Raw genomic sequence first — 57671 nt, forward strand, 5'->3', positions numbered from 1 at the left:
ATTTCCTAAAAGCTCTGTAAAAAGCGCTTAGGAAATGGTGGCTACGACGGGATTCGAACCTGTGACCCCATCATTATGAGTGATGTGCTCTAACCAACTGAGCTACGTAGCCATTTTCCAAATTTTTGCTCTCGTTTCTAAGTCGCCTTATCGTCGAGAACGGAGCGCATTATGCGGATATGACCGAAAACCGTCAACAGTTTTTTTTAATAAATTGCAATTTTAGAATTGTTCGGGCTTTTTTTAAGCAAAGAGACGTATTTCTGATCTAAAAGTGCCGTGATTTAAGCACAGACTGAGGTTTATAAAGGTAAGAAATCGGGATTATAGGTATCGCTAACTAAAAAAAGCCAACAAGATTGTTGGCTTTTTGAACACTTTTGCGTTGGATTATTGAAGTAAACGCTTAAACATTGAAGCGGAAGTGAACTACGTCACCATCTTTTACAATGTATTCTTTACCTTCTAAGCGCCATTTACCTGCTTCTTTTGCACCACTTTCACCGTTGTACTGGATGTAATCGTCGTATCCAACCACTTCCGCACGAATGAAGCCTTTTTCGAAGTCAGTATGAATCTTACCAGCTGCCTGAGGCGCGGTTGCACCAACAGGAATGGTCCATGCACGTACTTCTTTAACACCAGCAGTGAAGTAAGTTTGTAGAGTCAGAAGCTCGTAACCTGAACGGATCACTCGGTTCAGACCTGGTTCTTCGATACCCATGTCGGCAAGGAACTCTTCGCGATCTTCATCGTCCAGCTCTGAAAGTTCAGATTCGATAGCCGCACACACAGGCACAACCACGTTGTTTTCTTTTTCTGCAAATTCGCGAACCGCATCAAGATATGGGTTATTTTCAAAGCCGTCTTCGTTTACGTTTGCGATGTACATGGTTGGTTTTAGCGTCAGGAAGTTCAGGTAACCGATCGCAGCCAGCTCTTCTTTTGCTAATTCAACAGTACGAGCCATACCACCTTCAGTCAGAACTGGCAGCAGTTTTTCAAGAACCGTCAGTTCGAACTTCGCGTCTTTGTCGCCACCTTTCGCTTTCTTCGCGTTACGTTGAATAGCACGCTCACAAGAATCCAGGTCAGCCATTGCCAGTTCAAGGTTGATCACTTCGATGTCTTCGATTGGGGATACTTTACCTGCAACGTGAACGATGTTTTCATTCTCAAAACAACGAACTACGTGACCAATCGCATCAGTTTCACGGATGTTTGCCAGGAATTTGTTACCCAGACCTTCACCTTTGGATGCACCTGCAACCAAGCCTGCGATGTCGACAAATTCCATCGTGGTTGGAAGAATTTTCTGAGGGTTAACGATTTTTGCCAGCGCGTCTAGGCGCAGATCAGGAACAGGTACTACGCCTGTGTTTGGCTCGATTGTACAGAACGGGAAGTTTGCTGCTTCGATGCCTGCTTTAGTCAGTGCGTTAAACAGAGTCGATTTACCAACGTTTGGCAAACCAACGATGCCACATTTAAAACCCATGATAGTAACCTTATTCAGCTTTGAACGTGTGTAAGCGATTTTGTGCTTTAGTGAGTCCGTCTTTGAGCAAGATATCTAAGCTGCGAACCGATTCGTCCACCGCTGCATCTATGCATTCTTGCTCTTTGGATGGGGCTTTGCCTAATACATAGCCCGCCACTTTATCTTTGTGCCCCGGATGGCCAATGCCAATCCGAAGGCGATAGAAATCTTTGTTATTGCCTTGTTTACTGATGATGTCTCTCAGACCGTTATGCCCGCCATGACCGCCACCTTTTTTGAATTTAGCCACACCGGGAGGCATGTCGAGTTCATCGTGTGCCACCATGATCTCTTCGGGCTTAATTTGGTAAAACTTGGCAAGTGCCGCAACAGCTTTACCAGACAAGTTCATAAAGGTTGTGGGGATCAGTAAACGGAGATCTTGTCCATCAACCATGATTCGACCAGTGAGTCCGAAAAATTTTGCTTCATTTTTTAGGGTTACGTTGTGTACCCGCGCTAATTCTTCTACTGCCCAAGCCCCTGCATTATGTCGGGTTCTTGCGTATTCTGGACCCGGATTCGCTAATCCAACCAGAAGTTTTATGGTCTGACTCAAGGTAATGGTCTCTCTGCATAATCAAAAAGCGCGCTATGATAGCACACTTCAAACTTGTTAGGCGACAGGATGTCGATTCCCTGTATGTGCAAAGGTTTGAGGGCGATCGATAGATAAAAAAATGCCCCGCATTTGAGCGGGGCATTTTAAAAAGACTGTTCTTAGTTGAACATTGCAGAGATAGACTCTTCATTGCTAATACGACGAATCGCTTCAGCCAGCATGCTAGACAGAGTAAGCTGAGTTACTTTGCCTGTTGCAGCCATTTCTTGAGGCAATTCGATGGAGTCAGTGATGATCACTTGGTCCAGCACTGAATTCGCAATGTTTTCCGCAGCGTTGCCAGAGAATACAGCGTGAGTCGCGTAAGCAAATACTCGCTTAGCACCACGTTGTTTCAAAGCTTCAGCTGCTTTACACAATGTACCGCCAGTGTCGATCATGTCGTCAACGATGACGCAGTCACGACCTTCCACATCACCAATTAGGTTCATTACTTCAGAAACGTTAGCGCGAGGACGACGCTTATCAACGATAGCGATGTCTGTATCGTCCAGAGCTTTTGCCGTTGCACGAGCACGTACAACACCGCCAAGGTCAGGAGAAACGACAACCGGATCTTCCAGACCACGAGCACGCATGTCTTCTAGCAGTACTGGCGTACCGAAGATGTTGTCTACAGGAACATCGAAGAAGCCCTGAATCTGTTCTGCGTGAAGGTCGATAGTAAGAACGCGGTCAACACCAACGTTAGAAAGGAAGTCAGCAACAACTTTAGCAGTGATTGGCACACGAGCAGAACGCACACGACGGTCTTGGCGAGCGTAACCGAAGTAAGGGATAACTGCTGTAATACGGCCCGCTGAAGCACGGCGCATCGCATCAATCATTACCACCAACTCCATTAGGTTGTCGTTGGTTGGTGCACAAGTCGATTGGATGATGAATACATCACTACCACGAACGTTTTCGTTAATTTGGACAGCGACTTCGCCATCTGAAAAACGTGAAACAGTTGCGTCACCTAGTGAGATGTATAGACGATCAGCAATACGTTGGGCTAGTTCAGGTGTAGCGTTACCAGCAAATAGCTTCATATCAGGCACGGTAGAAACCTCAGGTTTGCGTCCAGTTTTAGATAGATTGTGAGTCGGCCGATTGGTACCCGGCCAATCTTTCTTTTAGAGGCGAAAGATTTACGCCTGCAGCCACAAATGCATGTACATCATCTGGTAGCTGAGAGAGCACTGAATTTGCTTCTTTTTTGCTCGAAAATTCGCCAAAAATGCATGATCCGGTGCCCGTCAATCTTGACGGCGCGTATTGTAGCAGCCATGAAAGTTGCTTATCAACCTCAGGATAGAGTATTCGAACGATTTTTTCGCAATCGTTTTCGTATGGTGTGTCAAGAAGCGTTGCCAGATCTCGTTTTGGTGTGTTTCTTGTCAATTGTGGGTGAGTGAAAATGTCGGCTGTGGCAATCGACACATTCGGTCTGATAACCAGATACACTTTTTCTTCTGGCTCAGCGGAATACAACTCTTCTCCGACGCCTTCAGCAAATGCCGCATGACCGCGAACAAATACCGGGACATCAGCCCCCAACGCTAAACCGATATCGGCAAGTTCATCATCGCTTAAATTGGTTTGCCACAGATAGTTCAGAGCCACCAGAGTGGTTGCAGCGTTAGAAGACCCGCCACCAATACCACCACCCATTGGCAATACTTTATCCAGTTCTATATGTGCACCAAGCTGGCATCCTGCTTTCTTTTGCAATGCAGTCGCTGCTTTCCAGATGAGATTGTCTTCAAGAGAAACCCCTTCAATCTCTGGAGTCAGCGTGATTTCGCCTGTCTGATTTGCCTGGATAACCAGTTCGTCACCATGATCGATAAACTGAAATAGCGTCTGTAGCTCATGGTATCCATTCGGGCGCTGACCAGTGATATAGAGGAAAAGGTTCAGTTTGGCGGGAGAAGGCCAAGTAGTTTTGCGAGAAATCATTGAGAAACAATCCATTTCGAAACGGCGATTTTTATTTTTGTCTGGTCTTGTTTAAGGGTCAGGCTAGAGGGCAGGACATATCCGCTCTCTTCGGTATAACGGTTGAAAGTCATGTCCCACGGTTGTCCGTTGATCTGCTTAGAGAGGATGCTAAGCGTATTGGACTCGTTCAGTTCATAGTAATCTGCGCCAAAAGGTGAACCTTTAACCCATTCACTTAACTGGTCAACAGGAATACTCAGCCCTGTAAGCCTGTGCACAAGAATATTGCTACTGACATGACGAAATGTTTCACCTTCATGGTTCACAACGGTAGCACCTGTTTCGTCAACGGTGAGGAGCAGAGCGGTTTGCCCTAGTAAGGTTGTCAGGCGGAGTTCTTCGGAGTCTGGACTTTTTTTCCAATAGAAATTCAGGCTTTGACGTCTATCTTTTCCGATGTAAGCCATTTTCCCTGTGAGTGCATAGTTTTGCAGGGTTTCCAGTTTTTCCTGATGGTTAACCCAGTCGACCGGCTTGTCTGATACCTCGGGTAATGTGGTACAGGCGCTTAAAAACAAGGTAAAAAGTAAGGTCAGGAAGGCACGTGCCTTAAAAAAAGATAAAAGGCGCATAGCAGTAGGTGAATGGAATGAATTAGTCAAACTTTGCTCCACGTAACACTGATTCGGCGCTCACTATACCATTTTATTAACAGAGTGTTTAAATCCCCCCTTTAAATAGGTGCTTCCATAAAGTAAAATTCCAACTCTTACAGTATTTTCGGACAGAGATCTCTCACTACATGTCTTTGCTTGCCATTGGTATCAATCACAATACGGCCTCAGTCGAATTGCGAGAAAAGATCGCTTTTTCTCCCGACAAACTGACTCAGGCACTATCTGAGATTGCTAACCGAGCGAGCATCAACGGCGGCGTGATCCTATCAACCTGTAACCGCACTGAAATTTACTGCGATGTTAAAAACGCGGGGAAAGGTCAGATAATCGACTGGTTAACTGACTTCCATGGTGTTGGATCTGCCGATCTGATGCCTAGCCTTTATATCCACGAAGAACAGTCTGCCATCAAGCACTTGATGAGGGTGGCTTGTGGTTTGGATTCCCTTGTTTTAGGTGAACCGCAGATTCTGGGGCAGGTAAAGCAGGCGTTTTCGGATGCCAGAGATGGTAAAGCCGTCGATGCAACGATGGAGAAGCTGTTCCAAAAAGCTTTTTCTGTTGCTAAGCGAGTGCGTACCGAAACGGAAATCGGTGGAAATGCCGTTTCCGTTGCTTATGCCGCATGTACGTTAGCCAAGCATATCTTCGAATCGATTGAAGATACGACTGCCTTGCTTGTAGGTGCGGGCGAGACCATTGAACTGGTTGCAAAACACCTGGACGGGCATGGCTGTCGCAACATGATAGTGGCCAACCGGACGCGAGAACGTGCTCAGACGTTAGCGGATGATTTCGGTGCATCAGTGATCAGTCTGCCGGAAATACCGGATCATTTGCCGAAAGCCGATATTGTTATCAGCTCCACAGCAAGCCCCCTGCCGATCATAGGGAAAGGAATGGTAGAAACGGCTTTAAAAGCCCGCAGGCATCAGCCTATGCTGATTGTAGATATCGCGGTGCCCAGAGATGTAGAAGCTCAAGTTTCTGAATTGGACGATGCCTATTTATATACAGTGGATGATCTTCAATCTATTGTTGATAAGAACATAGAGCAGCGCAAAGTCGAAGCCATTCAGGCGGAAGCGATAGTCGCAGAAGAGAGCGCGTCATTCATGACATGGCTGCGTTCATTGCAAGCAGTAGACAGTATTCGTGATTACCGTGATTCAGCCAACTCCATCCGAGAGGAGCTGTTAACAAGAAGCCTGCAATCGCTCGCATCTGGTGGTGACCCAGAAAAAATTCTTGTTGAATTGAGCAACAAACTGACAAACAAGTTAATTCACGCTCCCACTCGTGCTCTGCAAAGTGCCGCTGAACAAGGTGAGCCAGCGAAACTAACAGTGATAAGAGAGAGTCTCGGTCTCGATGACTCCTAACATTATTTAAAGAATATTATGAAATCTTCAATTTTGACCAAGCTTCAAACGCTGGTAGAGCGTTACGAAGAAGTCCAGCATTTGCTTGGCGATCCTGAAATCATTGGTGATCAGGACAAATTCCGTGCCCTTTCTAAAGAGTATTCTCAACTGGAAGAAGTGACTAAGTGCTTCCAGTCGTACCAGCAAGCGCAAGACGATCTTGAAGCCGCAGAAGAGATGGCGAAAGAAGACGATGCAGAAATGCGCGAAATGGCGCAGGAAGAAATCAAAGAAGCGAAAGCATCAATTGAGCGTCTGGCGGATGAACTTCAGATTCTGCTTCTTCCAAAAGATCCAAACGATGACCGTAACTGCTTCCTTGAAATCCGCGCCGGTGCGGGTGGTGATGAAGCGGGTATCTTTGCTGGCGACTTATTCCGCATGTACAGCAAATACGCGGAAAAGCGCGGCTGGCGTGTAGAAGTCGTGAACTCTAACGAGTCAGAACACGGCGGTTACAAAGAGATGATTGCCAAAGTGGTTGGTGATGGCGCATACGGTGTATTGAAATTTGAATCTGGTGGTCACCGTGTTCAACGTGTACCAGAAACCGAGTCTCAAGGTCGTGTTCATACGTCTGCGTGTACAGTTGCCATCATGGCAGAAATCCCAGAAGCGGAGATTCCTGAAATCAAAGCGGCTGATCTGAAAATCGATACCTTCCGCGCATCTGGTGCGGGTGGTCAGCACGTTAACACCACCGATTCAGCAATCCGTATTACGCACTTGCCAACGGGTACAGTGGTAGAGTGTCAGGATGAGCGTTCTCAGCACAAGAACAAAGCAAAAGCGATGTCGGTACTGGCTGCACGTATCATTCAGGCGGAAGAAGCCAAACGTGCTGAAGAAGAATCCACAACGCGTCGTAACCTTCTAGGTTCTGGTGACCGTAGTGACCGAATTCGTACTTACAACTACCCTCAGGGTCGTGTATCTGATCACCGAATCAACCTGACTATCTACCGTTTAAACGAAGTGATGGAAGGGGATATGCAGTCTCTGGTTGATCCTGTAATTCAGGAACATCAGGCGGATCAGTTAGCAGCATTGGCTGAGCAAAACTAAATCTTTTTTATGCCATTAAGTATTGAAGACACATTAAAGGCGGCAACGGAAAAGCTGATAGAAAGCGGCAGCGAATCGCCGTCTTTGGACGCGGCTGTTCTGCTTTGCCATGCTTTGGATAAGCCTCGAAGCTACCTTTTAACCTGGCCAGAAAAGTTACTCACCCCTGAACAGGACAAAGACTTTGTATCGCTATTGGAAAGACGTCAGAACGGAGAACCCGTAGCATACATTGTCGGTGAGCGAGAATTTTGGTCATTGCCGCTTAAAGTGTCTCCTTCAACGCTGATCCCTCGTCCAGACACCGAGAGGCTGGTAGAGCTGGCGTTAGAAAAGATACCGTCCACATCAGGTTCTGTATTGGATCTTGGTACCGGAACGGGGGCCATTGCTTTGGCGATAGCGAGCGAGCTGCCCAGCCATAACATTGTCGGTGTCGACATTCGTGAAGAAGCAAAAACATTGGCAACGGAAAATGCTCAGCAGTTAAATCTCGGAAATGCCTCATTTCTTCAGGGAAGTTGGTTTTCGCCTGTCTCCGAAGGAACGAAATTTGCTTGTATAGTGAGTAACCCTCCCTATATTGACGCTTGCGATCCACACCTTAAGCAAGGCGATGTTCGGTTTGAACCGCTGAGTGCGTTGGTTGCAGACGAGAAGGGAATGGCGGATCTCAGCTATATCGCAACACATGCCCAAAGCTATCTTGAGCAAGATGGCTGGCTCCTTATGGAGCATGGTTATGAGCAAGGGAAAGCTGTGCGGGATGTGCTGGAATCACTGGGGTATTCAGACGTTGCCACTGAAAAAGATTATGCAGGTAATGATCGGGTCACACTTGGTCGTTATCAATCTTAATGCGGAATGATCCGCTCACCAAACATATAGAAAACCATTATGTACGTAGCGCTAAAACATTTTCATATGCTTACCATCGCGATCAGTGCTTTGCTATTCGTGATTCGGTATGCGCTGATGGTGGCGAAGTCGCCAGTGCTGGAAAACAAGTTTCTGAAGATTTCACCGCATGTTAACGACACCTTGCTGTTGCTTTCTGGCATCGGATTGGTTGCTATCACAGGGTTTGTGCCATTCACCCCTGCGGGATTGTGGCTCACAGAAAAAATAACTTGTGTGTTGGCGTACATCGCCCTTGGTTTTTTTGCATTAAAATTAGGTAAGAACCAACTGCTGAGAGCGTTTGCTTTTTTTGGCGCGCTAGGCTGGTTGGCTATGGCAGGGAAACTTGCTGTGACAAAAGTGCCGTTATTTTTAGGTTAAATCATGTTTAATCTGTTCGACGAAGACTTAGACAATATGACGTTGGTTGAAGGGGCATTGGCGCTAAACGTTGCCGTAGACCCGGAAACTAATGTGCAATGGGCGAATCTGGAATTGGATCGCCTGTTGAAAGAAGCCGAACTGGAGCTTAGCCATGAAGTCAATGAGCAAGCGAAGTTCGATGCGTTTTTGCGTCTTTTTTATTGCCAGTGGCAGTTTGAAGGCGATAGCGAAGCGTATTTTGCGAGTGAAAATGCGTTCATCGATAAAGTGTTAGAACGCCGAAAGGGCATTCCAGTCAGCTTGGGAGCATTGCTTTTGTTTTTTGGGCAGAAGCTTGGGTTTCCGATTGATGGGGTAACCTTTCCGACCCAATTCTTAGTGAAAGTGAGCTGGCATGGCGAAACGGCAAAATACATCAATCCGTTCAATGGTGAGTATGTCAGTGAACAAACGCTTAGCGCGTGGTTGATTGGTCATGATGGACCGCTTGCCAAAATTACACCTGAACACCTTGCGACAGCTGATCACCCAACCGTTATTGGTCGCTGGCTAGCCCTGATCAAGTCGGCTATGTTGCGTGAAGAGCGTTACACGTTAGCGCTTAATTGTACCGACCTGGCTTTGACTTTCGTACCAGATGACCCTTATGAAATTCGAGATCGCGGGTTTATCTACCAGCAGCTAGATTGTCATCAGGTCGCTGTGACTGACTACCAGTTTTTCATCGATCAGTGTCCAGATGACCCTGGTGCTGAACTGCTCAAGGCTCAGGTTAACAGCATGAGCGAAACCCGAATTACGATTCACTAGACGAGACATTCAAATGGAACATAAAACCGTCAGAATTGGCGATCTTGAGGTCGCTAACGATAAACCGTTTACACTTTTTGCGGGCATGAATGTCCTTGAATCTCGCGATCTAGCGATGCAAATCTGTGAACATTACGTGGAAGTGACTCAGAAACTGGGCATTCCTTACGTATTTAAAGCGTCTTTTGATAAAGCCAACCGTTCTTCCATCAATTCGTACCGTGGTCCGGGTATGGAAGAAGGCATGAAGATTTTCCAGGAACTGAAAGACACTTTTGGCGTGAAAATCATCACAGACATTCATACTGAAGAGCAGGCGCAACCTGTATCAGAAGTGGTGGACGTGATTCAGCTTCCGGCTTTCTTAGCTCGTCAGACAGACCTGGTTCACGCTATGGCGAAAACGGGTGCCGTGATCAACGTGAAGAAACCTCAATTCATGAGTCCGGGGCAGGTAGGCAACATCGTCGACAAGTTTGAAGAAAGCGGTAACGATCAGATCATTTTATGTGAGCGTGGTTCTTGCCATGGTTACGACAACCTAGTCGTGGACATGCTGGGCTTTGGTGTTATGAAAAAGGCGTCGAAAGGCAGCCCAATCATCTTCGACGTGACTCATGCATTGCAAATGCGAGATCCTTCTGGTGCGGCTTCTGGTGGTCGTCGTGAGCAAACCGTTGAGTTGGCAAAAGCGGGCTTAGCGACAGGCATTGCAGGTTTGTTTATTGAGGCGCATCCGAACCCAGAAAAAGCATTGTGTGATGGTCCATCAGCATTGCCACTAGACAAGCTGGAACCTTTCTTGGCGCAAATGAAAGCGTTGGATGACCTGATCAAAGGTTTCAAGCACATTCAAATCGATTAACACTGTCTCTAATTCAGAGCTGTGGTTAATTATTGAAAACGGGCTTTTTAGCCCGTTTTTTTATGCCTGTTTTCTATTCACAATGTTTATTCATTCTGGCAATGCAGCCGCCATTAGGGTGATTTTGAATTGAAAACGCCCAACCGTAGCTTTCGCAAAGCCGTCTTACGATAAGAAGCCCGAGCCCATGTTCTGTCGTCGTATTTCCCATTAATCCGGTTCCGGTATCCTGAACTGAGATTTCACTGTGATTAATCGCTACGTTGATTTCACCAGATTCGGTATGCCGGACCGCATTATCCACAAGATTTTTAAGAATCATTGACAACACAGAAGGGGGCAGATTAGTCGATGTGCCTTTTGGCGCGTGGATTTGGATATCAAGATTCGGATTGGCGTTTTGGTAGTCTTCCAAAGCAAAACTCGCTTCTGAAACACCATATTCCTTGCCTGTATCCCCGGCATTTTCTTGCTTAACAATACTCAGCAACACTTCAACAGTGGCTTGCATCTCTTTTGCAGATTTTATAATGCGACCACGCTGTTTCTCTCGAAAATCATGATCCTCTTTCATCCCTTGCAGGTTAGCGGCTCCAAGGATGATGGCGATAGGGGTTTTCAGCTCATGGCTGGCGTATTTGGCAAACATCAGCTCCTGCTTGGCTACTCGCTCCTTCATTTCTGAAAACTGATTCAGCTTCTCGGTAAGTTGTTCCAATTCCAGAATTGAGTCGTTTGACAGGGTAAATCGCTGTTTTCCTTCGACACTGAGTTGGTTACTCAATTCGGATATTGGGCGCATAATCACCCTAAACATCTTCTTCAATGAGAGTTGGAGAACCAACACCAGAATGCCAGTAAACACCATAGAAATGATAAAGATGAAATCCCAGGACTCATCGCCAAAGTCTTTGGCGTTGACCGCAATGGTCATAAACAGCGGAACCTCTTTTCCGTCGGGACCAAGGAATCGGGTATGAAAAATAAAATAGCCCTCATTAAAAATGTTTCGATTGGAGGATATTTCATCTACCGGGAAGGGCATGAGGGAGCGGATCTCTTTGGGAAGAGCTGTCTCACTGAAATAGGCGTTGATAAACGGGCTGACTTTCTCAAATTTTTTGGGTTGGTCCTGATATCTCTCTATCGCCAGTTCTTTAAACGACTCTAAGTGAACGGCGGTGTGTCTGTCTTCACTTAAAATCAGATACGCCGCTAAAGAGAGGTAAATCAGCGCGGTCAAACCAAAAGCAATGAAGCTGTATGAGCGTATAAGCTTGCGTTTTATGTCACTGATGGAAAGAGCTTGCATCACTTTTCCAATCTTAGCCCAACTTTGGGAACGGTTGTCAGAAGCGGGCGTTCAAAGGGTTTGTCGACCACATTCCTCAGAAGATAAAGATGGCTTCTGAGCACGTCATTGTCTGGAATATCCTCTTTCCATATTTCATGAATCAGACTTTCGCGAGTGACAATCTCCGGGGCTGCTTTCACCAGTTTAACCAAAATTTGGTACATGACTGGGGTAAGAGAAAGCAGAGTGCCAGAACGGTAAACCTGATGAGTAGACTGATCGATAGTGATTTCACCGAACGAAAGCTGATTACTGGCAACTTCACCGCGATAGCGTTTTATTAATGCCGCCAAGCGTACTTCGAGTTCATCAAAATCAAAAGGTTTGGTGATGAAATCGTCGACCCCATTTTGATAACCATTGAGCAGATCTTCTTTGCTGTTGAGTGCCGTTAACATTAAAACGGGAAGGTCATTGCCTGCGTTACGCAATTCCTTAATGACCTGAATACCGTCTTTTTTAGGCATCATGACATCGAGGATTACTGCGTCGAAACGGCATTCAGTGGCGAGCTGAATTCCTTGTTCGCCGTCGGATGCAAAATCGACATCTGCCCCTTTAACTTCAAGAAAATCTGCCAGAATGCCTTGGAGTTCAATGTTGTCTTCAACGATCAATATCTTCTTATCTTTCAGCATCTTCTGTCGCTCTTTTTTTCATCTATGCACAGTGTAGCAACTTCGTGTCGAATTTATGTCGAAATCTGACTTTCACAAAACTTCGACATAGCTGCCTGCAGACTTTCCTCATCAATTAGGAGAGGCAAGTTATGAAAATTGGCAAATCCCTATTCGTTGCCACTGCGTTGAGTGGTGTATCGATTCAAATCAGTGCATTGGAATTGTTGGGGCAGGTTCAGCTTATTGACCCCGTCCATTTAGTGTCGCAGGTCAGCGGTGTGCTGGAAAAGGTGGACGGTCAGGTAGGTGAAAGCGTCCAGTCTGGGAATAAATTGACGACGATACAGGCATTCGATTATGAGTTAGCTGTAAAGAAACAAGCAGCTAACTTGGCGTTAGCCAAAGCGGATATGACCATCAAGCAATCCGTTTATCAGCGTTATCAGACTTTAAAGAAAAAGAAGAGTCTGTCCCAGAATGAGCTGGATGTGGCAAAGGCGAATATGGATTCTGCGAGCGCAACGGTGGAGCTCGCCCGCATTCAACTTACTGAAGCCAAAAACAGTTTAGAAGACACGGTGGTCGTTTCGACGATAGACGGCATCATCACTCAGCGACATGTCGAGAGTGGAGTCTGGGTTGAGCGCGGAACACCGTTATTTCAATTGGCGAACATCGATACCGTTCGCATTCGTTTCTTTGCCAGTCAGTATGATCTGGATGAGCTGCGTATTGGCATGCCAGTCGAGCTTTGGTTGGAAGGGAGCAGAGATGAAAAAGTGACAGCTCGCATTGAGCGCATCGGCATTCAACCTGATGACCAATCCAAGTCTTATCCGGTTTTTGTCAGCATTGACAACATCGATCATGTCTACAGACCCGGTATGACGGTGTACGCATCCACTCAAAGCCCAAGTGCAAAGGGGGAGTAGATGAAAGGTTTCATTCATTATTTTGCTTCTCGCCCTATGGTGGCAAGAGTGATCACCATGATGGTTCTGCTGGTGGGAGTTGGCTCTGCCAGTATTGTAAAACTGCAGGAACTACCGGATGTAGCATTTGCTGAGGTAACCATCACCACTCAGTACCCCGGCGCGTCTGCTCAGGATGTCGAGCTCAATATTACCAATCGGATAGAAAAAGAACTCAGAAGTGTTCAGGGGTTGAGAAAGTTTACTTCCTCTTCGGTTGAAGGCATGTCGGAGATAACGCTGGAACTGGATGAAAGCAGCAGCCTGACAAAAGTGGTGAGCGATATTCAGCAAGCGGTTGACCGAACTAGCGGGCTGCCAAAGGACATTTCAGCGCCCCCATTGGTGGAACAAGTCAGCACCTCTTCCTTTGAAGTTCTTCGCTTTGGTGTTGTGACAGACAAAAGCTATTCAGAACTCCAGCCCTACGTTCGGGACTTGGAAAAGCAACTTCGTACCTTACCGGGTATTGGCTCTGTCAACATGAATGGGTTCCGCGAACGGGAATTCTGGATTGAAGTCGATCCGGTTAAAGCCAACCGATACCGCTTATCGCTGGATCAAATCATCAGTGCGGTGAAGAGTCGAAACCTGTCGCAGTCTGGTGGTGTTGTCGAATCCTGGAACAGCGATCAGCGAATTGTGACGCTCACTCAAATCCAGTCGGTTAAGGAGCTTGAAAACACCATAATAGCGTCACTTCCCAGCGGAGAGATTATCAGAGTAAAAGACGTTGGATCGGTCAAAGACGATTTTGAGCGCAGTACTCAGGTCAGTGTTATCAACGGTGAACAGGGGGTGCTGTTTACGCTATCGAAAAGTGCTCATGCCGACATTAAAGCTACTATTACGGGCGTATTGGCATTTCTGGATAGACAGTCACAACAGACCAACGGAGAGTTTCGCTTTCCTGTTGCCCTGAATTTGGCGGACGACATGTCATCCAAATTTTCCATTGTGTCTGTCAATGGTGGCGTCGGATTGCTTCTGGTGCTGTTGGTGCTCAGCCTGATTTTAAAGCGTCAGGTGGCGTTTTGGGTATCGGTGTCTATTCCGTTTAGCGTGCTTGGGGTAGTTATTTTGCTGCCCGCTTATGGGATGAACCTAGACAGTATAACGCTCGCCGCCATGCTATTAGTGATTGGTATTATCGTAGACGACTCCGTGATTGTGGCTGAAAGCGTGTATCGCGAATACCAACGAGGGAAGAGCGGCTTGGAAGCGGCAATTGCTGGCACGCAGAAGGTCATTAAACCCATTATTGCCAGCCTGACCACCACTGCGCTGGTGTTCATTCCCATGTTCTTTATTCCCGGTACGTTAGGCAAAGCCGTGGTGGTGATTCCTATAACAGTGATAACCGCTCTGCTTTTCTCACTGGCAGAATGTACTTTTACTTTGCCTGCTCATTTGGCTTCTTCACTCGAAAAAGAGGGGCTGAAAAAAAGCAAACCAGACAAATTTAACACCTTAACGGATCAATACCAAAAGCTACTTAGCGGCAGTCTAAACCACAAGAAGAAAGTACTGGGTTTGTCTGTTGTTGTACTTGGCATAGGAAGTTTTCTGGTGACTTTCATGAAGCTGGATTTCTTTCCTGCTCAGGCGGCTAAGTACATTGAAGTGTATACCGAAGTTGTGCCAGGAACGCCAAATGACCAGCTTCGTCAGCAGCATGAATCGCTCGAAAAAGCGATTCAAAACCTTCCGGAGTCGGAACTCAGTAGCTATCAAATGACCTACGGTTCGCCGGTTAGCCGCGGTCAGATTAACCTGACGGACTTTGACCAGAGAAGCCGAACAGCAGATCAAATCAGCGATGCACTTTTGGATGAGTTGAACTCGGACAAAAAGCTGGAGTTTGTGAAATTCAGTGTGGATGCTGGAGGACCGCCACCGGGAGAACCTGTCGAGATACGAGTGATAGGAAATGAGCAGGTTGAACGTGAGCACGCGGTTTCACTGGTTCAGTCCTGGATGCAGGAGCACCAAGGGCTGGATACGGTGACGAATAGCGAAAGTTTGAAAGACACACAGCTAAAAATTATTCCTCAGCATGAGTGGCTAGCCCGTTATAACCTGACTGTTCAGGATCTGGCGAGCACGTTACGTATTGCTTTCGATGGAGAACAGGTCACGTCAACTTGGCTGGCGGATGAAGAGGTGAATCTCAGAGTCATTCTGACGAAGGAGTATCGAAATCTGCAAAAACTCAGCACCACTAAGATTTACACCGCAAATTGTGAGCAAGTGCCATTGAGTCGCCTTGCAACTGTTGAGCAGTATGATTCTCCAAGAGAAATACTGCATTACAATGGCGACAGGCAAATCATGGTTACCGCGCAGATTATCGATGAGAACCTGACACCAGACGAAATTTCGTCGAATATTGCCCGAGATTTAGCCGACAAAGTTGGTGACTCTGTGATTCTGGATATTGGTGGCGAAGCTGAATCTACCAATGAGACATTCGGCGGTATCTTGATTGCCTTCCCTGCGGCTTTACTTGGGATCTATTTTGTTCTGGTGATCATGTTTAATTCTATGTTGCAGCCACTACTGGTGATGTCAGTCATTCCATTTGCGCTGGTGGCATCGTTAATGGCGCTGTTGGTTCATCTTCAGGATATCTCTCTGTTCGCACTTATCGGAGCGCTGGGGATGATGGGGGTAGTGGTCAACAACACCTTGGTGCTCATCAATCAAATCAACGTGTTAAGAGAGCAGGGCTACGCAAGCTATGACGCAGTGATTGAAGCTGCAAGCAGCCGGCTAAGACCAATACTTCTCACATCCATTACAACGGTAGTAGGCTTGATTCCTCTGGTGTACGGTCTGGGGGGAACTGACGTGTACATGGGACCCATGTCCCTGACTCTTGGATATGGATTGTTGTTCTCCTTACCCGTTGTACTGTTCGTGGTGCCTTGTCTCTACCTGCTTTGCTTTGGTCGTTCTCAGTCGAGCGACTCCAGACAATGAAGTTTCGACTGAAAAGAAAAACGGGCTGATTAGCCCGTTTTATCGAAAGGTTTAAAGCCGTTAAAGCTTAAAGCGTGACACTTCTTGGTAGAGCTCGCCAGAAATGCTGTTCAGCTCAGAAGCCTGAGCGCTTGCATCCTGTGCCTGATTTGCCAACGCTTGCGAAACGTCTTTCACCTCATTGGTGTTGCGAGTAATTTCTGCGGTTACGAGCGACTGTTCTTCTGCCGCTGCCGCAATCTGGCTTGCCATGTCGTTAATCAAGTTGGCAGATTGGGTAATGCGCTGCAAACTTTCTGAAGCGATACGGGCATCATTCACTGCTTTTTCTGCATTCCCCTGACTGGTTTGCATGGATGACACCGCACGTTGCGTGGTGCTTTGCAAGGTTTCGATATTGCGGTTAATTTCGCCAGTCGCATCGTGTGTTCTCTGACTTAATACGCGAACTTCATCGGCAACTACTGCAAAGCCTCGACCTTGCTCGCCTGCACGTGCCGCTTCAATCGCCGCGTTCAGTGCCAGCAGGTTAGTTTGCTCTGCGATTTCCTGAATGGTCGACAGGATGCTGCTTATTTCCTGCGCGTGCTGCTCAAGTTCCTCAATTACGTTTGTTGCATCACTGATGTCGGAAGCCAGAGACAGAATCGATTCTTGGCTATTCAGGACCTCACGTTCACCCTGATTAGAAATCTCAACCGTCGCCGCACCCTCGCGCGCGGTATTTTCTGCATTGTTTGCGATTTCTTGAGTCGCGCTCGACATCTCTGTAACGGCTGTCGCCACCATATTGATCTCCTGTTGCTGGTGATCAATACGCTGCGCGTTGTCATCTGCATGACGAGAGGTCATATCCGCCTGACTGGATAACTGTGTCGAGTAGTTATGAATGTTAGACACCAACTGGTGCATTTTTTCAGTGAACTTGTTGAAGTTCGATGCCAGTTGTCCCACTTCGTCATTCGACTGAATGGCAATGCGCTGAGTCAGGTCGCCATCACCTTCCGAGATCTCTTCCAGAGCTTTGCTGACTTGGGTAAGCCCTTTCAACTGGAAAGAAACCATCCACCAGATAATAAACAGCACAGCCAGTGCAACGGCAACACCAGTCAAGATAAGCTGTTGCAGCAGCGCGTCGTGGTTGGCTTCTTCAGTTGCGCGATCCATCTCTAGTGCGAAAATCCAGTCACTGTTAGGAACCGATGCAAAGTAAAGCAGCTTTTCAGCACCATTGCGGACAGAGATTTCAATACGCTGATTGTTTGAAGCTGCCGCGATATCGCTGTTCGACAATGTCGGAACATAGCGACTGAAAGGGGTCATCAGAAGTGACTTGGTAGGGTGTGACAAGATGGTGCCTTCTTCATTCAGCATCATTGCAAATGCATTGTCACCAACCTGATAGCTATTGATGTTCTTTTGAATGGACTCAAGCTTCAGATCTGCCCCCAGAACACCAATCATCTGCCCGTTGGCGTACACCGGAGTAGAGATGGTCAGCATCGTGTGACCTTGCTGAGCACCCACATAAGGCTTGGATACGATGGTTTTTCTTTGGCTGGACGCCTGTTTAAACCAGTCTCGGCTTCGACCATCGAAGTCTGGGTAAGGAGTAGAAGAACCTGCTAGGTATACATCGCCATTCATCTGTGCAAAGAACACTTCGTCAAATTTGCCTGCTATTTTCGCTTGAGGCATCGCAACGATTGCTTGTTCCAGAGAAGTGACGGTTGCGGTGGCATCCACCACATCCATGTGAGACACCAGCCAGTATTCCAGAGACTCTACAGCGGTATTCGATAAGCTTATTGCGCGGTTGTAAACACCGTGACGCGTTTGCTCAAAAAGGATAGATGAAGCCCGCCAAGTCAGTATTGAAGTGATTATCGAAATACAAACGAGTACGGAAAGTGTGATCTTGACTTTAAGAGATAAGTTTCTAGCTGAAGTAATCATAACTGCCTAGTTTTGAACATAAGATTTACTTTATGGTATGTTGTGCGAAAAGTATCCTAGTTACTCGACGAATACAAGATAAAAGGACGAAAATTACACGCTATTTAATTATCTCACAGGTAAACGTTTGCTTGTGATCAGAAAAGTAATGCTGTGTAAGCGTGGCGTTTTGTTACACATATAGAACCTGATTTGGGTGATCTATCCATCATAAATATGAAATACAGATGTTTGTTTTCTTTGGTTACTTTAAACTCCTTCAAGTTTTTATGATTTAAGCGACAAGTTCGCTTGATTTCGCATCAATTTCGATGCCGCTGGACTCCTACTAATTTAAAAAGGTTATAACAATGAAGGAACGCCTAAGTTTGAAGGCTGCAATTGGCGCAGCATTACTTGCGACTTTTTCTGTTTGTGCAACTGCATCAACATGGGAAGAGGACACAACTTACAAGCTTACGGTTTTGCACACCAATGACCACCACGGTCGTTTCTGGCAGAACAAATACGGTGAGTATGGTATGGCTGCTCGTAAGACGTTGATCGATGAGCTTCGCTCTGAGATTCGTGCAGAAGGAGGAAGCGTACTGCTGCTTTCTGGTGGTGACATCAACACTGGTGTTCCTGAATCTGACCTACAAGACGCAGAACCTGATTTTAAAGGCATGAAAATGCTGGGTTACGATGCAATGGCTCTGGGTAACCACGAATTCGATAACCCATTAGAAGTGCTTGAAAAGCAAATTAAATGGGGCGGATTCCCGATGCTTTCTGCCAACATCTACGACAAAGAAACAGGCAAGCGTAAGTATCAGGCATACCATATGTTTGAAAAGCAGGGCATCAAAATTGCGGTTATCGGTCTTACAACAGAAGACACTGCGAAAATCGGTAACCCTGAATACATCAGTGGTTTGGATTTCCGCGATCCTAAAGTGGAAGCGAAAAAGCTGATTGCCGAACTGGAAAAGTCTGAAAAACCTGATCTTATTTTTGCAGTTACGCACATGGGGCACTACGAAAATGGCAACCGTGGTATCAATGCGCCGGGCGACGTTGCTTTGGCACGCTACCTCGATGAAGGCTCCCTGGATATGATCGTAGGCGGTCACTCTCAGGAGCCTGTTTGCATGGAAGGTCCAAACGTTGCGAAGAAGAAGTTCAAACCTTCTGACGAGTGTAAGCCAGACCAGCAAAACGGCACCTGGATCGTGCAAGCTCACGAGTGGGGTAAATACGTTGGTCGTGCAGACTTTGAATTCCGTAACGGCGAGCTAGAAATGGTCAGCTACGATCTGATTCCAGTTAACCTGAAAAAGAAAGTGAAGGTTGATGGTAAGAAGAAACGCGTGCTGATCGAGAAAGAAATCCCACAAGATCCAGAAGTATTGGCATTCCTGCAACCTTACCAAGAAAAAGGTCAGGCAGAGCTGAATGTTAAGATCGCCCAAACCAACGGCAAACTGGAAGGTGACCGTAACGTCGTACGTTTCCAGCAAACGAATCTTGGTCGCCTGATTGCAACGGCGCACATGCAGCGTGCTAAAGCTGACTTCGCTGTGATGAACTCCGGTGGTGTTCGTGACTCGATTGAAGAAGGTGCGGTTACATACAAAGATGTACTGACGGTTCAACCATTCGCAAACATTCTGACTTACACCGACATGAGTGGTGCAGAGGTTCTGGATTATCTAAACGTTGTGGCGACTAAGCCAGTTGATTCAGGTGCGTACGCTCAGTTTGCTGGTATTTCTATGACTGTAGAAAATGGCAAAGTAAGCAACGTTAAGATCGGTGGTCAGCCGCTCGATAAAGCGAAAACTTACCGCTTCACAGTACCGAGCTACAACGCGGCTGGTGGTGATGGTTACCCTAAATTGTCGGGTCACCCAGGTCACGTGAACACCGGTTTTGTTGATGCAGAAGTTCTGAAAGACTACTTGGAAAACAACAGCCCAATCGACGTGAACGCATACCAGCCGAAAGGTGAAATGGTATACAAGTAATTGACCTGCTGAGGTAATTACGATTTGATAAAGGCGGAGCAGTTGCTCCGCTTTTTTGTCTTTACTGGAAATCCATCGTTATGACACCAGCCATCAACCTTGCCAAAAAGAAGAAAACCCCTCACAAGGTGCACCAATACAAACACGATCCCAATAACCAGAATTTCGGGCTTGAAGCGGTTGAAGCACTGGGACAGGATCCGAACTGTGTATTTAAAACTTTACTGTTTTGTCTGGATGGGCAAGACAAAAATCTCGCGGTTGCGGTCATTCCTGTGAATGAAAAACTGAACCTGAAACTGGCAGCCAAAGCAGCAAAAGGGAAAAAAGCGGAAATGGCTGATCCCAACATCGCTCAGAAAACCACGGGATACATCGTAGGGGGTATCAGCCCGCTCGGACAAAAGAAAGCCCTGCCAACCTTCATTCACTCTTCTGCTCTCACACTAGAAACCATGTGCGTCAGTGCGGGTAAGCGAGGTTTAGAAATCGAGCTCGCCCCAAACGATCTTGCCACATTGTGCCGAGCTCAATTTGTCGACCTGTGTTTATCAACTGAATAACGTATTTACTTCTTCACCTGAAACAAAAAAGCTCCGTCAAATGACGAAGCATTCAAAAGTGGTTGGTGAAGAGGGATTCGATGCGACTGGGCTGCCAGCCCCCGACCGAAATGCGTCGCGAATACACACTTCTCTAAAACGAAAAAAGCCTCGTCCGAAGACAAGGCTTTAAAATGTGGTCGTTGAAGAGGGATTCGATGCGACTGGGCTTCCAGCCCCCGACTCAAATGCGTCGCGAATACAGACTTCTCCAAAACGAAAAAAGCCTCGTCCGAAGACAAGGCTTTAAAATATGGTCGGTGAGAGGGATCCGATGCGACTGGGCTTCCAGCTCCCGATCCGAATGCGTCGCGAATATAGATTCCTCTATAACGAAAAAAGCTCCGTCAAATGACGAAGCTTTCGAAAGTGGTCGGTGAAGAGGGATTCGATGCGACTGGGCTTTCAGCCCTCGACTCAAATGCGTCGCAAATCCAGTTTTCTTTAAAACGAAAAAAGCCTCGTCCGAAGACAAGGCTTTAAAATATGGTCGGTGAAGAGGGATTCGAACCCCCGACCCTCTGGTCCCAAACCAGATGCGCTACCAAGCTGCGCTATTCACCGATTGTTCTTGGCGTTTTCACTCTCAAGGGTCGGACCCTCTGGTCCCGCTATTCCTAAGAGCCGGAGATGCGCTACCAAGCCACGCTATTCACCGAAAATCTCAAGGCTTTGCCTCAAGACGGATGCGTATAATACGGTTTCTGACGGCAGACGCAAGTGATTTTCCTAATAAATCCCAACTTATTGATTGTTTGGTTAGATGATGCGCAAATATTGGTAATCTGTGACTAAAAACACATCGCTATAAACAAAATTATTACGTCGGAATTACAGTTGATCTAGATCAGTGCTTAAAGAGTAATCGAGTATTAACGTTAACCTTGTCTTTCAACACTGACGGAGGAAACATGGACTTTTGGCTAGATCTCCTATTTGGTAATGCTGTAGGGCTGTCTTCAATGATAGTAATATTCGGCGCAATTGGTCTGATGCTGTTTTTCGGCACCTTCTTCGTCTACAAAGTATTGAATGACAAATCTCCTCACTAGATCGCTTAGCAATTAACTAAATTGCACCGAAGAAAGTTCCATGCTTTCTTCGGTTTTTCTTTTCTCTAAACACTGCATAAAAACGAATCTTGAGGTTATAATCCGGCTATGTAGTTCATGATGCATTCGAGATGACCCCATGTCTCAAGATGACGATTTAGATCTCTTCCAGCAAATGATGAGTGATGTCACACCAATCAAACATGACACCGCAATCCATGAGAAGAAACACCAGGTAACAGACGCCCAACTTGCTAAACGCGAAGCGGCGATGTCTCTGTCGGAAGATGACCCAGAATATCTTTCAATAGACCATGCTCCTATGCTTAAACCCGATGACCTGGTTGAATACCAGAAACCGGGTGTTCAGGATGGCGTTTACCGCAAATTGAGATTAGGCAAGTACCCGATTCAGGCAAGACTAGACTTACACAAAAAGTCGCTAAAAGAAGCGCGTGATGAAGTGGTTAAGTTTTTAAGGCAGTGCCAGAGAATGGATATCCGCACTGTCGTGATTGTTCATGGGAAAGGAGAGCGCTCTAATCCTCCTGCATTGATGAAAAGTTACGTGGTGAACTGGCTTTCTCAAATCAAAGAGGTGATGTGCTTTCATAGTGCTCAGCGTTTTCATGGTGGCACGGGTGCCCTCTATGTGATGCTGAAGAAAAGTGCAGAAAAGAAGCTGGAAAATCGCGAACGCCATCAAAAGCGCATGAGCTAAAACCATTGAGTATTTCTTCACACCGACTGTCATCCGTTGTGAAACGTTAACAAAGAGAAAAAACAGACTATGTCGCAGACACCTGAAGCTAAAAGGCTGAATAAATTTATTAGTGAAACCGGGTATTGTTCCCGACGTGAAGCGGACAAACTGATCGAACAGGGAAGAGTGACCATCAACGGCAGTTTGCCTGAGATGGGGGTAAAAGTTCTGCCTACCGATGACGTATTGATCGACGGTAATCCCCTGCGCCAGAAAGAGAAATCGATCTATATCGCTTTGAATAAACCAACGGGGATCACCTGTACAACGGAGCGCCACATTGAAGGCAATATTGTGGATTTTGTTGGGCACCGGAAGCGTATTTTCCCTATTGGTCGCCTGGATAAACCGTCTGACGGGCTTATATTTCTGACAAACGATGGCGACATCGTAAATAAAATTCTGCGTGCGGGTAACTCTCATGAAAAAGAGTACGTGGTACGAGTCGACAAACCCATCACCCAAGAGTTTTTGGACAAGATGGCAAGCGGTGTTGAAATTCTCGATACGGTGACTTTGCCATGTAAAATTACCAAAGAAACCAAGTTTTCTTTCCGTATTGTTTTGACTCAAGGTCTGAACCGACAAATCCGCCGTATGTGTGAAGCTTTGGGTTATGAGGTATTTAAACTCAGACGCGTTCGCATCATGAATATTTCGCTCGACGGCATTCCTAACGGAAAGTGGCGTTACCTGACGGACGATGAGGTAGCGGATATTCATCGTTTGTGTGAAGGTTCGGTAGGCACAGAAGAGGCTTCCCGAACAGACGGTAAAGGTCAAAAGATCGATAAAGCAACGGACGCTAAGCTATTCGACCACCGTCAGAAAGAAAAATTCGAACCTAAGAAGTTTAAGACGTTTAAAGGAAAAGGCACTGACTTCAAACGTCGACCATCAAAAGGGAATGGTGAAGGTTCCGCTCAAAACAAGCACGAACGTACAGGTAAACCTAAAAACCGAACAGAGAACAATTCGGGTGGAAAGAGCAGACCCTTTAAAGTACGAAAGCCAACAGGAAAAACTCTGGGTTAGATGAAGTCTGAATTAGTATAGATGAAGGAAGGCGCAAGCCTTCCTTTTTAACATCTTACGGGAGTGGAAGTAGAAAGCTGTGATACTTTCCAGCCGCTTTGACTCAGTAAATCCAGTACATTCTCTTTGCCTAAAAGGTGAAGAGTACCTACCACAACGGTGTACTGCCCTTCTTTTGATAGCAACTTGCCACTGTTAATTTGTGTTACCCAGTCGCGGTTACGATCGTAAAGCAAAATATCCAGAATACTCTCGTCATATTCGCCATCCTGAAGAAGCTGCATCAGTCTGTTTTTGTCACCCGTTTTCCAGGCATCAATCTGGCAATGAAATTCGTCATTAGACGTGTCCCAATGCAGTAGAGTTTCCTTCAATAAATGTTCGCCGTTATTTGGCAGTGTATTAAGAAAGCCCAATTGCTGGCTTGCGGTTTCAAGTGGCAGTATTGGCTTTTCTTGCTTTATTGCTTCGTTGGTTAACACATAATCTACCCCGTCAGCCGGGTTGTAACCAAGACGCTGAAAATTTGCCATTTGTAGTGAAAGTGCAGACAACCAAGGAGGAGAACTCAGGATTTGAGCGTCTGGAAGCCCTAAACTTGAAGCTATCTCGGCTACCTTTTCTGATTGTTTGGCATCCAGAACATCGGATGTTTTTAATTTTGAAACTGGGAAGCTGGAGCCACTCGGTGGCTTATTGAGGTCGATTTCAACTATCAAACCTTCGCTCTGTTTCAAAAACTCTGAAACAGATTTAGGCAGTGGGTACATACTCTTATCACCCACGTGAATTGAGCCAATAACAAGCAGTTCATACCCATCTTTTTGAACCTTCCAGAATAGAGGCTCCTGAGCTTTGAGAGTCAGCGGGAAGAATAGAAATAATGCGATGGCGAGTCGTTTAGCCAATGAAAGAGACATGGAGCTCTCCTGATCGTCTGTAATTGTTATTCTGCGTTTCTTATTAACATCTTTCCAGAAAGCGAAACGCTCTGTTGAAACATCATATTCCAACAGAGCGAGAGTTTACAGACTACGAAATCACTAAATTAGCAATCGCTTAGAATTTGTAGCCGATACCTGCGTAAAACGTTGTGGATTCAGCAATAACCTTCTTCGCACCAGCTTTAACCGTAAACTGTTCCATGATGTCGTAACCAATTTCAGCACCGTAAGTGAGTCCGAAACCGTCAGAGAATGGCTTTTGAGATACTTTGATGGTTTGACCCATGATCTTAGCTGAAGCTTCTACTTTTCCATCAACCATTACGTATGCACCACCTACTGGTGTTGCCAGGTATAGGTTTCCTAGGTACAGCTTAGGCTTTAGGTTGAAGTTCACAGAAGACACATTGATGTCAGACTTTGCGCTGATGCTACCCATGTTTGCTGAATATTCCACGCCGCTTTGCTTAAGGTATTCAACCTCTGCACCCAGTGCGAAATACTCACTTGTACGAGCTTCATATCCGCCTTGAACAGCAAAGCCCATACCTTTGTTCTTTGCTTTGAAATTGGTAATTGCATCGTAGTTACTTTTCGCGATATCAGCACCTACATAGAAATTACCTTCTGCCATAGCTGATGCGGAACTTACTGATATTAATACAGTTAGTGCAATTTTTTTCATCTTAATCCTCGTTGAAAGATGGGTTTCTAAATCGCGAGAGAGCTTAAGTTAAGTGCGTAAATGGAGCTATTTAACTCGTTAAACGAACAGTGTTTTTTATTCAGCAAAAAGAATGTATTGCCTTTAACAGGAAGCTTAAAATTTCGTCCGTAATTTCTGACGGCGAATAAATATATGTTGAGTAAATTTGCAGGATTGGTTGGGAAATGGATGTTCTGCGTGCTGGTGGTGTTTGGGGTATCTGCCTGTGGCGGTGGATCGGCAGATAATTCAGTCACTCCAGTATCAAAACGTATTGTTAAACTGGAGGTTCAGATAGGAAATGGGACGAATTCGAGCCATCAGACTTCTTTATTACTGAATGAATCTTCTGACATTAGCGTGGTTGCTCACTTTAATGATCAATCCAGGCAAATGGTCACATCAGAAGTGACCTGGGTAGTGTCCGACCCATTGGTGATGGATATTGTGTTTGGCACAAAGATGGCGCTAAAAGCCAAGTCTCTTGGGAGAGCAACTGTCAATGCTTGGTATAAAGGGCTGAAAAGTGATTCGATAACAGTCGAAGTCAAAGCGCCTCAGATTACCCATATCCAGCTATCAAAAGTATCTTCTCGCTCGGGGATAGGAGCAGAAATATCTTTCCCGCTGGGGACTCAAGAAAGATTTTCAGTGGTCAGCGTTTACGAGGATGGGAAGGTCGAAGACATCACCTCCAAGGTTAAGTGGCATTCCACCGTTCTGGATGTCGTCGAGTTCTATCCCAATGGTTCAGTTAAATCCAAGAAAATAGGGAAAACACAAATATCGGCGGCGTATTCTGGTTTCGACAGTAATTCTATTGAGATCGAAGTGACTGCGGCTACTCTGTCGAGATTAGAGTTGATTCCATTCAACCAAGGCGTACCGCTAGGAACATCCCGTTCGCTAAGTGTTGAGGGAGTCTTTAGCGATTTAACGAAGAAAGATTTGACCAATAGTGTTCGCTGGCATTCTGATAACACGGCAATTGCCAGTGTTTCTCAAGGAATTGTTAAGGCAAATAAGCAAGGAAAAGCAAAGATTACGGCTTCGATGCAGGGTAAGGAAGTATCCACAGAGGTTACGGTGACCTCGGCTGTTCTGCAGTCTATTTCTGTCACGCCAAACCAAAGTCAGATACCTGCGGGACTAAAGCTCAATTTTAAAGCGTTAGGTCATTACTCCGATGGTCAGAGTATCGATGTCACTAATAAGGTGGTCTGGCAAACCGACAATCCGTCTATAGCATCATTTAAAGGCACATCGCTTTCTGCAATTAAACCCGGCTCTGTCAAGGTGACCGCAGCAATGAGCCTTATCAGTAGTGAGTCAGTTAACGTTGAAGTGAAACCGGCATCACTTCAGAAACTGCTGATAAGTGCCAAGAACAACTCAGTTCCCAAGGGGAACCGGTTACAGTTAAAAGCAGAAGCTTTGTACAGCGACAACTCTAAGGTTGATGTTACAGATCAAACAAGTTGGAGCTTAGGCAGTACCGATTTCGCGACCATATCTCATTTGGGGTTGCTTACCGCTCTCAAAGAAGGGCGTGTAAGCATCAACGCATTGTTCCAATCGCTTTCGGTCAAATATGCCGTGGACGTCACTTCTGCAGTATTAGAGCGTATTGAGATTAAACAGAAAAACACCGAATTATATCGTTCGATTAGTCAGACCGTTCATCTTAATGCTATCGGGTATTACAGCGATGGTAGCTCTGCTGATGTAACCCAATCGACAAACTGGAGTACGCCGTCATCCAATATTATGGTTACGGTGAGTGGTACTGTGTGGCCAGTATCCGCTGGTAATGCACAAGTAACGGCGAGCATTGGACATATTAATAGTTTACCAGCTGACATAAAGGTGAACGATGCGGATGTTCGTCAAATTCAAGTGACACCAAGTGACCTTTCTGTAGTTCAGGGTGATTGGAGAAGGCTAGTTGCAGAGGTGACTTTAGAAGATGGAAAAAAAGTAGACGTATCAACATCTGCAAACTTTTTTTGCTAACAATGTTTGGAAAATCGCTGATTCTGATGTTGCCTCTCTGGTGTATGTGATTTTTTCTGCTAAAAACGTCGGCTCTACGACCATTCATGGGGAATTTAAATCGAAGGTCAGCAGAAATATCATTTCAAGTAACCCTATCAATGTAAATGTAAAGCCGATGCTGATTTGTGGGGGGAAGGTGAACGACACTCACGTCGGCAATGCAGCGACAGCCTGCCTGAAGGTGGTGGAATTTAATGGTAAGCAATTTACAGGAACACCCAGTAAGGCTCTGATGGATTATATGGGTGGATACAGTCTAGGTGCTGATGCGGCAGAGCCGTTTGGGAGACATTATCACTCCGTATATTCTGAAAGTGGTCGATGGGGACCTAAGGGCGATTTCGTCAAATTTAGGAATAACCCATCTCTGACTGGCGTAGGTGAAGCTTGGAGTTTTTGCAGTAAACTGGGTCATATGAATTTTAATGGTCGTCGTTACTGGAGGCTGGCTACGTTAAGCGAGTTATCGGAGTTGAGAAAGGATGGCGATATGCATAAACGCTTTGGCTGGCCAACATCCTCCTATTACTGGACGGGATCAAAATATACTGGGGATGAACCCGGTGAACGTCATCACGCGTTGGAGCTTATGTTGAATGCTCTTCATGATTTCCCCTTGAATACTGATGGCAACTACATCAGCTGCGTCTCTTCCTCTCAGTAAACTCGTATACAAAAGAGCGGTATTAACCGCTCTTTTATGTTCAATTGGTTACATTACCTCTCGAAAAAACAAGTCGATATAACGTGATCAAGATCGCTATGTCTACCTAAAAATTCCTGATTATGTTGAAGTATTGGTCTTCGTTATGTGATCAGTCTCTTGATTGGTCGATGGAATGGTCGGATAAGTGTGAGCTCATGCAGAATGCTTGGTAAAAATAGGTTTGATATATTTTTACTTTTACCTAATAACATATTGAATGTATGGGTTTTTTAGGTTTTTACAACCTTTGATTTTGAAGATGATCACTGTTTAAATGGTTTTGTTTTGCAGCCCGAAAAATATCTGCAATTATTTGAGTCAAGCCAGGGAGGCAGACAAAAGAATTCAACTGGATTGCGTATTCTTCGACCAAAACGGATTCAGTGCAGATTAACAAGATAGGTAATTAAAATGAAAAAAGTATTTGCTCTTACAGCTCTAGCAGCGGTTATGTCTACCAGTGCTTTCGCAGGTTCTTCTTATGTAACAGGTAACGCTCAGTTCCACAGCGACGATATCCACGGCTCTAAAGCGACGTCTACTCTGGAAGCGGGTCACACATTCGATTCTGGTACCACACTTCTTGTTGAGTACGATGGCATTCCTGTTGGCAAACTAACGGGCGATGCGGCACCAACGCCTTACATTACTCTGGGTGCAGAACAGATGTTCAACATCAACGAAAACCTATGGGTTGCCGCTGGTTACCACCACCTTGTTAACAACGGTGAGACTGTTCAATACCGTCCTCTAGTGAAAATCGGTTACAACTTCGATAACGGCCTGTCTTTGAGCAACCGTACTCGTTACCACTCAGTAAAAGATGGCGACAACCAAACTCGCTTCGACAACCGCATTGGTTACACGTTGAATGAAGATGTTGCTCTGTCTTACAACAACGTTTACGTAGTGAACTCTGCAGAAGGTGCAGACAACTCAATGGATCACGAGCTTCGTGCTACCTGGACTCGTAAAGGTGTTCAGCCATACTTTGAGTACCGCAATCAGGCAGACAACAAGAACAACGCATTCGTATTTGGTGCTTCTTACGGTTTCTAAGTCCGCCGTCAGAGTTCTAAGTCCAATCAAAAGAGCCAGCATCATGCTGGCTCTTTTTCTATGTGCGTTTTAAGTAGCGTTGTTACTTCTCGTTGTGTGTTGCGTAAACAAAGGTATGACCTTTTTTATTAAACGCGTACACATCGTATTGGTCTTTCTTGTCGCCATATTCCATGCCTGGAGAGCCTAGTGGCATTCCCGGTACAGCCAGACCTACCGCCTGCTTGGGTGGGTTATCTAGGAAGGCTTTGATATCTGACGCAGGGATATGCCCCTCAAAGACATACCCTTCAATTTCTGCCGTGTGGCAGGAGGCAAGTTCTGGTGAAACTCCAAGTTTCTGCTTGATAGGATTGAGGTTTTTGTGGTCTTTGACTTCCACGTCAAACCCCGCTTCTTCCATATGCTTCACCCACTCACTGCAACAGCCGCAGTAGGGAGACTTATGAGTCACAACCTGCGCCGCCATGGCAGTCGCAGACCCTAACATTCCCAGTGTAAAAACAACGTGTGAGATTTTCATCATTCACCTCTATTTTATTTTGAATAATCGCAAGCGATTGGCATTGCTGACTACCGTGATGGAAGAAAGCGCCATGGCAGCACCAGCTACAACTGGGCTGAGCAGGAATCCAAAAGCGGGGTACAAAACGCCAGCGGCTACTGGTATTCCTAATGTGTTGTAAATAAATGCCCCGAACAGGTTTTGTTTCATGTTCTTCACAGTGGCTTTTGAAAGCTCAATGGCTTTGGCAACCGTAACCGGAGACGTGTTGAGAAGGGTCATCTGGGCGCTTTCTATCGCAAGATCCGAGCCACCACCCATCGCCATACTTACATTGGCAAGGGCAAGAGCCGGTGCATCATTAATGCCATCGCCAACCATAGCAACGGTGTACCCCTGTTGTTGCAATTGCTCAATGTGCGACGCTTTTTGATCCGGAAGCACATCCGCAATCACTTCATCGATGCCTAATTCATTAGCAACGGATTGGGCGACTTTCTGGTTGTCGCCCGAGAGCATCGCAACCTTGATGCCCATATCATGAAGCAGCGTAATCGCTTCTTTTGCTTCGGGTTTCACGCTGTCGGAAATGTAGAAAACGGCTGCCGGGGTGTTGTCTACTGTAACGTAGACCTCGGTGAATTCCCCTTGAGGTTTCGATTCTGAGTTGAAGACTTTCTCTCCACTAACAAATTTGGCGTTACCAATATGGATCTGCTGACCATTTATTGTTGCGGCTAACCCTTTCCCTCGGTGGTTTTCAAACTGTTCTACGACCAAAGAAGTGTTTTTTGCTGTGCCGGAGAAGGCACACAGAGCTTTAGCTAGGGGATGCTCAGAGCTGCTTTCAGCGGTGTACACCAAAGAAAGCAAACTGGATTCAGACCATTCACCAAAGTACTGAACGTGAGAGACGCTGGGTTTACCTTCGGTTAACGTGCCCGTTTTGTCGAACACGACCATGTCGACTTTGCTCGCTTGCTGGATAACGTCTGCATCTTTGATAAGTACACCTAACTCTGCTGCTTTACCGACACCAACCGTCACCGAGAGGGGCGTCGCCAGCCCCAGCGCACATGGGCAAGCGATGATCAGAACCGTCGTTGCCACAATCAACATATAGCTGGCTTGTGGAGCAGGACCAACGGCGTACCAGATCAGTGCTGAGACAATGGCAATAGCAACGACCACAGGTACGAAGACCGCAGAAATGGAGTCTGCCAATTTAGCTATTTGTGGTTTGCTGCTTTGGGCTTGTCTCACCATAGTGATTATTCGAGCAAGCATGGTGTTCGCACCAACGGTTGTTGCCTGAATAATCAAAGCTCCGTCCTGATTAATGGTGCCAGCTGAAACCTGTTCCCCTACTGAACGCGCTTTGGGGATGGGTTCACCTGTGAGCATGGACTCATCGACGTAGCTCTCACCCTGAATGACTTCGCCATCGACCGGAATTTTTGCCCCCGGATGAATGCGTAGTTTCATTCCTATCGTGACCTGGCTGAGTGAGACTTCTGATTCCTGACCATGTTCATCGATAACAATGGCGGTTTCCGGCTGAAGGTCCATTAACGCTTCTAAGGATTGAGTGGTTTTGGCTTTGGCTTTGGCTTCGATGAAATGACCAAGTGAGATCAAGCCAATGATCATGGCGCTGGCTTCAAAGTACACGTGGCGGGATTGAGCTGGAAGCCATTCTGGGAATAATACTACTATCATGGAGTAAAGCCATGCTGCCCCCGTTCCGAGTGCCACTAAGGTATCCATGGTGGCTCGCTTGTGAGTCAGTGATTTCCAGGCATTCACGAAAAAGTGTTTGCCAGGCACGGCAAGCAACCACAAACAGATGACACCGATGACACCCCAAATCCATTGATCTTGGGTGTGGCGGATCATCATGTTGCCACCCAATACACCCCAAAGCATTAAAGGTGCTCCGATAGAAAGCGCAAGGAAAGATGCCTTCTTATGGTGACTCATTGCTGCTTGAGACTGGGCGGCTTGTTGCGCTCTGCGTTCCTGTTCGCTGGTCACAACCTCGGCACCATAACCTGCGCTGTCTACGGAATGGATAAGTTCCGCTTTAACCTTGTCGGATGCATCATCAACAAACACCAGTGCCGATTGTTCTGCCAAGTTTATCTGAACTTTCTTTGCCGAGTCTACTTTGAGTAGCGACTTTTCGACTGAGGAAACGCAACTGGCACAGGTCATTCCGGTGAGGGTGAGCTGAATAGTTTCTGTTTCACTGACCTGAACGGGCGAGACTGGTTGAAGGGCTGGCTCGATTACTTCTTCTGCTACCTCAGATGGTTCTTCATTTGGTAGAGAAGCCTGATATCCCGCCGATTCAACAATAGATATCAGCTCCTCAGGTTCAAGAAGCGAATAGACAGTCGCATCTGTTTTGGTCACTTCAAAACTGAAAATTTGCGAATGTTGTGCAAATTCATCCTGCAATTTTTTTGCGCATTTTCCACAACTTAAGCCGGATAAGCTAAGCTCCTGTTTATGGCCAGCTTGATAGCCTAAACTTTGAATAGCATTAAATAGGATTTTGAGAGGTGCGTTAGTCTCCAGATTGACCTGGTGTTTATCAATGGCGGTCACGGAAGTGTCTGGCAGTTCGGTTAATGCCTTTTCAACTTTTCTGGCGCATCCCATGCAATTTAAACCATGGAGAGGAAGCGTATAACTGGTCATAAGCCGTCTCATAAGAATCTCGATTAGGGATGAGAATAAACCTTCCCTCAAGGGGAAGGTCAACAAGCGTTACAACTTTTTTGGATGTTTAGGATTTAGGAGGCAGGATGAAAGGATTTTACTTAGTTGGCTGTATTGTGGGAACGGTGGTGCCGTACGCGGCGCTTTTGTCCTGGTTTGGTGAATTTGGATTCTCCATTCCTTTGATATTTGAACACATCAATAGTACTAAAATCGGGTTGTTTGCCTGGTTAGATGTTCTGATTTCTGCGGTTGTTTTAATTGGCTTTATTCTCTACGACAGTAAGAAAATAGGCTTTACACAGGCATGGAAACCGATACTGGGTACATGCTTGGTCGGTGTTTCTCTTGGCTTGCCGCTTTACCTGTTGCTTCGTGAAATGCATCAGGAAACTCAGATAGCATTGCAAAGCACTTCTTAAGGCTTCATCACGCTCTGTTTTTGCCCATTGTACAATTGCAATTGGGTGGTAAAATGTCGCCAATTTCTCGTCCTTATCTGCGCGGTACCCCAATGGGTGCCGCTTTTAAACACCCAAAGGAAATCCCATGACGGTTAAAACTCGTTTTGCTCCTAGCCCAACAGGCTATCTTCATGTTGGTGGTGCACGTACCGCACTTTACTCTTGGTTATACGCGCAAAATCAGGGCGGTGAATTCGTTCTGCGTATCGAAGACACTGATTTGGAGCGTAACTCTCAGGAAGCCGTGGATGCGATTCTGGAAGGGATGAAATGGCTAGGTCTTGAGTGGAATGAAGGTCCTTACTTCCAATCTAAGCGTTTCGACCGCTACAACGAGTTTGTAGAAAAGCTTCTTAAAGAAGACAAAGCCTACAAATGTTATGCGTCAAAAGAACTTCTTGACGAGATCCGTGAAGAGCAAGAAGCGAACAAAGAAATGCCTCGCTACGACGCAAATCATCCAAAAATTGTTGCGGCAAACGAAGCGGCAAAAGACGGTGACCCTTGTGTTGTGCGCTTCCGCAACCCAAAAGAGGGCAGCGTAGTATTTGATGACCAAATCCGTGGTCGCATTGAGATTGCTAACGATCAGATGGACGATTTGATCATTCGTCGTACTGACGGTTCACCAACTTACAACTTTGTAGTTGTTGTGGACGACTGGGATATGGGAATCACTCACGTAGTACGCGGTGAAGACCACATTAACAATACACCTCGTCAAATCAACATTTATGAAGCACTGGGTGCACCTGTTCCGACATTTGCACACTGCGCAATGATTCTGGGTGACGATGGTGCCAAGCTGTCTAAACGCCACGGCGCAGTATCTGTAATGCAGTACCGTGATGAAGGTTACTTGCCAAATGCTCTTAACAACTACTTGGTTCGCTTGGGTTGGTCTCATGGCGATCAGGAAATCTTCTCTGAAGAAGAGATGATCAAGCTGTTTAGCCTGGATGCAATTTCTAAGTCGGCTTCAGCTTTCAACACAGAAAAGCTGCACTGGCTGAACAACCACTACATCAAAACGTCTGATCCAGCCTACGTAGCAGAGCATCTGCAATGGCACTTGGACAACCAGAATCTGAACACAGAAAACGGTCCTGCCGTAACTGAAGTGATAACTTTGGTAGGCGAGCGTTGCAACACACTGGTAGAACTGGCAGAGCAAATTCGCTACTTCTACGAAGACTTTTCTGAGTTTGAAGCGGGTGCGGCGAAGAAACACCTACGCGGTGTAGCGAAAGGTCCACTAGAGCTGGCACTGGCAAAAGTTGAAGCGCTAGAAGACTGGACAACAGCGAACATCAAAGAAGGTGTTATCGCGGCTGTTTGTGAAGAGCTTGAAATTGGCATGGGCAAGATCGGTATGCCACTGCGTGTTGCGGTAACGGGAGGCGGTCAGTCTCCATCTGTTGACGCAGTTATGGAGTTGATTGGCAAAGAGCGCGTTATTGCTCGCATCAAGATGGCACTAGAGTTCATCGCTGAGCGCGAAGCCAACGCATAATCGGTGAAAACAGAAAGTAAAAGGCTGCGTATGCAGCCTTTTTTGATCGTATTGAGTCATATTTATTTGAGATCAATGCTGTTAAGCCGACCCATATAAGTCAGAATCTCAATATTGTGTTTATGCGCTTCTAACAAGGCCTTTTTAGTTTGAGTGTATGCCGCCAGCTTTCCATGTTTGTTAATGGAACAGACCTTGGTCTTGTATTTGTATTCCCCGTTTTCATCAAACTCGCGCCACTTTGCCAAGTAACACGCATCCCTATGTTCAGGGTCAGTTTTAGTCGGGTTTGGCTTATACACAATCACAGGTTCTACACTGTGAGGCAGTCGGGTCATCAGATAAGGATCTTTAAGCAAGCGACGCCAAAACTTTCCCCACATCTCCCTACCCAGTTCATTGCGCAGTTTGATGGCTTTCTGAAGTCCTTTCTTCTCTCCAATACGCACGAAGCCGACTGAGCGGTGAAGTACAGTGTCGTCAGGTGTATGAATATGAATCTTAAATGCGGTCTTGCTTTTAGAAATAAACCTGTGCCCGGTACTTGTTGTTAGGCTGCTTTTTTTCATAAAGAACGAAATTGATATGTTTGTTACTTATAAAAAAGCATAGAAGAATTTATATAAAGTTTGAAGAGCGCCGCAACTCTCACGGCACGCCAGTCACATTTTTACAATAGATCTTTTTCATGCTTCTTAGGTTCGAAGCACTCAAGCAAATAAATTTGTTAAGAACAGCACCTTATGACGTAAATTGAGCTTTAATTCCCTCATTTTTCTTATTGTCTTTATCTTAGGTTTTACTGGCTATCTGCGGCATCCAGCGCATTCAACAGATAGGCTCTAACAATGCGATTTTGATTCAAAATTACAATATGTCTCACCAGGGCAGACCTTTGTATTGAGCTTTTTCTTCTTTAGTAGCGTTTTTAATGATCTAGACCTCTATTTCCTTATATTTCACTATGGTTAAATAATCTACTATTGATAATGAGTATATTTATCAATGAATCATCACTAAAAAGAAAAGTTAAAGGAGCCCAAAATGAAGAAGTTACTGATAGCGGTGTTTGGATTGTTTTCATTCTCTGCGCTTGCAAACCCTTGTCAAATAACGGTTGAAGCGACTGATGCGATGCAATTCAATACTAAAGCCATCACAGTACCTGCAAGTTGTGAAAACTTTACTGTCGAACTAAAACACGTTGGATCATTACCTGCAAATGCAATGGGTCACAACTGGGTACTGGCAGAGACGGCAAACTTTCAACCTGTTGCCTTGGATGCCGCGAAGGCAGGCCTTGCCAACAACTACGTGCCACCTGGTGACAAACGTGTTATTGCATTTACTAAGATCATTGGTGGTGGAGACACTACATCAGTGACTTTCCCAACGGCAGATCTGAAAGGCAAAGATCTTACGTACTTCTGTTCTTTCCCTGGACACTGGGCAATTATGAAAGGTTCATTGAAGGTGGAGTAATATGCATTGGTTGGCAGCGATACGCTCGCTGCCACGTACTGATTAACATACGTTTTAATGTATATATGAGCATATATAAGTATCAGTGGTGAGAAAAATCATATAAAACTATATTTGTAATCCATGTGTTTTATATAAGTGAGATGTTTATTCAAAAAGCCTTTAGATGATATTGATACGCTTGAGCACCAAAAATAATAGTAAAAACAAGGAAATTTAGAGTGTCTCAGCAGGTGGTTGGTTTATTGGAAAACATCTTGTCTACTGTTTACGGTCAATACAGTGATAAGTCTGCTTCGGACAAAGCATATAAAGCATTTGTTCCAATACTAAAAGAAACGTTAGAAAGTGGAGTTCCTTTTAGTGATCCTCGAGTTCAAAACGCTATAGAGCATCTCAAAAGTCTTCCCCCATATGGTGCTAGGCGCCTGCATTTCTCAAAAAGGTACTTAAAAGATAAAGAGTCTGTACTGAGTCTTCCAAATAACCCGTCATCATTAGCTTATGGGTATTGGTGGTGATGTATGAAGCATAAAGTATTTGCAGTTCTATATGTTCTCGTAGGCTTAGTTCTTGTGCACAACATGATTCCGGAATTAGAGCTTTTTGTTGACCTTAATCCCCTGATATTTGTATTAAGCATGTCTATACTGGGCTTCTTGTCTGGCAAATTTAATGAGCAATCTGATGGTGTTAGAATTGCTTCATCTACTGCTTTATCTTCAGGTTTTATTGCAACATTAATTGGGTTAGTTCTTACATTAGGGCAACCTGAACTCGACTTCCAAATTTTTGCAATTGGGCTGAGTGTATCTGTGCTTCCTCTTTTTTATGGACTGTTACTATTCCTGTTATTAATTCCATTTAGGAAGCAGTCGAAATAAACGACATACAGTGTTTAGGTAGAATATCAAAAAACCGCCAATGGCGGTTTTTTGTTGAATCTTTACTTAACGTATTCAAATTGCCACATTAGGTGCACAGACGTATCTTTTGTAAATGGGAATACAATCGTGCCGAATATATGGCTTAGGCACTGTTTAGAAAATTAAGAGTACATCGAGCTGACATTGAGGACAATGTGTGACCATAAACAAAAAAGCCTTAGCTTAAAAAATAAGCTAAGGCTTTGTTTTATATGGCGCTCCCGACAGGATTCGAACCTGTGACCTGCCCCTTAGGAGGGGGCCGCGCTATCCAGCTGTGCCACGGGAGCGGTGTATTTTCATCATACCTAAAATTCTTACGATGTTAAGCGTTTGGTTTTAATCGAAAATTTGTTTGTGCATTACATCGCCTATCTGCACACTTCTAGCCAGATTAGGCTGGTTGATAACAAGTTCGGCACCTTTGTCGTATACACGAGTGACAGTTAAAGTTATATCACTTTTGGATACACGGTTACGTGCTATGCCGTGTTGGTCAACAAAAGCTCCGGTATGCCATAGCTGCAAAGTGTCGCCTTTCTTTACGCCATGTCGACGACCTAGGTCGATAGTCACCACACCATCTTTTATTGCAACAATCTCTGGAAGGGTGATCTTACAAGACAATTCAGATTCCAAGTCCAGCATCACGTTGCGACTTACCCGCATCATCATTGTTCCGTAAGTAGAAGACCAGAATCGTGCGCCTTTGGTGTCGACTTTACTGGTCTTAGGGAATGGCCAGAGTGCGACCTCGCGATAATTCTTGGTGTACATCTCGTTGCCGGTTTTACCGTCAAATACGCTGACTTCCATAGCAAACTGGCGGTTGATGGTCTCTCTTCCTAAGAGTGAAGATTCAATCGTCGCAGTCAGGTCGGTAATAGATGCGGTCATTAAGTACTGCGCACCCGTATCCTGAGCCAGCATTTTGACGACTTCAGGCTGATCTTTGCGGATCTCGTATTGTGTGGTGCCAACAGAGTAGAAGCTCAGAGACTCTTCATTTAGCTGGCGGCTAATAATGGTGCCGTAATCTCGACCGAGATAATACATACTGCCCATAACAGCCTGGGTTGGTTCAACGATGTCGATCAAGCCAACCGCAAACGTCTTCTTATATTGATCAACATGGCAACCCTTTGCCGAAGGGTAAATGTCTACCCGTACTTTTAAACGTACTTTGCCGCCTGATTCCTCTTCACTAACCACTCTTACGTAGCGAACTTCATGGTTAGTAAACTGATATTCTTCACGAGGATCTTCTAAAAAAGGCTGAATAAAACTCAAAGTGCCGATGTCGGCGCCAGAAAAACTCATGGCTTTATAGAGGGCATCTTCAATGGCGTGAATTCTTGCTATCTCTTTTGTTGACACTATGGTCGCATCGCCGTTGACTTCATACCACGCCGCGCGAATACCAGCAGAAAATATCAAACTGAATATCAACAAGATGGTTCGGAAATCGTATTTTTTCATCGGTGTTTTACCATTTGGGTATGTTTTTTGCTAAATATTTGGTTAGCAGGTTTCGGTGAGTTTTTTCCTAGCGAGCAACTAAGGAAAAGCAAGTATTGTTCCAACAACTGGTAAACACGTTGGAGTAATGAAGCCAAGTATATCCGGAGATGAAGAGAATGAAAAAATGGTTTGTCGTCGCAATGACATCGCTGTTAGCGTCATGCGCATTTTCACCCATTTATGACGGTAAAGACACGTACCCAGGCAGCCGCTTTATGCTGATGGATACACCGCGTCATACAATGGACTTCTTTGTAGAAAGTTTGACTGAAGAGTTGATCCTTTCTAACACGAGTGTTTCAGCGCGCTCACCCATTGCAATCACATCTTTTGTTGATTTGCAGAATATGGATACCACTAACTGGCTGGGTAACTCAGTATCTGAAGGGTTTATCCATCAGTTCCAGCGCCGTGGATTTAAGGTGGTTGACTTTAAAACTACCGGCTCGATTCGTGTAACGCAGGAAGGCGACTTTGCTTTCAGCCGTGACTGGAAAGAGCTGGCACGCGAGCAAGACGTGAAATACGTTCTGACGGGAACGATGCTGCGTCAGGAAGGCGGTGTATTGGTCAATGCCCGAGTGGTAGGGATGCAAACACGTATTGTAGTCGCAACGGCACAAGGCTTCTTGCCGGCAGACCGAATTGGTCGAGACCTTGAAACTCTGCGAAGCATTCGAACTCAGGACGGTGTGATCATTCGCTCTGATCCAGAGATGAAAACGCAGAACACAATTATCCTACGTCCATAGAATAGCCCGAAGCAGAGATTAAGGTGAGAGAGATGAAAAAGTTACTTTTATTGATTACCGCGCTGGTGGCAGTAGGTTGCCAGCCAATTAATAACCGCGGCGAGAATGTCTTAGTTGCGGTCGGATACGCCAGCATCAGTGAACAAAGAGGGCGTACCGCTGAAGAAAAACAAGTTCGTGCACTTCGCGCATCAAAAGTGGATGCTTACCGTGAGTTGGCGGAGCAAGTTTATGGTTTACGAGTCAGTGCCCGTTCGGATCTAGAAGATCAACGCTTAGGTACTGAATACGCGTCAGGTGCAGTTGATGGTGTGATCCGTGGTGCTGAAGTGGTGAGAACCTATGCCGTCGGCGATAACTATGTGACCGAGCTTAAGCTAGATATCGATAAGATGGATAAGCTGCGCGAGTATGGTGATGTTCAGCAAGTGCCTGTTAAGAAGAAATCGACCCTGTTCTAATTGAACCGAACCTATCCGGTATTCTCTTCAACGGTTTCTTTATAAAGTTAAAGTGCTCAATAAATCGAAAGCGGCAACCAAGTGGTTGCCGCTTTTTTGATTCTTAAAAACGAATTCGATCTAGATTGAGTTTCTTTAAGCTTTGATATTTGTGCCTAAGGTCGAAACGGTTTGAGTTTGCCCGCCCGCGTTATAGGTCATGCCAATTTTGCTTCGACTTTGTTGCATCAGGTTGTGCAGTTTATTAAAACTTAACTGAGCGCGCTGCAGTGCTTCACCGTTGATCTCGTTCATTTGCTGGCACTCTGCCACCAAAGATTGGATCTGACTGACTTTATTTTCAAAATCATTATTGGTTTTGAGTTGATCGATGTCGGAATGCTCTCCGATCCTTTGATCTGTCTGCTGAAGTTGGTTGATAAGATCGAGTTTGTTCTTCGCCAGAGATTCAATGTCTTTAGAGACACGGTTGGCGATTGCGACTTTTTCCTGCTCTAACAAGTCCGAAAGGGATTGAGCATTCTGGATTTGGTATTCAAGTAGACTGATTAATGTTGCCATAGATTTCGGAGTGAAAAAAAGCTGGACTGCAGCTATTACAGTCCAGCTAGTTCATCTTCAAACTTCACCATGTTTTCTGCCAGCTTCTCAGGATCTACAGTGTAGGATCCGTTTGCTATTGCCTCTTTAATAGCAGCAACTTTCGCGCTATCAAAGCTCGGCTCGGCAGCCATAGACTGGTGAAGTTGACCGATCGCTTTGCCTTCTTGGCTTAGCGAGACGGCATCTTTGCCGCCTTTAGGTTCGGCGACAGAATCAGAACGCGACGTAGCGCTTGAATCTGTACGGGTTTGAGTGCGGCTGGTTGCCACATTCTGCCCGGACCTTAATTGATCAATGCTTGCCATAGTTTGAGCCTTATTCGCAAATGAAAGAGAACCTGTACAAATGGTATCGACACCCGTTTGGAAAACTTTAACTAATTTTTTCTCAAAAGATCGACTTTTTTCATTTTCCGCTTTGTACAGATCAAAACGTAACGGTTACTTCTGCAATTCCAGTTACTATAGCACTAATTATACGATTTGATTTGGTATTTTTCACCCTCACTTCCTCGCCTTGTGCTCCGTCGGAAAGGGATTTGCCTTTGGTTGTGATCACCAGTCCGTCTTTAACCGCTTTAATTACAACGGTTTCATTTCTGCACACCACACAAATGTCGCCTCTTTCTATTACTTCTCCCTGGCGTATATTTTTCTTGAGTTTTGCACCGGCGACTTGATCCAGTTGATTGAAACCGAATCGACGATAAGCACGTTGTTCGACAAAACTTATGCTAATATCTGATTTATTAACAAGTTCACCTCTGGCTAGTGGACGAAGGGCAGTGACCAATGGTCGCATCAACGAAATGCGCACCGGAACGTAGACTCGCCAGTTGTCTTCTGCACATTCAACTAATACAGTTATGTTGGTGGTTGAGCGTGAGTTAGAGGGGGAAGAGGTCACCAAAGGTGATGGACAGGTCGTCGCTTTAATACGGGAGTCCAGGTTAGCTGCGTGCAGCTCCAACTTGTCCGATGAGGCGGTCTTTAATGTCGCTTTTACGTGTGCTTCGGCGGCGTTTTGGATATCCTTGATCTGTTGCTCAGTAGCAGCGGAACAATATAGGCTAAAGAAAGTTAAACAAAAGCCGATACTTTTCCCAAACTTTTTGCAGAAAGCTCTACACTTAGATATAGATTGCATACTGAGAATTACCTTATAATACGCTATTTTGTATGTAATGATCTTGGTTGTCAGATTTTCATTATACTTTACTAGAAAATGCTTGAGATGGAGATGCGCTTATGACGGGTATTCTTGATTCGGTGAATCAACGCACACAACTCGTCGGTCAAAACCGATTAGAGCTTTTAACGTTTCGTCTAATGGGACGTCAACGTTACGGCATAAATGTATTCAAAGTAAAAGAAGTTCTCCAGTGTCCCAAGCTGACGTCGATGCCTAACTTACACCCTTTGGTGAAAGGTGTCGCGCATATTCGCGGACAAACCGTGTCTGTTATTGATCTAAGCTTGGCTACCGGGGGGCGTCCAACTACAGATCTCGACAAGTGCTTCGTGGTGATCTCTGAATTCAACCGAACCATTCAGGCGTTCCTGGTCAGTTCTGTTGAAAGGATCATTAACATGCACTGGGAATCGATCCTTCCACCGCCAGATGGTGCGGGTAAAGCTAACTATCTGACCGCTGTTACTAATATAGACAACGAGTTGGTTGAAATTCTCGACGTAGAAAAGATTTTGGCTGAAATTTCTCCTATTGATGAAACCATGAGTGAGGACATCAAAGAGGAAATCGCTAACATACAAGAAGAGAAAGAAATCGTTCGTCGTATTCTTATTGCGGATGACTCAACGGTTGCACGTAAGCAGGTTCAACGTGCGATTGAAGGGCTTGGCTTTGAAGCTATTGCCGTGAAAGACGGTAAAGAAGCTTATGAGAAATTGGTTGAGATGGCGTCAGAAGGCAGCATCTACGAACAAATTTCACTGGTTATCTCTGATATCGAAATGCCAGAAATGGACGGCTATACGCTTACCGCGGAAATCCGTCGTCATAATGATCTTAAAGATCTTCACGTGATTCTTCATACCTCCTTGAGTGGTGTGTTCAACCAGGCAATGGTTGAGCGTGTTGGAGCAAACGAATTCATTGCGAAGTTTAACCCAGATGAGTTAGGCTCAGCGGTTAAAGCAGCGGTATCTGGTTAAAGAGAACTGAATGACAGCTATAACTATAAGCGATCAAGAGTATCGCGATTTCAGCCGTTTTCTAGAATCCCAGTGTGGGATCGTTCTGGGAGACAGTAAGCAGTATTTGGTCAGAAGTCGATTGAGTCCTCTGGTTAGCAAATTCAATGTTTCATCGCTATCTGACTTGTTAAAAGATGTCATTACAGGGCGAAACCGTGAGCTTCGAGTTGCTGCGGTAGATGCGATGACAACCAACGAAACACTATGGTTTCGCGACAATTACCCGTTTTCGGTATTGTCTGAAAAGCTGTTGCCGGAAGTGGCGGCAAACAAGCGCCCAATTAAGATTTGGTCTGCCGCAAGTTCTTCTGGACAGGAGCCTTACTCCATTGCGATGACCATTTTGGAAACACAATCCAAAAAACCAGGCATGTTGCCTAATGTCTCTATTACAGCAACAGACATTTCTTCTAGCATGCTAGACATGTGTAAAGCTGGTGTGTACGACAACCTGGCACTGGGTCGTGGCTTGTCTCCTGAGCGTCGAAAAATGTTCTTTGAAGACGCGGGCGACAGCAAAATGAAGGTGAAGGACAATGTTAAGCGCATGGTTAACTTCCGCCCTCAGAACCTAATGGATAGCTACTCGCTTCTGGGTAAGTTCGACATCATTTTCTGCCGTAACGTTTTGATTTACTTCTCACCAGATATGAAATCAAAAGTGCTTAACCAGATGGCAGGGTGTCTAAACCCAGGTGGTTACCTACTATTGGGGGCTTCGGAATCGCTGACCGGTCTTACTGATCGATTCGATATGGTTCGTTGTAACCCTGGTATTATTTACAAGCTCAAGTAATCGCATTTTATGCTTTATCTAGCCCGGCAATTTTTGCCGGGCTTTTTATTGCCACATCTCTTCTTCAACTCGCCATAGCTGACTAAATCTGGCGATAGGTATACACTCACTAATGACATTCCAAATATTTTGAACCCTGAGATCGCAAGATCAGACGGGATCTTCCAAAGAAATACGTAGTGTATATCCACTGTTTGCACATCCTTTGGCTTAATATTTGCTTGTATTACAGCTGTGATTTTATTTTCTTTAGGCTTCCAGAAAAAACTTGGCATGCAGATTGCAAATTGATTCACAGGTAAGTCAGTTCTTTTGGTAGAGGCAAGATATGACTATTTCGTTTGATAAAGCTTTGGGTATCCACCAACACACGGTCGGGCTACGTGAGCGCAATGCTGAAGTGATTTCCACTAACATTGCACAAGCGAATACCCCGGGTTTTAAAGCGAAGGGCATGGATTTCGACAAGGCGCTTAAAGCGGCAAAGTCGGGGGCAAGCTTTGGTCTTTCTCGTACGGACGATCGGCATATTAATGCCACTACCAATATTGCTGGGGACACTTTATACCGATTACCAACACAGCCGGACACGGGTGACGGTAATACTGTTGATGTCGATTTGGAGCGTAACCTGTTTATGCAAAACCAAATCCGCCATCAAGCTTCGCTGGATTTCTTAGGCAGTAAGTTTAAGAACCTAACTAAAGCCTTAAAAGGGGAGTAAGTAGATGAGCTTATTTAATGTATTCAATGTGACTGGGTCTGCCATGAGCGCTGAGTCGGTTCGTCTAAATACCACCTCTAGCAACCTGGCAAACGCGAACAGTGTAAGTAGCTCTGCGGAAGAAACTTACAAAGCTCGCCACGCTGTGTTTGGGGCGGAGTTAAGCAAGGCTAAGTATAATCGCGACCACAATGTTCCAGTGAAAGTAATGGGTATCATCGAGAGTGATAAACCACTCGATGCGGAGTACAACCCAGAACATCCAATGGCGAATGATGAAGGTTATATCTTCAAATCAAACGTTAATGTGATGGAAGAAATGGCGAACATGATTTCTGCTTCTCGTGCATACCAAACGAATGTGCAAGTAGCAGATGCAAGCAAACAAATGCTGCTGCGTACGCTGCAGATGGGTCAATAGGGATAAGGAGGTAACGTAATGGCCGGAATCAACAATGTTGGTCAGAGCGGCTTGTCCTATGTTGATCAGCTTAAAACCCTGCAAGAGCAGAACAAGCCTGAGAAAACAACGGGGCAAAATGATCTTAAACAAGAAGATTTTCTCTCGTTGCTGACCAAGCAGTTAGCTCAACAGGATCCTTTTAAGCCGGTCAGCAATGACCAGATGATTGCGCAAATGGCTTCATTTGCGACCGTCGACGGCATCGGGAAAATGAACAATCAATTTGAAAGTCTTAACTCTTCAATGACGTCTAACCAAGCGCTTCAAGCTTCGTCTTTGGTTGGTCGTGATGTTCTGGTACCAGGTGCCGCAGGCATGAAACCTGACAACGCTGGCATGTCTGCCATGGTCAAGGTCCCTCAAGCGCTGGATAACTTGTTTGTCCGCATTGAGAACGCACAAGGTCAACTTGTTCGCACCCTTGACGTAGGCGCAAAACCTGCTGGTGATGCCAAGGTGGAGTGGGACGGATTAGATGAAAACGGTAACCCATTGCCGGGTGGCAAATACGCCGTGAAAGCGGGTGGTTTGCTGGATGGAGAAACGCGTGAGTTTGAAGTATCTACTTACGCTAACGTGAACAGCGTGCTCCTGGGCAAAGGTGATGGGAATGTACTGCTCAATCTGGCTGGCTTTGAATCGCCAGTTCGACTAGCTGAAGTACTAGAAGTTGGAAAAGCGTAAAAGCGCTAGCTAGATAGGAGAATTTGGAATGTCTTATATTGCTCTTAGCGGGTTATCCGCTGCTCAACTGGACTTGAATACAACCAGTAACAACATTGCGAACGCCAACTCATTTGGCTTTAAAGAGTCGCGTGCCGAGTTCGGCGATGTTTACTCGAACTCAATCTTTACCAACGCGAAAACCGCGACTGGTAATGGTGCACAGGCTCACAAAGTGGCGCAACAGTTCCATGAAGGTTCAAGTATTTATACCAATAACCCGATGGATTTGCGTATCTCAGGTACGGGTTTCTTTGCAGTAGCAAAAGAACGTCTGGAGCCACTATCAAACGAGTTAACTCGTAATGGTGCGTTTCACCTAAACAAAGATAACTACATGGTAACTTCGAATGAAGAATACCTACTTGGTTATCAGGTGAACCCTGATACAGGGGAAGTCGCGTCCTATGAGCCTTCGCCTATAAACATTCCAGCAGAATTCGGCAGACCAAAACCAACAGAAAATGTTGAACTGGGTGTGAACGTGCCAGCAAACGGTGAATTAAAAGATCCGGCTTTGTTTGATACCACGGACCCGACCACTTATAACCGTTCAACATCTTCGACCATTTATGACTCAATGGGTCAGTCTTACAAGATGACAACGTACTACTTGAAAGATTCGAGTCAACCGAATACTTGGCACTCTTACTACACAGTGACTGACAAAGCTGGTGAAAAGCCAGTGAATGTAACTGGAGGAGACGTGACAGCACCTAACGGGCATGTCGGGCATACCATTCGCTTTAATAACGATGGTACGTTGTCGAGTATTAACAACGGTCAGAAAATCGTAACTGAACCTCTTGGTACTGGTGCGGTTCCTATTGAACTAAATGGTGCAGACGTCAACCAACAGATTGAGATCAACCAGTTAGGAGCCACTCAGTTTGCCGCCCCGTTTGAATTGACTAAATTCAACGAAGACGGTGCTACAACGGGCTTCCTTACTAAGTTAGATTTTGATGAGTACGGCAGTATCATGGGCACTTATTCAAACGGTGAAGCGGTAACGTTAGGGCGTGTTGCGCTTGTACGTGTACCGAATGAGCAAGGTCTGGATAAGAAAGGCGGTACTCAGTGGAACTCAACTCAGCTTTCTGGTGACAAGATCTGGGGTGAATCTAACAAAGGTTCATTCGGTTCGGTATCGAGCGGTACGCTAGAGCAATCGAACATTGATATGACTCAGGAGCTGGTGGACTTGATTTCTGCACAGCGTAACTTCCAGGCGAACTCCCGTTCTCTAGAAGTACACAACGGTCTGCAACAGAACATCCTGCAAATCCGATAGTATCTTCAATCATCTGTCATTGCCGCTTTGTGCGGCAATGCTTGTTCCTCTAGCAAGATCTTGTCTGATCTTATCGCTCAAACTCTCTCCAAGAAATTCATTAATTTCCTTATATATCAATTGCTTATATTTTTGGCATGCTAATTGCTTTTTAGCTTTCATAGACTTTTATGGGAGCACACCATGGATCGTTCACTGTTTCTCGCGATGAGCGGGGCAAAACAAAACATGCAGGCAATGCAGCTAAGAGCCAACAACCTGGCCAACGTTAGCACAACAGGTTTCCGTGCTGATCTTGCGCAGGCTCGCTCTATGCAGGCATATGGCGATGGTTTGCCATCTCGCGTATTCAGCATGACTGAGCGTCCGGGGCAAAGCTTTGCTCAGGGCAGCGTGATTACTACAGGCCGTGATCTGGATGTGACCATAGAAGGCAATGGTTGGATTGCGGTTATGGACAAAACAGGTAAGGAAGGGTTAACCCGAAACGGTAACCTGCATATCGATCAAACCGGTCTGCTTACCAACAGCTCTGGTCACCTAGTGTTAGGTGAAACCGGTGCACCAATAACCTTGCCAATTCCTATCAGCAAAGTCGAAATCGGTCGTGATGGCACTATTTCGGTTATCCCGCAGGGTGCTCCTGCCGATGCCATCGAAGTGGTTGACCGAATTAAGTTAACGGCAACCGATAACCGTTCTTTGTACAAAGATACCAATGGTCTTTTCCGCGGAAAGAATGACAACAACGAATACGAAGCTGACGCCAACATCAAGATTATGACGGGCGCGGTGGAAGGCAGTAACGTGAATGCCGTCGGTGAAATGACCAGTTTGATTGACCTTCAGCGCCAGTTTGAAATGCAGGTCAAATTGATGAGTACCGCAGAAGATATGGACAAAGCGTCCGAATCTCTTCTTCGTTCTAGCTAGCATTTAAGTGAGGATTGAGTTATGCATCCAGCATTATGGGTAAGTAAAACGGGTTTAGATGCTCAGCAAACGAATATCTCAACCATCTCGAACAACTTGGCGAACGCCTCAACGGTTGGTTATAAGAAGAGTCGAGCGGTATTTGAAGATCTTTTCTATCAAAACATTAACCAGCCTGGTGGTCAGTCTTCGCAAAACACAGAACTGCCTTCTGGTCTGATGCTTGGCGCAGGTTCCAAAGTGGTCGCGACGCAAAAAGTCCACACTAATGGTAATGCGCAAACCACCAGTAACGCACTCGATTTGATGATTGAAGGCGATGGCTTCTTCCAGGTACTGCTGCCTGACGGCAACATTGGCTACAGCCGCAACGGTCAGTTTACGCTGGATGGCGAAGGTGCAATTGTCACGTCTGGCTCTGGCTACCGATTAGAGCCTGAAATTGTCATTCCTGATAACGCGATCTCTATTTCGGTTGGTAACGATGGTGAAGTGTCTGTCCGAGTTCGTGGTCAGCAAAATAATCAGGTTCTGGGGCAAATTACCACTGTTGACTTCATCAACCCAGGTGGTCTGGAACCAATCGGTCAGAACATGTACCTACCAACGGGGGCCAGTGGCGACCCACAGGAAGGGGTTCCCGGTCTGGAAGGCTTAGGCTCCATTCGTCAGTCTATGTTGGAAACGTCCAACGTTAACGTGACAGAAGAGCTGGTGAACATGATTGAAGCGCAGCGCGTCTACGAGATGAACTCAAAAGTGATCTCATCAGTAGATAAGATGATGAGCTTCGTGAATCAGCAGTTGTAATGAGGGCTTGACCATGATGCGTATACTATTTGTATTTATGACTTTAGTGATGGCGGGTTGTTCTTCGCTACAGCCGCCTGAAACGACGGATCCTAATGCCGGTACTACAGTGGTTGACGCCATTGAAGGCGACAAGTCTAACGAAGGCGGCAATGGAATCGTAGACACACTTCGTGGTCGAACCGATCCAGTCGCAGGTGACCCGGCCTGGGCGCCGATTCACCCTAAAGAAAAACCAGCGCACTACGCCACGGCAACGGGGTCACTATTTAATACGCACTTTGCACAGAATCTTTATGATGACAGCAAGCCACACGGAATTGGTGACATCGTGACCGTCATGCTGTCGGAAAACACCAAAGCGGCAAAAAGTGCCGACGCAGATTTAAGCAAGTCTAACGACGCATCCATGGATCCTTTGAGTGTTGGCGGACAAGAACTGACGATTCAAGATTACAACTTTTCTTATGAGTTAAGTAACGAGAACAAATTCAAAGGGAATGCATCGGCAAACCAGTCAAACAGCATCAGTGGTTCAATTACCGTTGAAGTGATTGAGGTGCTAGCCAATGGGAATCTGATTATCCGTGGTGAAAAATGGCTGACGTTGAATACAGGGGATGAATATATCCGCCTAAGCGGCACAATTCGTCCGGATGACATTTCTTTTGACAACACTATCGAGTCTACAAGAATTTCTAATGCACGAATTCAGTATTCTGGCACCGGAAATCAACAAGATATGCAAGAGCCTGGATTCTTGGCACGATTCTTTAATGTAGCTCTGTAAGTGAGAGAATTGTCGGAGTTTTGACATGTTGAAGAGATGGGCAGTAATGGTCGCCGGTTTGATGATGTTGACAGTGAGTTCAGCGCAAGCGGCACGAATTAAGGATGTAGCGAAAGTTGCAGGGGTTCGTAGTAACCAATTGGTTGGCTACGGTCTGGTAACGGGTTTACCAGGCACGGGGGAGTCCACGCCATTTACTGACCAAAGCTTCAATGCCATGCTTCAAAACTTCGGCATCCAATTACCACCGGGCACCAAACCAAAGACCAAAAACGTCGCCGCCGTAATTGTGACGGCAGAGCTACCCGCTTTCTCTAAGCAAGGTCAGCAGGTCGATATTACCGTGTCTTCCATTGGTAGTGCGAAAAGCCTTCGCGGCGGTACATTACTGCAAACTTTCCTGAAAGGTCTGGATGGTGAAGTCTACGCAGTGGCACAAGGTAACCTAGTGGTGAGTGGATTCAGTGCAACGGGGGCTGACGGTTCTAAAATTGTCGGTAACAACCCTACAGTAGGTATCATTTCAAGTGGCGCGACAGTGGAACGTGAAATCCCGAATCCTTTTGGTCGTGGTGATTACATCACCTTTAACCTTCTGGAGTCAGATTTCACAACTGCACAACGCATGGCGGACGCAGTCAACAACTTCTTAGGTCCTCAAATGGCTCAGGCAATTGATGCGACCTCTGTGAAAGTACGTGCTCCACGAGAAGTCAGCCAGCGAGTAGCTTTCCTATCTGCATTAGAGAACATTGAGTTCAACCCCGCTGACGGCTCTGCCAAAATCATTGTTAATTCGCGCACAGGCACCATCGTGGTGGGTAAACATGTTCGTCTAAAACCTGCTGCGGTGACTCATGGTGGCATGACGGTGGCGATCAAAGAAAACCTGAACGTCAGCCAGCCAAATGCGTTAGGTGGTGGAAATACCGCGGTTGTTCCAGACACAGACATTGAGGTATCGGAACAGTCAGGAAAAATGTTCAAGTTTGAGCCGGGATTAACATTGGATGATCTCGTGCGCGCAGTGAACGAAGTAGGTGCAGCTCCTTCAGATTTAATGGCGATTTTACAAGCGCTTAAACAAGCGGGCGCCATTGAAGGTCAGCTGATTATCATCTAGGGAGTTTATGATGGTTAAGAATCCTAATGACATTGGTTTTATTCATGACATTTCCTCTTTGGACAAGCTTCGTCAGGGAGCAGTAGAAGCGGGAACGGAAGAAGAAAAGCAAGCGGCACTCAGAACTGCAGCAAAGCAGTTTGAATCGATTTTCACCACCATGCTGTTTAAATCGATGCGTGACGCGAATACTGCTTTTGAGTCTGATCTGATGAAAAGCCAGAATCAGGACTTTTACCGCCAAATGCTGGATGAACAGATGGCAAGTGAGCTGAGTGATTCTGGGTCATTGGGGTTGGCAGATATGATCGTTGCCCAGTTGTCGGCTGGTGCAGGTGAAAGCCAGTCTGAGATCGCGATGAGAAACGCAGCGTTAGATACTTCACTAAGATTGCCTGCCGACCAGAGTCGAGTGCATGAAGCTTCTGCCAGCCGTGGCGCTGGTGAATCTAAATTCGATAATCCTCAGCAGTTCGTTGATAAGCTAAAACCTTATGCTGAAAGAGCGGCAAGGGCACTTGGTGTTGATGCTTCTGTGATTATTGCACAAGCAGCGCTTGAAACAGGTTGGGGACAAAAAGTGGTTAAGAACTCTCTGGGTTCCAGTAATAACCTGTTTAATATCAAAGCGGATAAACGATGGGATGGCGGTAAGGTCGCTACCCAGACTCTGGAAGTTTATGATGGTGTGCCAGTCAAAGAGAAAGCGTCTTTCCGTTCTTACTCCAATTATCAGGACAGCTTTAACGACTATGTACGTTTCTTGAATGAAAACCCAAGATACGAGACAGCGCTTCAACATCAAGGTGACTCTAAAGCCTTTATCCATGGTATCCATAAAGCAGGATACGCAACGGATCCTGATTACGCAGACAAAGTGCTGAAAGTGAAAGCGCAAGTCGACGAACTCATTTCCAACTAATATAAAAGACCGCATGACGTTATGCGGTCTTTTTCTTCTCCCTTCTCTAAAATTCCCCTGATTTAAAACTGTGGCATAGATATTGCAATTTTTATATCAGTAATGGTGTAAACCAATCGTAAGTAACTCTTTTTTGGGGGCAACATGGCATCCGATCTACTCAACGTAGGTAGACAAAGTGTCTTAACAGCTCAGCGGCAACTGACTACCACCGGTCATAACATTTCTAATGCTAATACCGAGGGTTACAACCGCCAGTCTGTTCTGCAGGCAACCAATGACCCCCGGCAATATGGGGGGCAAACATTTGGCATGGGTGTCCATGTGGAAAATGTTCGCCGCTCATGGGACCAATTTGCCGTTAATGAGTTAAACCTGACGACGACTAACTTTTCGAACAAGCTCGATACCGAAGAAAATCTGGATCAAATCACTACCATGTTGTCTTCTGTGGCGTCTAAGAAAATCCCCGAAAACATCAACGAATGGTTTGATTCTCTCAAGACACTTTCCGATTCCCCAAATGACATGGGGGCGCGAAAAGTGTTGCTCGAAAAATCCCAGATTGTGGCTCAGAACATGAATCACTTTCACTCTGTGGTGCGATTGGAAAAAGAAAACATCAATAAAAAGCTGGAACAGGCGGTAGAACGAATCAACTCATTAGCAAAAGAGATTCGTGATGTACACCGTCTGATGATGCGTACACCAGGACCACATAACGACTTTCGTGATGAACACGAGCGTTTGATCAAAGAGCTTGCGCAGTACACCAAAGTCACAGTGACACCGAGAAAAAACAACGAAGGATTTAACGTCCATATCGGGAACGGTCACACTATCGTCTCTGGTACGGAAGCCAGTGAACTGACACTTCTACCGGGACAGCCGGATGCTCAACAGCTTCGGATTGGTATGGTTGAAGGTAAAGGCATCAAAGCCATCAAACATGCAGGTTTAGACGGCAAGTTAGCGTCGTACCTCAAAGCGCGTGACGAATCCATTCCTTACGTTATGGATGAGTTAGGAAGACTGGCTACAGCCATGTCTTACCAAGTGAATAAGCTGCAGTCACAGGGTTTGGACCTTCGTGGCGATATTGGTACTAGTCTGTTTACCGATGTGAACTCAAAAGACATGGCAAAATCTCGTGTGATCCAAATGTCGGAATCCACAGCAGAAGTCAGCGTGTACATTGAAGACATTTCGCAACTCAGCAGCGGCGAATACGAAGTGAAGTACGACGGTTCGGATTACCGAATTGTTAAGCCAAACGGCGACGTCATCACAGTGTCTGGCAGCGACTTTTCCAACAATTTCATTTTAGATGGAATGAGAATTTCCATTCAGACTCCACCTAAAGACGGTGAACGTTTTCTTATTCGACCCACTGAAAGTGCAGCAGCCTTGATGAAGGTCGAGATGAAAGATGCTGCTCAACTGGCTGCTCAGAGTTATGAGAGTTCTTACACAGAGGCGCGCGGCACTGCCAAGTTCAACATTCTTCAAGCCGGTAGCCTACGTGAATTTCAGGTAGTGATTTCCCCTACCGGAGATCAATTTGCCGTTCTGGATATGAAAGGTCAGGTCGTGATGCAGCCTCAGGCTTACCCGCCATCTGGTCCTGTTACCGTGAACGGAACGGTTTTTGAACTGACGGCAGGGGCAAAAGAGAACGACAAATTTGCGGCAAACCTTGTCCCGTCTGAAGGTGATAACGGCAACTTGCTTAAGATGCAGAACATCCAGACCGAAAAAGTCATGAATGATGGCAACTCCACGGTTCTGGAAGTGTATAAAGATCTAAATACAGAAATTGGCTTGAGAACGGCAACGGCAACTCGATTAGCCGATGTTGCCAAGTTAGAAAATGAAGCTGCAAAAGAACGTATCGCTTCGATCTCGGGTGTAAACCTGGATGAAGAAGCGGCAAACATGATGAAGTTTCAGCAAGCTTACATGGCATCTTCTCGAATCATGCAAAGCGCGAATGACACCTTCAACACCATTTTGGCACTGAGATAGGGGAGGATGGGTAAATGATGAATCGAATCGCCAGTTTCCATAACTATCAAACCGTGCAGAATGATCTTCAGCGCCAGGAAAACAAAATTCATCACAACCACGCTCAGCTAGCTTCAGGCAAGAAGCTGATGACCGCGGCAGACGATCCATTGGCTGCACACTATGTGCAGGGGATCAAACAGCAGACAGAAGAACTTCGTCAATATATGGATTCCATTGTACTGATTCGTAACCGTTTAGAGCATCAGGAAGTCATGATTGCCAGTGCAGAACAATACGCAGATGAAGCTAAGCGTTCTGTGATGGAAATGATTAACGGTGCGTTGTCACCAGAAGATCGGGCGGCAAAATCTCGTGAGCTTGAAGAGATGGTTGTGAACATGCTGAATCTGGTGAACAGCCAGGATGAATCTGGTAACTATATTTTTGCGGGTACCAAACCTAAGTCACAGCCGTTTTTCCGTGATTATGCCGGGGACGTTTCTTACCTTGGTGATACCTATCATCGCAACATGAAAATTGCCAATGGGCTAGAAATTCCTGTCAGTGATCCGGGCAATAAAGTGTTTATGGAAATAGACAACCCGCTTGGTGATTATGATCCTCAATATGAACTTCAGGTGGCGTCGGAACTTTTGGTCGAGAAAGCCACTAATCTGAATTACGACGATCAGTCTGAGTATAGAGCAACCTTTGTTGATATGGGCGACGGCAGCTTTGGTTATCAGTTGGAAAAAGATGGTTCAGTAGTCAAATCGGATAACTATGATCCAAAAGAAGGCATCAAGTTTGAAGATTTACACCTTCAGTTCAAAGGAAGAATCACGCCGGGTGATGCCATTACATTTGAGCCTAAGAAAAGCTACAGCATTTTTGAAACCTTTCAGAAAGCGATGAAATATTCTGAACGCTCAGTAGCGGATTCAAATGGTACGGCTGAATTACATCAGGTTACTGAAGAGTTTCATGCGGCATTCGTACACATTAATACGGTGCGCACCGATTTGGGGTCCAGACTGAATACGTTAGATATTCAGGAATCCCAACACGAAGACTTCAAGCTTTCGATGGCGAAGTCAAAAAGTAATTTCGAAGATCTGGATTACGCTCAGGCGGTAATCGAGTTCAATGAAAACTCCCTGGCGCTTAAAGCGTCCCAACAAGCTTTCGGAAAAGTGAAAGACTTAACCCTGTTCAATTACATCTAACTCTTGTCTGCAAACCTATGCCTTATGTGCTTTGCCTTAAGTGCCCGGTTTGCCCCCCAAGAGGAGAAAGGTAAAACATTGCCGCTCAATAAACTTTATGCGGTAAAGGGGTAGGTAGAAAGTGAGCTGGTCGTTTCTTTGATGATAGAAATATAAAGAAATGAAGCGAGAAAAAGTTTTTAAAGATAATAATCTCTTTAAAAACATTAAATTAAGGATAAGTTTGGTTCTTTGGTAAAAATGTTGGAAAAGTTGGCACACAAGTTGAATGTATTAATGTAACGAAACAACTTAGGTGCAGTTAGAAGTTCACCATTTAATAAGTTGGACTTCTACAAGTAACTTTCGGTCAGTGCTTAACCAATAAGATTGAACTGACCGGTTCGCAGAGAGAGCGAACTCAACAGGAGAGCAAACTATGGCTGTAACAGTGAGCACTAACGTTTCCGCAATGACGGCACAACGTTACCTAAATAAGTCAACTAATGACTTAAACACATCGATGGAGCGTCTATCGTCAGGGCACAAGATCAACAGTGCAAAAGATGATGCAGCGGGTTTGCAAATCTCTAACCGATTGACCGCTCAGTCTCGTGGTCTGGATGTGGCAATGCGAAACGCCAACGATGGTATTTCGATTGCTCAGACGGCAGAAGGTGCGATGAACGAGGCAACAAACGTTCTTCAACGTATGCGTGACCTGGCCATTCAGTCTGCCAACGGCGCCAACACTGACGCGGATCGCAGAGCCATCAATGAAGAAGCGGTAGCGCTTCAGGATGAGATTAACCGTATTGCTGAAACCACATCATTTGGTGGACGTAGATTGCTTAACGGTTCCTTTGGTGATGCGGCATTCCAGATTGGTGCTAACTCTGGTGAAGCCATGGTAATGGCATTAACCAGTATCCGTGCCGACGATGTTCAGATGGGTGGGCGCACCTTTGTCGCTCCACCGGAAAATGCGAAGTCTAAAGACTGGGGTGTACCAGCCGATAAACTCGACATCAAGTTTGAGTTCACCACGAAAAACGGTGAGCCACAGGTGGTCGATATTATTGCCAAAGCTGGCGATGACATCGAAGAGCTGGCGACCTACATCAATGGTCAGTCAGACATGATTCACGCTTCTGTCAGTGAAAATGGACAGATGCAGGTTTTCGTAGCCGAACCACATTTGGAAGGTGATCTTACTATCTCTGGGACACTTGCCGGGGAAGTCGGGTTAACGGGTGGTCCGGGTGTACAAACTACGGTTCAGGATCTTGATCTAAGAACGGTAGCAGGCTCTCAGAACGCAATCAGCGTTGTGGATGCCGCGCTCAAGTACATTGATAGCCAACGTGCTGATTTAGGTGCAAAACAAAACCGACTCAGCCACAGTATCAATAACTTAGCGAATGTTCGTGAGAATGTGGATGCTTCCAACAGCCGAATCAAAGATACCGATTGGGCAGTGGAAACCACAGAGCTTACGAAAAACCAGATTTTGCAGCAGGCAGGTACTTCAATACTTGCTCAAGCGAAACAGTTGCCAAACTCAGCGATGCAATTACTTCAATAGTAATGCACATCTTCGCCAGGGCAGACGTGAACTGGCGTATGATGCCGCTTAGTTAGCAAGCGCGGAAGGTACAAAAAAACAGGACGCTCTCTCATCTCTCACCTGCGGAATGTTTTAGTGTTTGTATCGGAAGCACCTGGCTAGTCGGGGATATGTTTCATTTCTCTGATCTCCGCATGACTCTGACTAGTAACAGCCCCAGTTCTCTCAAAGGAAAAGGGGCTTTTTTCTTGCCTAAAGAAAAGTATATTTCTACATACCTTAATCTAAGATTTTTCCTGAATCTAAACGTTTTGTTCCCCTTCCGACTCCAAGCTTGTTGTACGACATGATCTAACGTTTGAATGTTTTTACGAAGAATGGGTATAGAAGGTGAATGTGCTGTTCGCTTGAATGGTGTTAATTGATCTTGTTTGGGGTTTTCTCAGTTAGCACTGATGGCTATTACGGGAGGAAGTGATGATAAGGATTGAGATAGGCAGAAGTGACCGCAAATAGAAACAAAAAACGCTGCCATCGGGCAGCGTTTTTTAAATGCTCTAAGTAAAAATTACTTAGTTACGCGTAGAACCGTTGTTTCACCAACAGATACCGCGCCAGTTAGCTTGTTCAACTCTTTGATTTCGTCCATGTTAGAAATAACAACTGGAGTTAGAGTTGATTTCGCTTTCTCTTCCAGAAGAGCTAGATCGAATTCGATGATAGTGTCACCAGCTTTAACTGTTTGACCTTCTTCAGCGATGCGAGTGAAGCCTTCGCCTTTTAGTTCAACAGTATCAATACCGAAGTGAACGAAAAGCTCAACGCCGTCGTCAGATTCGATAGAGAATGCGTGGTTAGTTTCAAAGATTTTACCGATAGTACCGTTTACTGGAGCGACCATCTTGTCACCAGATGGTTTGATAGCGATACCGTCACCAACGATTTTTTCAGCGAATACTACATCTGGCACATCTTCGATGTTTACGATTTCGCCAGATAGAGGTGCGATGATTTCAATTGCACCAGCGTCAGCACTGTCGTCAGAAACCAGCTTCTTCAGTTTGTCAAACAGACCCATGTCATGCTCCTAAACGTTAATTTTATTCTGTTGAATTATATTAGCAGTTTGTTTTTTCTGCGATAAATTTTTCTACGTGCGCTTCAATCTCAGCCGCTGTTGGCATTTGAAGGGCTTCTTCCGCCATCGCTTTTACTTCTGCAAAGTTCGAGTTACGGATAACTTTCTTCACTTTAGGGATGGAGATTCCGCTCATGCTGAACTCATCCAGACCCATACCTAGTAGAAGAAGCGTTGCACGCTCGTCACCAGCAAGCTCACCACACATACCAGTCCACTTACCTTCAGCGTGAGAAGCATCGATCACTTGCTTGATAACTGTCAGAACAGCAGGTGAAAGTGGATTGTATAGGTGAGAGATTAACTCGTTACCACGGTCAACTGCTAGAGTATACTGAGTTAAGTCGTTAGTACCAATACTAAAGAATGATACTTCTTTCGCTAAGTGATGAGCAATTGCCGCTGCCGCAGGTGTTTCAACCATAACACCGATTTCGACGTTTTCGTCGAAAGCATGACCTTCATTGCGTAGTTCCGCTTTGTACTCTTCGATAGCTGCTTTTAGTTCGCGAATTTCTTCAACAGAAATGATCATTGGGAACATGATGCGAAGCTTACCGTGTGCAGATGCACGTAGGATACCACGTAGCTGGTCACGTAGAATTTCACGACGATCCAAGCTAATACGTACGGCACGCCAACCCAGGAATGGGTTCATTTCTTTTGGCAGATCCATGTAAGGAAGATCTTTGTCACCACCGATATCCATAGTACGGATAATCACTGGCTCACCATGCATCGCTTCCGCTACTTCTTTGTAAGCTTGGTACTGCTCTTCTTCAGTAGGAAGTGCATCGCGATCCATGAATAGGAATTCTGTGCGGTACAGACCAACACCTTCACCGCCGTTGCGGATGATGCCGTCACAGTCTTTTACTGTACCGATGTTGCCACATACTTCGACGTTATGGTCGTCAAGTGTTGTAGCAGGAAGATCTTTCAGTTTAGCCAGCTCTTCTTTTTCTGCGATGAAAGCGTCACGGAT

Annotated in this window: 56 protein-coding genes and 3 tRNA genes (1 of these 59 running past the window's edge); 37 read left to right on the forward strand and 22 right to left on the reverse strand. The window is 45.6% G+C overall.

The window, feature by feature from the left end; genetic code table 11:
* Positions 1–35: 35 nt before the first annotated feature.
* The 6 genes from RH89_RS09835 to lolB all read right to left on the reverse strand — a co-directional run bounded on the left by RH89_RS09835 (position 36) and on the right by lolB (position 4750).
* Positions 36–112 (reverse strand) — tRNA-Met (locus RH89_RS09835).
* Between the two features lie 294 nt (positions 113–406).
* Positions 407–1498, reverse strand: coding sequence for a redox-regulated ATPase YchF (gene ychF / locus RH89_RS09840; RefSeq protein WP_004401503.1), 1092 nt, complete (start codon positions 1496–1498; stop codon positions 407–409).
* Between the two features lie 10 nt (positions 1499–1508).
* On the reverse strand, positions 1509–2099 hold the full coding sequence (gene pth / locus RH89_RS09845; RefSeq protein WP_004401504.1) for an aminoacyl-tRNA hydrolase: 591 nt from the start codon (positions 2097–2099) through the stop codon (positions 1509–1511).
* A 161-nt stretch (positions 2100–2260) separates the two neighbouring features.
* Positions 2261–3205: a ribose-phosphate pyrophosphokinase gene (locus RH89_RS09850; RefSeq protein ID WP_004401505.1), complete on the reverse strand. Its 945-nt coding sequence runs from the start codon at positions 3203–3205 to the stop codon at positions 2261–2263.
* A gap of 28 nt (positions 3206–3233) precedes the next feature.
* Positions 3234–4106: a 4-(cytidine 5'-diphospho)-2-C-methyl-D-erythritol kinase gene (gene ispE, locus RH89_RS09855; RefSeq protein ID WP_004401506.1), complete on the reverse strand. Its 873-nt coding sequence runs from the start codon at positions 4104–4106 to the stop codon at positions 3234–3236.
* Positions 4103–4750, reverse strand: coding sequence for a lipoprotein insertase outer membrane protein LolB (lolB, locus tag RH89_RS09860; RefSeq protein ID WP_004401507.1), 648 nt, complete (start codon positions 4748–4750; stop codon positions 4103–4105). Before lolB ends, ispE begins: the two co-directional genes overlap by 4 nt.
* 140 nt (positions 4751–4890) lie before the next feature.
* Here lolB and hemA point away from each other — a divergent pair, with 140 nt between their 5' ends.
* The 6 genes from hemA to kdsA are packed head-to-tail and all read left to right on the forward strand — an operon-like array spanning position 4891 to position 10213.
* Positions 4891–6147, forward strand: a complete 1257-nt coding sequence (gene hemA / locus RH89_RS09865) for a glutamyl-tRNA reductase (protein ID WP_004401508.1) — start codon at positions 4891–4893, stop codon at positions 6145–6147.
* Between the two features lie 18 nt (positions 6148–6165).
* Entirely contained in the window at positions 6166–7254 is a 1089-nt protein-coding gene (prfA, locus tag RH89_RS09870) for a peptide chain release factor 1 (RefSeq protein ID WP_004401509.1), read from the forward strand.
* A gap of 9 nt (positions 7255–7263) precedes the next feature.
* The gene (gene prmC, locus RH89_RS09875; RefSeq protein WP_004401510.1) at positions 7264–8112 is read left to right on the forward strand and encodes a peptide chain release factor N(5)-glutamine methyltransferase; all 849 of its coding nucleotides are present in this window, start codon (positions 7264–7266) and stop codon (positions 8110–8112) included.
* A gap of 39 nt (positions 8113–8151) precedes the next feature.
* The gene (locus tag RH89_RS09880; protein WP_004401511.1) at positions 8152–8535 is read left to right on the forward strand and encodes a SirB2 family protein; all 384 of its coding nucleotides are present in this window, start codon (positions 8152–8154) and stop codon (positions 8533–8535) included.
* 3 nt (positions 8536–8538) lie between these two features.
* The gene (locus tag RH89_RS09885; protein ID WP_004401512.1) at positions 8539–9348 is read left to right on the forward strand and encodes a SirB1 family protein; all 810 of its coding nucleotides are present in this window, start codon (positions 8539–8541) and stop codon (positions 9346–9348) included.
* Positions 9349–9361: 13 nt separating this feature from the next.
* The gene (kdsA, locus tag RH89_RS09890; RefSeq protein WP_004401513.1) at positions 9362–10213 is read left to right on the forward strand and encodes a 3-deoxy-8-phosphooctulonate synthase; all 852 of its coding nucleotides are present in this window, start codon (positions 9362–9364) and stop codon (positions 10211–10213) included.
* A 73-nt stretch (positions 10214–10286) separates the two neighbouring features.
* Here kdsA and RH89_RS09895 read toward each other — a convergent pair whose 3' ends face one another.
* Together RH89_RS09895 and RH89_RS09900 are read right to left on the reverse strand one after the other, a co-directional pair.
* Positions 10287–11525 carry a sensor histidine kinase gene (locus tag RH89_RS09895; RefSeq protein WP_004401514.1) on the reverse strand — a complete coding sequence of 413 codons (1239 nt, stop codon included), beginning with the start codon at positions 11523–11525 and terminating at the stop codon, positions 10287–10289.
* Positions 11525–12205, reverse strand: coding sequence for a response regulator transcription factor (locus tag RH89_RS09900; RefSeq protein WP_004401515.1), 681 nt, complete (start codon positions 12203–12205; stop codon positions 11525–11527). Before RH89_RS09900 ends, RH89_RS09895 begins: the two co-directional genes overlap by 1 nt.
* A 131-nt stretch (positions 12206–12336) precedes the next feature.
* On the opposite strand from RH89_RS09900, the gene RH89_RS09905 reads away from it, so the two are divergent.
* Together RH89_RS09905 and RH89_RS09910 are read left to right on the forward strand one after the other, a co-directional pair.
* The gene (locus tag RH89_RS09905) at positions 12337–13119 is read left to right on the forward strand and encodes an efflux RND transporter periplasmic adaptor subunit (RefSeq protein ID WP_004401516.1); all 783 of its coding nucleotides are present in this window, start codon (positions 12337–12339) and stop codon (positions 13117–13119) included.
* Positions 13120–16140: an efflux RND transporter permease subunit gene (locus RH89_RS09910; protein WP_004401517.1), complete on the forward strand. Its 3021-nt coding sequence runs from the start codon at positions 13120–13122 to the stop codon at positions 16138–16140.
* A 60-nt stretch (positions 16141–16200) separates the two neighbouring features.
* On the opposite strand, the gene RH89_RS09915 is transcribed toward RH89_RS09910, so the two are convergent.
* Positions 16201–18096: a methyl-accepting chemotaxis protein gene (locus RH89_RS09915; RefSeq protein ID WP_038145485.1), complete on the reverse strand. Its 1896-nt coding sequence runs from the start codon at positions 18094–18096 to the stop codon at positions 16201–16203.
* A 350-nt stretch (positions 18097–18446) separates the two neighbouring features.
* Between RH89_RS09915 and ushA the strand changes: the two genes are divergently transcribed.
* Together ushA and ybaK are read left to right on the forward strand one after the other, a co-directional pair.
* Entirely contained in the window at positions 18447–20102 is a 1656-nt protein-coding gene (gene ushA / locus RH89_RS09920; RefSeq protein ID WP_004401519.1) for a bifunctional UDP-sugar hydrolase/5'-nucleotidase UshA, read from the forward strand.
* 80 nt (positions 20103–20182) lie between these two features.
* On the forward strand, positions 20183–20665 hold the full coding sequence (gene ybaK / locus RH89_RS09925) for a Cys-tRNA(Pro) deacylase (protein ID WP_004401520.1): 483 nt from the start codon (positions 20183–20185) through the stop codon (positions 20663–20665).
* A gap of 526 nt (positions 20666–21191) precedes the next feature.
* On the opposite strand, the gene RH89_RS09930 is transcribed toward ybaK, so the two are convergent.
* Positions 21192–21268 (reverse strand) — tRNA-Pro (locus RH89_RS09930).
* 347 nt (positions 21269–21615) lie between these two features.
* Between RH89_RS09930 and RH89_RS29195 the strand changes: the two genes are divergently transcribed.
* The 3 genes from RH89_RS29195 to rluF all read left to right on the forward strand — a co-directional run bounded on the left by RH89_RS29195 (position 21616) and on the right by rluF (position 23554).
* A complete protein-coding gene (locus RH89_RS29195) occupies positions 21616–21756 on the forward strand; it encodes a DUF3149 domain-containing protein (protein ID WP_004401522.1) in 141 nt (46 codons plus the stop codon).
* Between the two features lie 139 nt (positions 21757–21895).
* Entirely contained in the window at positions 21896–22477 is a 582-nt protein-coding gene (smrA, locus tag RH89_RS09940; protein WP_004401523.1) for a DNA endonuclease SmrA, read from the forward strand.
* A gap of 69 nt (positions 22478–22546) precedes the next feature.
* Positions 22547–23554, forward strand: coding sequence for a 23S rRNA pseudouridine(2604) synthase RluF (gene rluF, locus RH89_RS09945; protein WP_004401524.1), 1008 nt, complete (start codon positions 22547–22549; stop codon positions 23552–23554).
* Positions 23555–23601: 47 nt separating this feature from the next.
* Here the strand turns inward: rluF and RH89_RS09950 are convergent, their stop codons facing one another.
* Together RH89_RS09950 and RH89_RS09955 are read right to left on the reverse strand one after the other, a co-directional pair.
* Positions 23602–24474 carry a TraB/GumN family protein gene (locus RH89_RS09950; protein WP_004401525.1) on the reverse strand — a complete coding sequence of 291 codons (873 nt, stop codon included), beginning with the start codon at positions 24472–24474 and terminating at the stop codon, positions 23602–23604.
* A gap of 139 nt (positions 24475–24613) precedes the next feature.
* A complete protein-coding gene (locus tag RH89_RS09955; protein WP_004401526.1) occupies positions 24614–25183 on the reverse strand; it encodes an outer membrane beta-barrel protein in 570 nt (189 codons plus the stop codon).
* A gap of 174 nt (positions 25184–25357) precedes the next feature.
* On the opposite strand from RH89_RS09955, the gene RH89_RS09960 reads away from it, so the two are divergent.
* The 3 genes from RH89_RS09960 to RH89_RS09970 all read left to right on the forward strand — a co-directional run bounded on the left by RH89_RS09960 (position 25358) and on the right by RH89_RS09970 (position 29024).
* The gene (locus RH89_RS09960) at positions 25358–27217 is read left to right on the forward strand and encodes an Ig-like domain-containing protein (protein WP_038145486.1); all 1860 of its coding nucleotides are present in this window, start codon (positions 25358–25360) and stop codon (positions 27215–27217) included.
* 178 nt (positions 27218–27395) lie between these two features.
* The gene (locus tag RH89_RS09965) at positions 27396–27923 is read left to right on the forward strand and encodes an adhesion domain-containing protein (RefSeq protein WP_139063263.1); all 528 of its coding nucleotides are present in this window, start codon (positions 27396–27398) and stop codon (positions 27921–27923) included.
* 453 nt (positions 27924–28376) lie between these two features.
* On the forward strand, positions 28377–29024 hold the full coding sequence (locus tag RH89_RS09970; RefSeq protein ID WP_004401532.1) for an oligogalacturonate-specific porin KdgM family protein: 648 nt from the start codon (positions 28377–28379) through the stop codon (positions 29022–29024).
* An 82-nt stretch (positions 29025–29106) separates the two neighbouring features.
* On the opposite strand, the gene RH89_RS09975 is transcribed toward RH89_RS09970, so the two are convergent.
* Both RH89_RS09975 and RH89_RS09980 read right to left on the reverse strand, forming a co-directional pair.
* The gene (locus RH89_RS09975) at positions 29107–29547 is read right to left on the reverse strand and encodes a DUF411 domain-containing protein (RefSeq protein WP_004401535.1); all 441 of its coding nucleotides are present in this window, start codon (positions 29545–29547) and stop codon (positions 29107–29109) included.
* A gap of 9 nt (positions 29548–29556) precedes the next feature.
* Positions 29557–32232, reverse strand: a complete 2676-nt coding sequence (locus RH89_RS09980; protein ID WP_004401537.1) for a cation transporter — start codon at positions 32230–32232, stop codon at positions 29557–29559.
* 107 nt (positions 32233–32339) lie between these two features.
* Between RH89_RS09980 and RH89_RS09985 the strand changes: the two genes are divergently transcribed.
* Positions 32340–32675: a DUF2834 domain-containing protein gene (locus RH89_RS09985; RefSeq protein WP_004401538.1), complete on the forward strand. Its 336-nt coding sequence runs from the start codon at positions 32340–32342 to the stop codon at positions 32673–32675.
* Positions 32676–32802: 127 nt separating this feature from the next.
* Positions 32803–34230, forward strand: coding sequence for a glutamate--tRNA ligase (gene gltX / locus RH89_RS09990; protein WP_004401539.1), 1428 nt, complete (start codon positions 32803–32805; stop codon positions 34228–34230).
* A 62-nt stretch (positions 34231–34292) separates the two neighbouring features.
* Here the strand turns inward: gltX and RH89_RS09995 are convergent, their stop codons facing one another.
* A complete protein-coding gene (locus RH89_RS09995) occupies positions 34293–34799 on the reverse strand; it encodes a hypothetical protein (protein ID WP_004401540.1) in 507 nt (168 codons plus the stop codon).
* A gap of 475 nt (positions 34800–35274) precedes the next feature.
* Here RH89_RS09995 and azu point away from each other — a divergent pair, with 475 nt between their 5' ends.
* The 3 genes from azu (at position 35275) to RH89_RS10010 (ending at position 36596) form a co-directional block, all read left to right on the forward strand.
* Positions 35275–35712 carry an azurin gene (gene azu, locus RH89_RS10000; protein ID WP_004401541.1) on the forward strand — a complete coding sequence of 146 codons (438 nt, stop codon included), beginning with the start codon at positions 35275–35277 and terminating at the stop codon, positions 35710–35712.
* Between the two features lie 221 nt (positions 35713–35933).
* Positions 35934–36233, forward strand: coding sequence for a hypothetical protein (locus RH89_RS10005; protein WP_004401543.1), 300 nt, complete (start codon positions 35934–35936; stop codon positions 36231–36233).
* A 3-nt stretch (positions 36234–36236) separates the two neighbouring features.
* Positions 36237–36596: a hypothetical protein gene (locus RH89_RS10010; protein ID WP_004401545.1), complete on the forward strand. Its 360-nt coding sequence runs from the start codon at positions 36237–36239 to the stop codon at positions 36594–36596.
* A 255-nt stretch (positions 36597–36851) separates the two neighbouring features.
* Here the strand turns inward: RH89_RS10010 and RH89_RS10015 are convergent.
* Together RH89_RS10015 and RH89_RS10020 are read right to left on the reverse strand one after the other, a co-directional pair.
* Positions 36852–36928: transfer RNA gene (locus tag RH89_RS10015), tRNA-Arg, on the reverse strand.
* 49 nt (positions 36929–36977) lie between these two features.
* On the reverse strand, positions 36978–38117 hold the full coding sequence (locus RH89_RS10020) for a flagella assembly protein FlgT (protein ID WP_004401547.1): 1140 nt from the start codon (positions 38115–38117) through the stop codon (positions 36978–36980).
* A gap of 158 nt (positions 38118–38275) precedes the next feature.
* Here RH89_RS10020 and RH89_RS10025 point away from each other — a divergent pair, with 158 nt between their 5' ends.
* Both RH89_RS10025 and RH89_RS10030 read left to right on the forward strand, forming a co-directional pair.
* Positions 38276–38911 carry a FlgO family outer membrane protein gene (locus RH89_RS10025; protein ID WP_004401548.1) on the forward strand — a complete coding sequence of 212 codons (636 nt, stop codon included), beginning with the start codon at positions 38276–38278 and terminating at the stop codon, positions 38909–38911.
* A gap of 32 nt (positions 38912–38943) precedes the next feature.
* A complete protein-coding gene (locus tag RH89_RS10030) occupies positions 38944–39372 on the forward strand; it encodes an LPP20 family lipoprotein (protein ID WP_004401549.1) in 429 nt (142 codons plus the stop codon).
* Between the two features lie 135 nt (positions 39373–39507).
* On the opposite strand, the gene RH89_RS10035 is transcribed toward RH89_RS10030, so the two are convergent.
* The 3 genes from RH89_RS10035 to flgA form a co-directional block, all read right to left on the reverse strand.
* Entirely contained in the window at positions 39508–39933 is a 426-nt protein-coding gene (locus RH89_RS10035; protein ID WP_004401550.1) for a flagella synthesis protein FlgN, read from the reverse strand.
* 35 nt (positions 39934–39968) lie between these two features.
* On the reverse strand, positions 39969–40280 hold the full coding sequence (gene flgM / locus RH89_RS10040; RefSeq protein ID WP_004401551.1) for a flagellar biosynthesis anti-sigma factor FlgM: 312 nt from the start codon (positions 40278–40280) through the stop codon (positions 39969–39971).
* 121 nt (positions 40281–40401) lie between these two features.
* Positions 40402–41148: a flagellar basal body P-ring formation chaperone FlgA gene (gene flgA, locus RH89_RS10045; RefSeq protein ID WP_038123296.1), complete on the reverse strand. Its 747-nt coding sequence runs from the start codon at positions 41146–41148 to the stop codon at positions 40402–40404.
* A gap of 74 nt (positions 41149–41222) precedes the next feature.
* Between flgA and RH89_RS10050 the strand changes: the two genes are divergently transcribed.
* From RH89_RS10050 to RH89_RS10120, 14 genes are all read left to right on the forward strand, one after another.
* Positions 41223–42149: a chemotaxis protein CheV gene (locus RH89_RS10050; RefSeq protein ID WP_004401553.1), complete on the forward strand. Its 927-nt coding sequence runs from the start codon at positions 41223–41225 to the stop codon at positions 42147–42149.
* A 10-nt stretch (positions 42150–42159) separates the two neighbouring features.
* Positions 42160–42987 carry a protein-glutamate O-methyltransferase gene (locus RH89_RS10055; RefSeq protein WP_004401554.1) on the forward strand — a complete coding sequence of 276 codons (828 nt, stop codon included), beginning with the start codon at positions 42160–42162 and terminating at the stop codon, positions 42985–42987.
* A 328-nt stretch (positions 42988–43315) separates the two neighbouring features.
* Entirely contained in the window at positions 43316–43711 is a 396-nt protein-coding gene (gene flgB, locus RH89_RS10065; protein WP_004401557.1) for a flagellar basal body rod protein FlgB, read from the forward strand.
* Positions 43712–43715: 4 nt separating this feature from the next.
* Entirely contained in the window at positions 43716–44132 is a 417-nt protein-coding gene (flgC, locus tag RH89_RS10070; RefSeq protein ID WP_004401558.1) for a flagellar basal body rod protein FlgC, read from the forward strand.
* Positions 44133–44150: 18 nt separating this feature from the next.
* Entirely contained in the window at positions 44151–44858 is a 708-nt protein-coding gene (locus RH89_RS10075; RefSeq protein ID WP_004401559.1) for a flagellar hook assembly protein FlgD, read from the forward strand.
* A gap of 28 nt (positions 44859–44886) precedes the next feature.
* The gene (gene flgE, locus RH89_RS10080; protein WP_004401560.1) at positions 44887–46191 is read left to right on the forward strand and encodes a flagellar hook protein FlgE; all 1305 of its coding nucleotides are present in this window, start codon (positions 44887–44889) and stop codon (positions 46189–46191) included.
* A gap of 183 nt (positions 46192–46374) precedes the next feature.
* Entirely contained in the window at positions 46375–47124 is a 750-nt protein-coding gene (locus tag RH89_RS10085) for a flagellar basal body rod protein FlgF (RefSeq protein ID WP_004401562.1), read from the forward strand.
* A gap of 21 nt (positions 47125–47145) precedes the next feature.
* Complete coding sequence (gene flgG / locus RH89_RS10090; RefSeq protein ID WP_004401565.1) at positions 47146–47934, forward strand: flagellar basal-body rod protein FlgG; 789 nt, start codon at positions 47146–47148, stop codon at positions 47932–47934.
* A gap of 13 nt (positions 47935–47947) precedes the next feature.
* Entirely contained in the window at positions 47948–48724 is a 777-nt protein-coding gene (gene flgH, locus RH89_RS10095; RefSeq protein ID WP_004401567.1) for a flagellar basal body L-ring protein FlgH, read from the forward strand.
* Between the two features lie 46 nt (positions 48725–48770).
* Positions 48771–49847, forward strand: a complete 1077-nt coding sequence (locus RH89_RS10100; RefSeq protein WP_375342721.1) for a flagellar basal body P-ring protein FlgI — start codon at positions 48771–48773, stop codon at positions 49845–49847.
* A 10-nt stretch (positions 49848–49857) separates the two neighbouring features.
* Positions 49858–50769 carry a flagellar assembly peptidoglycan hydrolase FlgJ gene (gene flgJ / locus RH89_RS10105; protein ID WP_004401573.1) on the forward strand — a complete coding sequence of 304 codons (912 nt, stop codon included), beginning with the start codon at positions 49858–49860 and terminating at the stop codon, positions 50767–50769.
* Positions 50770–50913: 144 nt separating this feature from the next.
* Positions 50914–52794: a flagellar hook-associated protein FlgK gene (flgK, locus tag RH89_RS10110; RefSeq protein ID WP_004401574.1), complete on the forward strand. Its 1881-nt coding sequence runs from the start codon at positions 50914–50916 to the stop codon at positions 52792–52794.
* A gap of 14 nt (positions 52795–52808) precedes the next feature.
* Positions 52809–54002, forward strand: coding sequence for a flagellar hook-associated protein FlgL (gene flgL, locus RH89_RS10115; RefSeq protein ID WP_004401575.1), 1194 nt, complete (start codon positions 52809–52811; stop codon positions 54000–54002).
* Positions 54003–54420: 418 nt separating this feature from the next.
* Entirely contained in the window at positions 54421–55566 is a 1146-nt protein-coding gene (locus RH89_RS10120) for a flagellin (RefSeq protein WP_004401576.1), read from the forward strand.
* A gap of 550 nt (positions 55567–56116) precedes the next feature.
* On the opposite strand, the gene crr is transcribed toward RH89_RS10120, so the two are convergent.
* Positions 56117–56626: a PTS glucose transporter subunit IIA gene (crr, locus tag RH89_RS10125; protein ID WP_004401577.1), complete on the reverse strand. Its 510-nt coding sequence runs from the start codon at positions 56624–56626 to the stop codon at positions 56117–56119.
* A gap of 40 nt (positions 56627–56666) precedes the next feature.
* Positions 56667–57671, reverse strand: partial view of a phosphoenolpyruvate-protein phosphotransferase PtsI gene (ptsI, locus tag RH89_RS10130; RefSeq protein WP_004401578.1) — the 3' portion only. The gene runs 723 nt beyond the window's last position; 1005 of the gene's 1728 nt are visible here — the last part of the coding sequence; its start codon lies off the right edge, out of view — the gene reads right to left on this strand; the stop codon is at positions 56667–56669.

This window comes from Vibrio nigripulchritudo ATCC 27043, from assembly GCF_000222685.1.
GTDB lineage: Bacteria > Pseudomonadota > Gammaproteobacteria > Enterobacterales > Vibrionaceae > Vibrio > Vibrio nigripulchritudo.

What these genes read in the sequence shown, in the direction of transcription:
- ychF (WP_004401503.1), bottom strand. Translation starts at nt 1,498, where the DNA reads ATGGGTTTTAAATGTGGCATCGTTGGTTTGCCAAACGTTGGTAAATCG.
- ispE (WP_004401506.1), bottom strand. Translation starts at nt 4,106, where the DNA reads ATGATTTCTCGCAAAACTACTTGGCCTTCTCCCGCCAAACTGAACCTT.
- hemA (WP_004401508.1), top strand. Translation starts at nt 4,891, where the DNA reads ATGTCTTTGCTTGCCATTGGTATCAATCACAATACGGCCTCAGTCGAA.
- prfA (WP_004401509.1), top strand. Translation starts at nt 6,166, where the DNA reads ATGAAATCTTCAATTTTGACCAAGCTTCAAACGCTGGTAGAGCGTTAC.
- prmC (WP_004401510.1), top strand. Translation starts at nt 7,264, where the DNA reads ATGCCATTAAGTATTGAAGACACATTAAAGGCGGCAACGGAAAAGCTG.
- RH89_RS09880 (WP_004401511.1), top strand. Translation starts at nt 8,152, where the DNA reads ATGTACGTAGCGCTAAAACATTTTCATATGCTTACCATCGCGATCAGT.
- RH89_RS09885 (WP_004401512.1), top strand. Translation starts at nt 8,539, where the DNA reads ATGTTTAATCTGTTCGACGAAGACTTAGACAATATGACGTTGGTTGAA.
- kdsA (WP_004401513.1), top strand. Translation starts at nt 9,362, where the DNA reads ATGGAACATAAAACCGTCAGAATTGGCGATCTTGAGGTCGCTAACGAT.
- RH89_RS09895 (WP_004401514.1), bottom strand. Translation starts at nt 11,525, where the DNA reads ATGCAAGCTCTTTCCATCAGTGACATAAAACGCAAGCTTATACGCTCA.
- RH89_RS09900 (WP_004401515.1), bottom strand. Translation starts at nt 12,205, where the DNA reads ATGCTGAAAGATAAGAAGATATTGATCGTTGAAGACAACATTGAACTC.
- RH89_RS09905 (WP_004401516.1), top strand. Translation starts at nt 12,337, where the DNA reads ATGAAAATTGGCAAATCCCTATTCGTTGCCACTGCGTTGAGTGGTGTA.
- RH89_RS09910 (WP_004401517.1), top strand. Translation starts at nt 13,120, where the DNA reads ATGAAAGGTTTCATTCATTATTTTGCTTCTCGCCCTATGGTGGCAAGA.
- RH89_RS09915 (WP_038145485.1), bottom strand. Translation starts at nt 18,096, where the DNA reads ATGATTACTTCAGCTAGAAACTTATCTCTTAAAGTCAAGATCACACTT.
- ushA (WP_004401519.1), top strand. Translation starts at nt 18,447, where the DNA reads ATGAAGGAACGCCTAAGTTTGAAGGCTGCAATTGGCGCAGCATTACTT.
- ybaK (WP_004401520.1), top strand. Translation starts at nt 20,183, where the DNA reads ATGACACCAGCCATCAACCTTGCCAAAAAGAAGAAAACCCCTCACAAG.
- RH89_RS29195 (WP_004401522.1), top strand. Translation starts at nt 21,616, where the DNA reads ATGGACTTTTGGCTAGATCTCCTATTTGGTAATGCTGTAGGGCTGTCT.
- smrA (WP_004401523.1), top strand. Translation starts at nt 21,896, where the DNA reads ATGTCTCAAGATGACGATTTAGATCTCTTCCAGCAAATGATGAGTGAT.
- rluF (WP_004401524.1), top strand. Translation starts at nt 22,547, where the DNA reads ATGTCGCAGACACCTGAAGCTAAAAGGCTGAATAAATTTATTAGTGAA.
- RH89_RS09950 (WP_004401525.1), bottom strand. Translation starts at nt 24,474, where the DNA reads ATGTCTCTTTCATTGGCTAAACGACTCGCCATCGCATTATTTCTATTC.
- RH89_RS09955 (WP_004401526.1), bottom strand. Translation starts at nt 25,183, where the DNA reads ATGAAAAAAATTGCACTAACTGTATTAATATCAGTAAGTTCCGCATCA.
- RH89_RS09960 (WP_038145486.1), top strand. Translation starts at nt 25,358, where the DNA reads ATGTTGAGTAAATTTGCAGGATTGGTTGGGAAATGGATGTTCTGCGTG.
- RH89_RS09970 (WP_004401532.1), top strand. Translation starts at nt 28,377, where the DNA reads ATGAAAAAAGTATTTGCTCTTACAGCTCTAGCAGCGGTTATGTCTACC.
- RH89_RS09975 (WP_004401535.1), bottom strand. Translation starts at nt 29,547, where the DNA reads ATGAAAATCTCACACGTTGTTTTTACACTGGGAATGTTAGGGTCTGCG.
- RH89_RS09980 (WP_004401537.1), bottom strand. Translation starts at nt 32,232, where the DNA reads ATGACCAGTTATACGCTTCCTCTCCATGGTTTAAATTGCATGGGATGC.
- RH89_RS09985 (WP_004401538.1), top strand. Translation starts at nt 32,340, where the DNA reads ATGAAAGGATTTTACTTAGTTGGCTGTATTGTGGGAACGGTGGTGCCG.
- gltX (WP_004401539.1), top strand. Translation starts at nt 32,803, where the DNA reads ATGACGGTTAAAACTCGTTTTGCTCCTAGCCCAACAGGCTATCTTCAT.
- RH89_RS09995 (WP_004401540.1), bottom strand. Translation starts at nt 34,799, where the DNA reads ATGAAAAAAAGCAGCCTAACAACAAGTACCGGGCACAGGTTTATTTCT.
- azu (WP_004401541.1), top strand. Translation starts at nt 35,275, where the DNA reads ATGAAGAAGTTACTGATAGCGGTGTTTGGATTGTTTTCATTCTCTGCG.
- RH89_RS10010 (WP_004401545.1), top strand. Translation starts at nt 36,237, where the DNA reads ATGAAGCATAAAGTATTTGCAGTTCTATATGTTCTCGTAGGCTTAGTT.
- RH89_RS10020 (WP_004401547.1), bottom strand. Translation starts at nt 38,117, where the DNA reads ATGAAAAAATACGATTTCCGAACCATCTTGTTGATATTCAGTTTGATA.
- RH89_RS10025 (WP_004401548.1), top strand. Translation starts at nt 38,276, where the DNA reads ATGAAAAAATGGTTTGTCGTCGCAATGACATCGCTGTTAGCGTCATGC.
- RH89_RS10030 (WP_004401549.1), top strand. Translation starts at nt 38,944, where the DNA reads ATGAAAAAGTTACTTTTATTGATTACCGCGCTGGTGGCAGTAGGTTGC.
- RH89_RS10035 (WP_004401550.1), bottom strand. Translation starts at nt 39,933, where the DNA reads ATGGCAACATTAATCAGTCTACTTGAATACCAAATCCAGAATGCTCAA.
- flgM (WP_004401551.1), bottom strand. Translation starts at nt 40,280, where the DNA reads ATGGCAAGCATTGATCAATTAAGGTCCGGGCAGAATGTGGCAACCAGC.
- RH89_RS10050 (WP_004401553.1), top strand. Translation starts at nt 41,223, where the DNA reads ATGACGGGTATTCTTGATTCGGTGAATCAACGCACACAACTCGTCGGT.
- RH89_RS10055 (WP_004401554.1), top strand. Translation starts at nt 42,160, where the DNA reads ATGACAGCTATAACTATAAGCGATCAAGAGTATCGCGATTTCAGCCGT.
- flgB (WP_004401557.1), top strand. Translation starts at nt 43,316, where the DNA reads ATGACTATTTCGTTTGATAAAGCTTTGGGTATCCACCAACACACGGTC.
- flgC (WP_004401558.1), top strand. Translation starts at nt 43,716, where the DNA reads ATGAGCTTATTTAATGTATTCAATGTGACTGGGTCTGCCATGAGCGCT.
- RH89_RS10075 (WP_004401559.1), top strand. Translation starts at nt 44,151, where the DNA reads ATGGCCGGAATCAACAATGTTGGTCAGAGCGGCTTGTCCTATGTTGAT.
- flgE (WP_004401560.1), top strand. Translation starts at nt 44,887, where the DNA reads ATGTCTTATATTGCTCTTAGCGGGTTATCCGCTGCTCAACTGGACTTG.
- RH89_RS10085 (WP_004401562.1), top strand. Translation starts at nt 46,375, where the DNA reads ATGGATCGTTCACTGTTTCTCGCGATGAGCGGGGCAAAACAAAACATG.
- flgG (WP_004401565.1), top strand. Translation starts at nt 47,146, where the DNA reads ATGCATCCAGCATTATGGGTAAGTAAAACGGGTTTAGATGCTCAGCAA.
- flgH (WP_004401567.1), top strand. Translation starts at nt 47,948, where the DNA reads ATGATGCGTATACTATTTGTATTTATGACTTTAGTGATGGCGGGTTGT.
- RH89_RS10100 (WP_375342721.1), top strand. Translation starts at nt 48,771, where the DNA reads ATGGTCGCCGGTTTGATGATGTTGACAGTGAGTTCAGCGCAAGCGGCA.
- flgJ (WP_004401573.1), top strand. Translation starts at nt 49,858, where the DNA reads ATGGTTAAGAATCCTAATGACATTGGTTTTATTCATGACATTTCCTCT.
- flgK (WP_004401574.1), top strand. Translation starts at nt 50,914, where the DNA reads ATGGCATCCGATCTACTCAACGTAGGTAGACAAAGTGTCTTAACAGCT.
- flgL (WP_004401575.1), top strand. Translation starts at nt 52,809, where the DNA reads ATGATGAATCGAATCGCCAGTTTCCATAACTATCAAACCGTGCAGAAT.
- RH89_RS10120 (WP_004401576.1), top strand. Translation starts at nt 54,421, where the DNA reads ATGGCTGTAACAGTGAGCACTAACGTTTCCGCAATGACGGCACAACGT.
- crr (WP_004401577.1), bottom strand. Translation starts at nt 56,626, where the DNA reads ATGGGTCTGTTTGACAAACTGAAGAAGCTGGTTTCTGACGACAGTGCT.